At 73.4% G+C, this 45616-nt stretch carries 39 protein-coding genes; 21 read left to right on the plus strand and 18 right to left on the minus strand.

Annotated features, from left to right (window positions below; genetic code table 11):
- Positions 1 to 115: 115 nt before the first annotated feature.
- Positions 116 to 946, minus strand: coding sequence for an ammonia-dependent NAD(+) synthetase (nadE, locus tag ACGFYY_RS29855; RefSeq protein ID WP_365278458.1), 831 nt, complete (start codon positions 944 to 946; stop codon positions 116 to 118).
- A gap of 193 nt (positions 947 to 1139) precedes the next feature.
- On the opposite strand from nadE, the gene ACGFYY_RS29860 reads away from it, so the two are divergent.
- Both ACGFYY_RS29860 and ACGFYY_RS29865 read left to right on the plus strand, forming a co-directional pair.
- Positions 1140 to 5939 carry a hypothetical protein gene (locus tag ACGFYY_RS29860; protein WP_393714080.1) on the plus strand — a complete coding sequence of 1600 codons (4800 nt, stop codon included), beginning with the start codon at positions 1140 to 1142 and terminating at the stop codon, positions 5937 to 5939.
- Between the two features lie 61 nt (positions 5940 to 6000).
- Positions 6001 to 6741, plus strand: a complete 741-nt coding sequence (locus ACGFYY_RS29865) for a class I SAM-dependent methyltransferase (RefSeq protein WP_365278452.1) — start codon at positions 6001 to 6003, stop codon at positions 6739 to 6741.
- 64 nt (positions 6742 to 6805) lie between these two features.
- Here the strand turns inward: ACGFYY_RS29865 and ACGFYY_RS29870 are convergent, their stop codons facing one another.
- Positions 6806 to 7219: a nuclear transport factor 2 family protein gene (locus tag ACGFYY_RS29870; RefSeq protein ID WP_365278449.1), complete on the minus strand. Its 414-nt coding sequence runs from the start codon at positions 7217 to 7219 to the stop codon at positions 6806 to 6808.
- An 86-nt stretch (positions 7220 to 7305) separates the two neighbouring features.
- Between ACGFYY_RS29870 and ACGFYY_RS29875 the strand changes: the two genes are divergently transcribed.
- Both ACGFYY_RS29875 and ACGFYY_RS29880 read left to right on the plus strand, forming a co-directional pair.
- Positions 7306 to 7872, plus strand: coding sequence for a PadR family transcriptional regulator (locus ACGFYY_RS29875; RefSeq protein WP_365278446.1), 567 nt, complete (start codon positions 7306 to 7308; stop codon positions 7870 to 7872).
- Positions 7859 to 8644, plus strand: coding sequence for an SGNH/GDSL hydrolase family protein (locus tag ACGFYY_RS29880; protein ID WP_393714083.1), 786 nt, complete (start codon positions 7859 to 7861; stop codon positions 8642 to 8644). Before ACGFYY_RS29875 ends, ACGFYY_RS29880 begins: the two co-directional genes overlap by 14 nt.
- A gap of 41 nt (positions 8645 to 8685) precedes the next feature.
- Here the strand turns inward: ACGFYY_RS29880 and ACGFYY_RS29885 are convergent, their stop codons facing one another.
- From ACGFYY_RS29885 to ACGFYY_RS29925, 9 genes are all read right to left on the minus strand, one after another.
- Positions 8686 to 9069, minus strand: coding sequence for a hypothetical protein (locus tag ACGFYY_RS29885; protein WP_393714085.1), 384 nt, complete (start codon positions 9067 to 9069; stop codon positions 8686 to 8688).
- A gap of 206 nt (positions 9070 to 9275) precedes the next feature.
- The gene (locus ACGFYY_RS29890) at positions 9276 to 10703 is read right to left on the minus strand and encodes an ATP-binding protein (RefSeq protein WP_393714087.1); all 1428 of its coding nucleotides are present in this window, start codon (positions 10701 to 10703) and stop codon (positions 9276 to 9278) included.
- Positions 10700 to 11431 carry a response regulator transcription factor gene (locus ACGFYY_RS29895; RefSeq protein ID WP_393714089.1) on the minus strand — a complete coding sequence of 244 codons (732 nt, stop codon included), beginning with the start codon at positions 11429 to 11431 and terminating at the stop codon, positions 10700 to 10702. The genes ACGFYY_RS29890 and ACGFYY_RS29895 overlap by 4 nt, the downstream gene beginning before the upstream one ends.
- A 33-nt stretch (positions 11432 to 11464) precedes the next feature.
- On the minus strand, positions 11465 to 12043 hold the full coding sequence (locus tag ACGFYY_RS29900; protein ID WP_393714091.1) for a hypothetical protein: 579 nt from the start codon (positions 12041 to 12043) through the stop codon (positions 11465 to 11467).
- A gap of 142 nt (positions 12044 to 12185) precedes the next feature.
- The gene (locus ACGFYY_RS29905; protein WP_365278721.1) at positions 12186 to 12962 is read right to left on the minus strand and encodes a cytochrome c biogenesis protein CcdA; all 777 of its coding nucleotides are present in this window, start codon (positions 12960 to 12962) and stop codon (positions 12186 to 12188) included.
- Entirely contained in the window at positions 12959 to 13606 is a 648-nt protein-coding gene (locus ACGFYY_RS29910) for a TlpA disulfide reductase family protein (protein ID WP_393714094.1), read from the minus strand. Before ACGFYY_RS29910 ends, ACGFYY_RS29905 begins: the two co-directional genes overlap by 4 nt.
- Entirely contained in the window at positions 13603 to 14367 is a 765-nt protein-coding gene (locus ACGFYY_RS29915; RefSeq protein ID WP_393714096.1) for a thioredoxin family protein, read from the minus strand. Before ACGFYY_RS29915 ends, ACGFYY_RS29910 begins: the two co-directional genes overlap by 4 nt.
- Before the next feature lie 312 nt (positions 14368 to 14679).
- The gene (locus ACGFYY_RS29920; RefSeq protein WP_393714098.1) at positions 14680 to 15246 is read right to left on the minus strand and encodes a hypothetical protein; all 567 of its coding nucleotides are present in this window, start codon (positions 15244 to 15246) and stop codon (positions 14680 to 14682) included.
- Positions 15247 to 15498: 252 nt separating this feature from the next.
- Complete coding sequence (locus ACGFYY_RS29925) at positions 15499 to 16386, minus strand: CAP domain-containing protein (protein ID WP_393714100.1); 888 nt, start codon at positions 16384 to 16386, stop codon at positions 15499 to 15501.
- A gap of 301 nt (positions 16387 to 16687) precedes the next feature.
- Here ACGFYY_RS29925 and ACGFYY_RS29930 point away from each other — a divergent pair, with 301 nt between their 5' ends.
- Complete coding sequence (locus tag ACGFYY_RS29930; RefSeq protein ID WP_393714102.1) at positions 16688 to 17398, plus strand: hypothetical protein; 711 nt, start codon at positions 16688 to 16690, stop codon at positions 17396 to 17398.
- A gap of 128 nt (positions 17399 to 17526) precedes the next feature.
- Here the strand turns inward: ACGFYY_RS29930 and ACGFYY_RS29935 are convergent, their stop codons facing one another.
- On the minus strand, positions 17527 to 18009 hold the full coding sequence (locus ACGFYY_RS29935) for a hypothetical protein (protein WP_365278704.1): 483 nt from the start codon (positions 18007 to 18009) through the stop codon (positions 17527 to 17529).
- Positions 18010 to 18182: 173 nt separating this feature from the next.
- Between ACGFYY_RS29935 and ACGFYY_RS29940 the strand changes: the two genes are divergently transcribed.
- From ACGFYY_RS29940 to ACGFYY_RS29950, 3 genes are all read left to right on the plus strand, one after another.
- On the plus strand, positions 18183 to 18944 hold the full coding sequence (locus ACGFYY_RS29940) for an NADPH-dependent F420 reductase (protein WP_393714193.1): 762 nt from the start codon (positions 18183 to 18185) through the stop codon (positions 18942 to 18944).
- Positions 18945 to 19093: 149 nt separating this feature from the next.
- Positions 19094 to 19432: a PadR family transcriptional regulator gene (locus ACGFYY_RS29945; RefSeq protein WP_393714104.1), complete on the plus strand. Its 339-nt coding sequence runs from the start codon at positions 19094 to 19096 to the stop codon at positions 19430 to 19432.
- Complete coding sequence (locus ACGFYY_RS29950; protein WP_393714106.1) at positions 19429 to 20322, plus strand: hypothetical protein; 894 nt, start codon at positions 19429 to 19431, stop codon at positions 20320 to 20322. The genes ACGFYY_RS29945 and ACGFYY_RS29950 overlap by 4 nt, the downstream gene beginning before the upstream one ends.
- Before the next feature lie 8 nt (positions 20323 to 20330).
- Here the strand turns inward: ACGFYY_RS29950 and ACGFYY_RS29955 are convergent, their stop codons facing one another.
- A complete protein-coding gene (locus ACGFYY_RS29955) occupies positions 20331 to 21131 on the minus strand; it encodes a class I SAM-dependent methyltransferase (RefSeq protein ID WP_393714108.1) in 801 nt (266 codons plus the stop codon).
- Positions 21132 to 21441: 310 nt separating this feature from the next.
- The gene (locus ACGFYY_RS29960; RefSeq protein WP_393714110.1) at positions 21442 to 22284 is read right to left on the minus strand and encodes a dienelactone hydrolase family protein; all 843 of its coding nucleotides are present in this window, start codon (positions 22282 to 22284) and stop codon (positions 21442 to 21444) included.
- A gap of 271 nt (positions 22285 to 22555) precedes the next feature.
- Between ACGFYY_RS29960 and ACGFYY_RS29965 the strand changes: the two genes are divergently transcribed.
- Positions 22556 to 24457 (plus strand): alkyl/aryl-sulfatase, encoded by a 1902-nt coding sequence (locus ACGFYY_RS29965; protein WP_393714112.1) that lies wholly within the window; start codon positions 22556 to 22558, stop codon positions 24455 to 24457.
- A 33-nt stretch (positions 24458 to 24490) separates the two neighbouring features.
- Here ACGFYY_RS29965 and ACGFYY_RS29970 read toward each other — a convergent pair whose 3' ends face one another.
- Positions 24491 to 25102 (minus strand): hypothetical protein, encoded by a 612-nt coding sequence (locus ACGFYY_RS29970; RefSeq protein ID WP_393714114.1) that lies wholly within the window; start codon positions 25100 to 25102, stop codon positions 24491 to 24493.
- A gap of 63 nt (positions 25103 to 25165) precedes the next feature.
- Between ACGFYY_RS29970 and ACGFYY_RS29975 the strand changes: the two genes are divergently transcribed.
- Positions 25166 to 25849: an HAD family hydrolase gene (locus ACGFYY_RS29975; RefSeq protein WP_393714116.1), complete on the plus strand. Its 684-nt coding sequence runs from the start codon at positions 25166 to 25168 to the stop codon at positions 25847 to 25849.
- A gap of 291 nt (positions 25850 to 26140) precedes the next feature.
- Here the strand turns inward: ACGFYY_RS29975 and ACGFYY_RS29980 are convergent, their stop codons facing one another.
- Positions 26141 to 26986 (minus strand): IclR family transcriptional regulator, encoded by an 846-nt coding sequence (locus ACGFYY_RS29980; RefSeq protein ID WP_393714195.1) that lies wholly within the window; start codon positions 26984 to 26986, stop codon positions 26141 to 26143.
- Between the two features lie 923 nt (positions 26987 to 27909).
- Positions 27910 to 28488, minus strand: coding sequence for a sigma-70 family RNA polymerase sigma factor (locus ACGFYY_RS29985; protein ID WP_365281184.1), 579 nt, complete (start codon positions 28486 to 28488; stop codon positions 27910 to 27912).
- 624 nt (positions 28489 to 29112) lie between these two features.
- Between ACGFYY_RS29985 and ACGFYY_RS29990 the strand changes: the two genes are divergently transcribed.
- Both ACGFYY_RS29990 and ACGFYY_RS29995 read left to right on the plus strand, forming a co-directional pair.
- Positions 29113 to 31005 (plus strand): hypothetical protein, encoded by a 1893-nt coding sequence (locus ACGFYY_RS29990; protein ID WP_393714118.1) that lies wholly within the window; start codon positions 29113 to 29115, stop codon positions 31003 to 31005.
- A 53-nt stretch (positions 31006 to 31058) separates the two neighbouring features.
- Positions 31059 to 32279, plus strand: a complete 1221-nt coding sequence (locus tag ACGFYY_RS29995; protein WP_393714120.1) for an FAD-dependent monooxygenase — start codon at positions 31059 to 31061, stop codon at positions 32277 to 32279.
- A gap of 231 nt (positions 32280 to 32510) precedes the next feature.
- Here ACGFYY_RS29995 and ACGFYY_RS30000 read toward each other — a convergent pair whose 3' ends face one another.
- Positions 32511 to 33155: a hypothetical protein gene (locus ACGFYY_RS30000; RefSeq protein WP_393714122.1), complete on the minus strand. Its 645-nt coding sequence runs from the start codon at positions 33153 to 33155 to the stop codon at positions 32511 to 32513.
- A gap of 138 nt (positions 33156 to 33293) precedes the next feature.
- On the opposite strand from ACGFYY_RS30000, the gene ACGFYY_RS30005 reads away from it, so the two are divergent.
- The 9 genes from ACGFYY_RS30005 to ACGFYY_RS30045 all read left to right on the plus strand — a co-directional run bounded on the left by ACGFYY_RS30005 (position 33294) and on the right by ACGFYY_RS30045 (position 45449).
- Positions 33294 to 33971 carry a response regulator transcription factor gene (locus ACGFYY_RS30005; protein WP_030772503.1) on the plus strand — a complete coding sequence of 226 codons (678 nt, stop codon included), beginning with the start codon at positions 33294 to 33296 and terminating at the stop codon, positions 33969 to 33971.
- A gap of 130 nt (positions 33972 to 34101) precedes the next feature.
- Complete coding sequence (locus ACGFYY_RS30010; RefSeq protein ID WP_393714197.1) at positions 34102 to 35478, plus strand: sensor histidine kinase; 1377 nt, start codon at positions 34102 to 34104, stop codon at positions 35476 to 35478.
- Between the two features lie 548 nt (positions 35479 to 36026).
- A complete protein-coding gene (gene fusA / locus ACGFYY_RS30015; RefSeq protein ID WP_393714125.1) occupies positions 36027 to 38102 on the plus strand; it encodes an elongation factor G in 2076 nt (691 codons plus the stop codon).
- 95 nt (positions 38103 to 38197) lie between these two features.
- A complete protein-coding gene (locus tag ACGFYY_RS30020) occupies positions 38198 to 38740 on the plus strand; it encodes an FABP family protein (RefSeq protein WP_393714199.1) in 543 nt (180 codons plus the stop codon).
- A gap of 130 nt (positions 38741 to 38870) precedes the next feature.
- Positions 38871 to 39692 (plus strand): polysaccharide deacetylase family protein, encoded by an 822-nt coding sequence (locus ACGFYY_RS30025; protein WP_393714127.1) that lies wholly within the window; start codon positions 38871 to 38873, stop codon positions 39690 to 39692.
- A gap of 150 nt (positions 39693 to 39842) precedes the next feature.
- The gene (locus ACGFYY_RS30030; RefSeq protein ID WP_393714129.1) at positions 39843 to 40550 is read left to right on the plus strand and encodes a DsbA family protein; all 708 of its coding nucleotides are present in this window, start codon (positions 39843 to 39845) and stop codon (positions 40548 to 40550) included.
- Positions 40551 to 40681: 131 nt separating this feature from the next.
- The gene (locus ACGFYY_RS30035) at positions 40682 to 41578 is read left to right on the plus strand and encodes a sigma-70 family RNA polymerase sigma factor (protein ID WP_393714131.1); all 897 of its coding nucleotides are present in this window, start codon (positions 40682 to 40684) and stop codon (positions 41576 to 41578) included.
- Positions 41579 to 41715: 137 nt separating this feature from the next.
- Positions 41716 to 42921, plus strand: coding sequence for an NAD(P)/FAD-dependent oxidoreductase (locus tag ACGFYY_RS30040; protein ID WP_393714133.1), 1206 nt, complete (start codon positions 41716 to 41718; stop codon positions 42919 to 42921).
- 521 nt (positions 42922 to 43442) lie between these two features.
- On the plus strand, positions 43443 to 45449 hold the full coding sequence (locus ACGFYY_RS30045; protein ID WP_393714135.1) for an RICIN domain-containing protein: 2007 nt from the start codon (positions 43443 to 43445) through the stop codon (positions 45447 to 45449).
- The last annotated feature ends 167 nt before the right edge of the window (positions 45450 to 45616 follow it).

Consider the following 45616-nt stretch of genomic DNA (forward strand, 5'->3'; position numbering starts at 1 on the left):
CGCCGCCGCCCGATCGTGAGGTCGTTCTCCACGATAGGCGCGACGGTGCGGGGTGGGGCCGTCGTCCGCCCGGCATTGAGCCGTTCGGCTCAACCCCGGGCGGACGCGGTGCGACTCAGGGGGCGATCGGCAGCTGTCGCTTGTGCTCGGTGAGACGGTAGCGGGCGACGATGGCCGTGAAGGCGGTGCCCTCGACGGGCTTGCCCTCCAGGAAGTCGTCGATGTCGTCGTAGGTGACGCCGAGGGCGTCCTCGTCGGGCTTGCCCGGGTCGAGCGTCTCCAGGTCCGCGGTCGGGGTCTTGTGCACCAGCTCGGCGGGGGCGCCCAGCTCCTGCGCGAGGGCTCGTACCCGCCGCTTGGTGAGGCCGGTGAGCGGGACGACGTCGGCAGCGCCGTCACCGAACTTGGTGAAGAAGCCGGAGACGGCCTCGGCGGCGTGGTCGGTGCCGACCACCAGGCCGTCGTGCGCGCCCGCCACCGTGTACTGGGCGATCATGCGCTGGCGGGCCTTGATGTTGCCGTGCACGAAGTCCTGGTGGTGCGCGTCGCGGAAGACCGTGCCGCCGGCCAGGGCCGCCTCCAGGGCGGCGTCGCTCGCGGACTTCACGTCCACGGTCAGGACCCGGTCGGCCCGGATGAAGTCCAGCGCCAGCTGCGCGTCCTTCTCGTCGGCCTGGGCCCCGTAGGGCAGTCGCATCGCGAAGAACGTCGCCTCGTGTCCGGCGGCGCGGGCCCGCTCGACGGCGAGCTGGCAGAGTCGGCCGGCGGTCGTGGAGTCCACACCGCCGCTGATGCCCAGGACCAGAGCGCGCAGGCCGGTGGAGGTCAGCCGCTCGGCGAGGAAGGCCACTCGGCGCTCGATCTCCTGCCGTACGTCGAAGGACGCGCTCACCTGGAGATCGCGGGCGATCTCCTGCTGCAGGGATATGGACGCCAGGTCGGTCACGGTTGCTCCTCGCTCGGGCCCGTGCGCGGGTCGGCACGCGCCGCCCGGCCGGGGTCACAGTCACGTGTACGGGACGGAAGCACTCTAGAGGAAGGCCGGACAGCCATGGCCCGGCGGTCGTGGCCAGGCGCCCTCGGCCCGCTCTCCCGGGCGCGGGAGGGTGGTGTCGGTGGCCCGTGCGACGATGCGAAGCATGATCGTCCCGCTCGATGCCCTCCTGCCCACCGCCGGTCCCCACGCCTCGACCACGTACGCCGACTGGGTCGCCGTCCACGACCCGGGGGCGGCCGGGGTCGCGCGGGAGCTGGTCGAGGACATGTACACCGAGCTCGGCCGGTCGCGGGGCAAGCCCGGCCGGTTCGTCGACGCGATGACGGCGCGGGCGCGACGGCTGCCGCCGGCGCACCTGCCGTGGTTCTGGGACACGGTGGGCCACCGCCTGATCCAGTACGGGAGCCGCCCGGGCGGGCGGGCGTACGCGGCTGCGCGTGCGGCCGAGGCCGAGCACGGGCTGCCGGTGGATCCCCGGTACCGCCGGGCCAACGCCCTGCTGTTCGCGGCGGGCGGGGCCATGCCGGTCAAGGAGTTCGGGGCGCACCAGCGCTTCCTCGCCGAGACGATGGATCCGGCGGCCGCGCACACCGCCCTGGAGGCGTTCCTGACCGCGTGGGCGGGCTCCCGGGCGGACCTGCCGGCGGATCTGGTGCGCCGGGTCCGGGCGTCGGCCAAGGCGGCCGGGCACGGGGACGGCGAGGCCGCGCGGATCGTGGCCGCGATCCTGTCGGTCACCCGCGGGAAGTCGGTGCCCGAGGCGCTGCTGACCGCCGCGGAGCTCGTCCTGACGGCCCATCCGCCGACGGACGCCGTGCGGGCCGGACTGGTCGAGGTGTTTCCGACCGGTCCCACCGACGGCGGGTCCTGGCTGCGCCTGCTGATCGGCTGCGGCGCGACGGAGGCGATGACGGCCGGGCGGGTGGTGCCGCAGGGCGGACTGCCGCACTGGGTCGGACACTTCGTCAGCATGTACCAGTACGCGCCGCAGTCCGGTGGCGGGGTCTCCCGGCAGCCGCTGCCGGCGGAATTCCTGGACCTGATCGGCCGGTTGGGGCCGCGACTGCGCACGGCCGGCACCCCGGTGGCGGTGCACCACACCCGGTACGGCTACCAGGGCTTCGACGCGGACGTGCTGGACGCCTGCCTGGCGGCCGGGGCGGCGGTGGCCGACCCCGGCCCGGAGGCGCGGATGCGCTTCTGGGGGGAGCGGTCCCGACGGGACCTGGTCGCGCTGGCCGCGGATCCGGTGTTCGGCCCACGGCTGGAGGGGACGGTGCATGCGGATCTGCTGCCCGACCACTGGTCCGCGCGGGCGCGCCTCCCCGGGTCGGCGGTGACGCTGCTGCCCGGCAACGAGGGCATCGCCGACGAGGTCGCCGGGCGGGTCGGCAAACTCGTCGACATCGTCGGGGGTGGCGGTACGGCGGGGGCCGAGGAGGCCGTGGCCGAGCTGGAGACCCTGCTCGACCGGCCGACGGTGGCGGCCCTCGGCGGGATCACCGAGGCCCTCGCCGGGGCGGGTGCGGCGGGCACGCTGCGGCGCTCGCTGGCGGCCGGTCTGCCGGAGGAACTGGCCTGGCCGGCGCTGGAGTCGGTGTACGCGGGGTTCGCGGAGACCGCCGAAGCCGCAGAGCCCGTGGATCCCGCCGCGGACGGGACGGGCGGGATCGACGGGGCGCGCGTGGCGGTGCGCCCTCCCCTGCCGGGCGTGGTCGGAGTGACGTGTACCTGGCCGGTACTGACGGTGTTCGGGCGCGACCGGGCGGTGGCCGTCGCCCCGGACGGGGAGCGGGGCTCCTGCCGGTTCACGGTTCCCGAGGACGCGACCCTGTTCGCCGTGCACTACGTGGGCGGCTCCTTCCTGGTGAGCTGGTCCCTGAAGCAGACGGCCTTCTGCGACACGGCCGTCTGGGCGGACCGCCCGGAGGAGCCGTTCGAGCCACGGGAGGTGGGCGGGCTGGTGCCGTTCGGCGGCAGCCTGGACGGGGCGTACGGCTTCCAGTTCGAGAGCGCCGACGGGGGCGGGCGGCACAGCGGCCGGCACGTGCTGCGTCCCGGTGACACCGAGGGCATCGACGGCGAGGAGCTGTTGCTCGGCGACGGCTCCCGGATCTGGACCAACCAGATCTACGGGCGGCAGCCGTGGGAGGTGGTCGACCCGGTCACCGGGGAGCGGCGCGGGGCCCTGGCGCTGCCGGACTTCCCCGGCCGTGCCCCGAGCGCCGATCCGGGCGCGGAGCCGTCCGAGGTCGGGATGAGCCTGGACTCGGAGGCTCTGCAGTTGGCGCCGCTCCCCGCCGGGCTGTCCGACTCGCCGCTGGGCAGCCGGGACGGGCTGGTCGGGACGCGCGTGCTGTTCCGTACCCGGCACCGCGACCACGCGCCCGACCACTACCTGGTGGAGAGCGTGGACGGGCGTACGGCGCGCTTCGACATCGACCGGCCGGGACAGGAGCCGTGGGGGCTGTGGGCCGCGCCGGAGGGCGCGGTGGAGGACGTGGTCCTCGCCGAGGCGCAGACCCGTACGGGCGTGCGCGCGTACACCGCCGACGGTGTGCTGCTGTGGGAGTTGGAAGGGCACCACTCGCCCAAGCACCCGAAGGTGAGGCCGGCCCGAAAAGCCACCGTGTCGGGGGGCGTGGCCCTGCCGCCCGCCTTCTGGTACCTGCTGCGCACGCGGGACGCGGCCGGGTCGCGGGCACTGCGGGGCGTGGGGCGGCGGACGGCGGACGCCCTGCTTTCGGCGGCGCTCGACGGGGCGGAGGCGCTGCGTGCCGCCGTGGACCGGGAGTTGCCGGAGGTCACCGACCCGGTACTGGTCGAGGCGGTCGTGGCGGTCGCCCGGCGGGCCGCGCGGGTGGAGGAGCGGCGGCGGGCCCTGCACCGGCGCGTGTCCCTCCTCGCCGAGGCCGAGCAGGTCGTGCCGCGCAGGTCGGCGCGGGACACCGAGCTGTTGCCCGCCCTGTTCGGGCTGATCACGGACGACGAGGCCGACGCGCACCGCCGTACCGCGGACCCGGCCCTGCCGGCGACGCTCGAGGCGCTGGCCGCCGACGGCGCCTGCCTGGCCGGGACGATCGTGGAGGAGGTGCGGCGGCTCTCGCCCTCGGCGCCGCCGCGGGACTGGTCGCGGCTACTGGGCTCGATCGACGCCGTGGCCTGGCGGGCGGCGGTGTCGCCGACCCCGGACGCGGACCGGGTCGCCCTGCTCGCGCTCCTCGACACCTGGGCCGACCAGCCGTTCGCCCGTGCGGGCAGCCGCTGGTGGGTGGGCCAGGTGACCGGCTCCGCCGCCCTGGAGGGGCTGCGGGCGGGCGGCACGGCCGTGGCGTCCGCCGCGGTACGGGCCGGGGGCGCGGCGTCCTGGTGCGTGGCGGCAGCCGCCGAGGACCCGGACGGTGACCCCGTACCGGCGGCCGTCGCACAGGCGATTCCGGTCGTGGTGCGGCGGGACGACGCGGCCCGGCTGCGGGCCCTGGTCGCGGCGGTCGAGGAGCACGGGCCCGTCCCGGTAACGGAGTCGGCGGCCGCCCGCTTCGCGGAACTGACCGGTGTCAGGCGGGCCGTGGCCCGGCTCGTCGTGGCCGGTCTGGTCGGCCGGAGCCATCGGGACGAGGACCGTGCCCTGGCGGGCAAGGCCCCCTACCGGGCGACCGAGATGACGGCCGTGGCGTACGAGGAGCTGCGCGCGCGGCTCGGGGGCGCGGGACGGCGGGCCGTCCTGGCCGCGGCCCTGCCCGAGGACCCGGCCGAACTGTGGCGGCCGGGCGGGGTCGACGCGGCCGTGGAGCGGATGGCCGGGGTCTGGCGGGAACTGCTCGGGGCGCTGCCGGCGGTGCACGACGAGGCGGCGGACGCGCTGGAGAGCGACTTGGGGCTCGGCGAGCTATGGGCCAGGCGGCTGGCGGGGGGCTACGCGGCCGCCGCGGACACGACCGTGGAGGCGGCCGGTTGGGAGCTGGCGGCGACCCCGTACGGCATCGGCGTGGAGGTGCGGGCCGTGCCCCCGGCCGGGCCCGAACTGCCGTACCTCACCCCGGTGGGCCTCGATCTCGCCGGCATGGCGAGCGCGCTGGTGTGGGCCTGGACGGACCGGCCGGTCGGGGATCCCGCGGTGGCCGGCGCGCTGGACGTGTACGAGCGGCTGCGGGCCGAACTGGCGCGTCCGGAGCTGCTGCTGGCGCTGCCCGGCGGCCGGGTCCAGGACACCTCGGCGCGGATCGCCGAGCGGTTCGGGCCGGGGCTGTTGCCGGTGGCGATGGACGACCGTAAGGAGGAGGGACCGGCTCCGGTGACCGCGTACGACTGCGGGCCCCTCGTGGTGTGCGCGCCCGGCGGCGCCTCGTTCCTGCGGCCGGCGGCGGTCACCGACCCCGAGGTGTGGCGGCGGGTCCGCGAGGTCACCGACCTCGGGGAGGAGTTGGACCGGGTGGCGCCGCTGCTGGCCGGTGGCGGACTGGAGCGGATGATGCTCCGGGCCCGTTCCGGACCGGTGCCGGCCGGCGCGTACGAGGCGGATCCGCGGCGGTCCTGCCCGGAGCTGGTCACACGGGTGGCGGCCGAGCTCCGTGTCGGCACGGACGCGGCGGCGCTGTATCTCCAGGTGGCGGCGCTGGCCACGCCCACCGACCGGAACGTACGCCGCTGGAACGGCTGGACCGCCAAGCGGCACAAGGAGGTCCGCGCGGAACTCCTGGCCACCGGCGCGGTCATCGAGGCCAAGCGGGCGCGGGCGGGCCGGACGGTGTTCCTGCCCGGTGAATGGACCGAGCTGAAGGCCCCGAACCTGCCCCTGGAGACGGTGAAACTGGCGAGCCACCAGGTGCGCCCGCTGTGGAGCAACGCGGTCCGCGCGCCCTTCGGCCGGGTGCTGCCGACGGCTCCCTTGCACGAGATGTTCGCGCAGGCCTGGAAGCGGAGGTCCGCCGACCGCGCGTGAATGTCCGGTACTCGGACGGAAAGAGGGTGCGCACGGACGTCGGCATTGGCAAGCTGCTCCGGTGAATCATGAACAGATCTCCGGGATCGCACACGCCGACCACCCCATAAAGGCCCCGCTCGACGACGAATCGGTCCGCCGACTGCTCGAACACGGCGCACCGCGCGACGGCGAGCGGGTGCTCGACCTGGGGTGCGGCACCGCGGAATGGCTGCTGCGCGCCCTGACCACCCACCCCCGTCTGTACGCCGAGGGCGTGGACACCTCCGAGGTGTCCGTGGAGCGGGCCCGCCGCTCGGCGGGCCTGCTCGGCGTCGAGGAACGCCTCGTCGTACACCAGCGGAAGGCCTCGGAGTTCGTCTCCGAGCAGCCCTTCGACCTGGTGCTCAGCGTCGGGGCCACCCATGCGTTCGGCGGCCTGCTGCCGACCCTCGCGGCGGCGCGGGAGCACCTGGCTCCCGGCGGCCGCGTCCTGCTCGGCGAGTGCTTCTGGGACCGTGAGCCGTCCGCCGCGGCCCTCGAGATCTTCGGCGAGCTCCACGACCTGGCGACCACCGTGGACCTCGTCGTCGCCGACGGGTGGGCTCCCGTGCACGCCCACGTCAGCACACGTGCGGAGCTGGACGCCTACGAGTGGTCCTGCCTGGGCTCACTGGCCTCATGGGCCCTCGACCACCCGGACGATCCGCACGCCGCCGAGATCCTGCGGACGGCCCACGAACGGCGTACGGAATGGCTGCGCGACTACCGGGACAGCTTCGGCTTCGTCTCCCTGGTCCTGCGCCCGACCTCCGACCGGTAGCCACCGCGGCAGGGCCGCCGGATGCCGCCGGGTCCCTCCCGGGCGATCCGGCGGCCCAGGCCGTCTACGCGAGGCCGTCGGCGACCAGGCCGGCGAGGACCGCCTGGCCCAGGGCCTGCACGGCGGACTGCGGCCGGACCATCACGGTGAACTCCTTGATGCGGCCCGCCTCGTCGAAGTGGAGCAGGTCGATCCCGTGGATCTCCCGGCCCTCCACCGCGGCGCGGAAGAGCAACACCTCCGCCGGGGCCTCGGCGCCGTCGGCGCTGGTCTCGGCCGCGCCCTCGAAGTCGCCGACGTAGCGGAACTCCTCGAAGACCCGCATCAGGACCCCGAAGAGACCCAGGACCATGGGCCGCCCCTCGAAGGGCGTGAACTTCACCGGGCTGTAGAACCGGACGTCCTCTGTGAACAGGTCCTCCAGCGCGGCGAGATCCCGCTTCTCCACGGCTGCGCGGAAGCGTTCGGCAGTTTCCATGACCCCTCCTGATATTCATGAATTTGACTAGTCACTTTCATGAGTATGATGCAGGGGTTGGCGAGGAAGGGGAAGGGGCGACCGCGATGGCCTTGCGACATGCCGTACTGGCGGCATTGCTGGACGGCGAGTTCAGCGGCTACGAACTGGCGAAGTCCTTCGACATCGGCGTCGCGAACTTCTGGCACGCCCTGCCCCAGCAGCTGTACGCCGAGCTGGCCAAGCTGGAGAAGGAAGGGCTGGTGGCGGGCCGCGAGGTGGTCCAGGAGACCCGGCCCAACAAGCGCCTCTTCCAGGTCACCGAGGCCGGCCGCACCGAACTGGAGGAGTTCGCCGCGGCCCCGCTGAAGTCCTCCGTCATCCGTGACGACCTCCTCGTCAAGGTCCAGACCGCCGACCGGATCGGCATCGAACCGGTGATCGCGCAGCTCGAAGCACGCGCGGTCGCGGCCGACGCCAAGATCGAGTTGCTCGGCAGGGTTCTGCGCAAGATGCGCGGCGAGATGGACGAGGACGAGTTCCTGCTCCACGGCGAGCGGATCGGCGGGTACCTGACCGGTCTGCGCGGCCTCGCCTTCGAACAGGGACACCGCGACTGGTGCCGCCGGAGCGCGGCCATCCTGAAGGAGAGGCTGACCCGTGCCGAACGGTGAGTACCTGCGCTACGTCGCCCTGGGCGACAGTCAGACCGAAGGCCTCGGCGACGGGGACGACACCGTGGGCCTGCGTGGCTTCGCCGACCGGTTCGCCGAACACCTCGCCGCCGTCAACCCCGACCTCCAGTACGCCAACCTGGCCGTCCGCGGACGTCTCGCCGGGCAGGTCCGCGCCGAGCAGCTGGGCCCCGCCCTGGCCCTGCGCCCCGATCTGGCCACCGTCGTCGCCGGGGTCAACGACATCCTCCGGCCCCGGTTCGACGCCGCCGAGGTCGCCGGGCACCTGGAGGAGATGTTCGCGGCGCTCACGGCCGCCGGGGCCCACGTGGCAACGGTGACCTTCCCCGACCTCAGCGCGCTCGTGCCTCTCGCCCGACCCGTGGCACCGCGCATCGCCGACCTCAACGACCGCATCCGCGCCGCGGCCGCCCGGCACGGGGTCACCGTGGCCGAGACGGCCCGGCCGGTCGCCGTGACCGACCCGCGGATGTGGACCACGGACCGCCTCCACGCCAGCTCCGTCGGCCACGAACGGATCGCCGCGGCCCTCGCCCACGCCGTCGGCCTGCCCGGCAGCGACGACACCTGGACGCGCCCGCTCCCGCCGCGGCCCACCACCCCGGGCGGCTCGGCCGCGGCGGCGGAACTGCGTTGGGTGGCCGCGTTCCTCGGCCCCTGGCTGGGTCGCCGCCTGCGCGGCCGCTCCTCCGGCGACGGCCGCACGGCCAAGCGCCCCACCCTCCAGCCGCTGACCACCGCCGTCGACTGAACCGTGTCTCCTCGATCGGTCGGTCAGCGCGATCCGCGCTGTCAGCGGTCGATGACCCGACGCGCGTCCGCAGGCCAAGATCCCGTGCCGACGATGTGCTCCACGAGCCTGAAGGCCTCATCCATGGGGACCGTGTCCTCATCCGGATACTCGTCGACCTGCCCGTCCGAGAGGACGAACCCGTCGCTCGCCCCCTCGGCTCCGGGGTCCACGGCATGCTCGCCAGGATCGCTCTCGTCTTCGAGCAGCATCACCATCGCGCGCTCGGCATTCGTCACGAACGCCAAGGATCGACCGGACGAACTGGTCAGCCACGTCTCGAGCCGCCCGCTGTCGATCCGCGACCGAAGGGCCTTCAGCACCATCTCGGACGACACGTGGACAGGGCCGTCGTCATCCATCACCCAGGTTTCGATCACGAGCACGACACTCTCACGGACGGACCCAGGAGACAGGCCCCAAGGGCGACGGCCGGCACCCGTCGCGGGATCGGGTCGGCCACCGAGTGGCGGCGCCGCAGGCGGTGCGGGCCCGGGTCGGTCAAGGCCCGCCGGGCGGCGGCGCGGATCGCGGCGGGCTCGGCCTGCCGCCGCCGGTGCGTGCGCTCGATCCGCGCCGGCGGCCCCCGCGGTCACCGCTTGCGCGGCCACCATCCCGCGCGCCTGCGTGAGCCGCGCGGGCCGCGCTCCGAGCGCAGGGACGGGGCCAGGGCGAAGACCACGGTGATGTGCGCGCCGCCCTGCCGGGCCTGCGCGATCCGCATCGAGCCGCCGGTGACGGCCGCGGCCCTGCGGGCGATGTCGAGGCCGAGCCCCGAAGAGCCCGTGCTGCTCCCTCGGGAGAGGGCCCGGTCCGGTTCCGGGATGCCCGGACCGGAATCCTCCACCACCAGCTCCACGGCCTGCGCGGTACGGGCCACACGGACCGCGAAGGCGGTACCGGCCGGGGTGTGGCTGAAGACGTTGCCGATGAGCGCGTCCACCACCGCGGCGATGTCGTCGTCGCTGAGGCCGACGGCCGTGGGCTCCTGGGTGAGATCGAGGGAGCAGGCGCGGTCCTGCTGCTCCGCCAGGACCGCCCAGAAGGCGGTCCGGCGCCGTACGACTTCGGCGACCTCGGAGCGGGGGCAGTCGGACGACCCCGACGGCCCCGTCGGTACCGTCGCCGTCGCCTGTCGGACCGTACTCGTCTCCGCGCTGCGCATGCCGTGGCCCATCGGGCCCACGGCGAGCGGTGTCCGCGCCGCGGCGATGATGGCCCGGAGCTCCGACTCCAGGGCGTGCACCGCCGCCTCGACCCTGGCCGACTCCGGTGTGCCCGCCATCCGCTCCGATGCCAGGTGCAGGGCGGTCAGCGGGGTGCGCAGCCGGTGGGACAGGTCGGCGACCAGTTCGCGCTCGATGGCGAGCAGTTCCGTCATGCGGTGGGCCATGGCGTTGAAGGCGTCGCCCGCGTCGCGCAGTTCCTTGGGACCCATGGGTTCCACCCGGGTGTCCAGATTGCCCTGACCGAGGGTGCGCGAGGCCTGGGCGAGCTTCTTGGAGGACCGGACGACCTTGGCGCCGAGCCGGTCGGCGACCAGGACCGAGCCACCGACCAGGCCCACCGCGAGGAGCAGCATGACCGCCCAGGAGGCCTTGACCCCGCGGGTCAGGTCCTCGTCGGGGACGAAGTTCTCGATGACGGCGACCCGGTCGCCGGGGAGCACCACCGGTTGCAGGCAGATCCATCCGCCCGGAGTCTTCTGGGAGATGGACTCGCGACCCTGCTGGGCCCGTTCGAGCAGTTTCACCGGAGCCTGGGAGTCGCCGAGGCTCTGGGCGTCGGGGAGATGGATCACCAGGTGTTCGGCGGAGTCGAGTCCGGCGGCGGATTCCCGCAGCGCCGACGGATCCGTGGTGAGCGTGAGGACGGGTGCGAGTGCTGCGGCGCGCTGTTCGGCCGCGGTGACGCTCTGCTCCTTGACCAGCGACATCACCAGTGCGCCCAGGGGTATGAGGAAGGAGAGGGCGACCATGGATGTCACGGCGAGCGCGACTCCCGCCAGGGAGCGTCTCACCGCGGGGCCACCAGTTTGATGCCGACGCCACGGACCGTCAGCAGGTAGCGCGGGGCCGCCGCGCGTTCGCCGAGTTTGCGGCGCAGGGACGACAGGTGCACGTCGACGGTCTGGTCGTCGACGTACGGCTCGCGCCAGACCTCGGTCAGCAGTCGGCGTTTGGAGACGACCTGGCCGGTGTGGTGGGCGAGGAAGGCCAGGAGGTCGAACTCCCGCCGGGTGAGGTGGAGCTCCCTGCCGGCCAGGTACGCGGTGCGCGCGCCGGGGTCCACCGCCAGCTCGCCCACGGTGGTGGCGCCCATCGGGTCGGCGGCCGGTGCCGGCCGGGTGCCCGGAGCTCTGTGGGTGGTGCCGGTGGGGGGCACGTGGCTGGTGCGCCGCAGGACGGCGGAGAGGCGGGCGATGAGCTGTCCTCCGGAGAAGGGCTTGACCAGGTAGTCGTCCGCGCCCGCGTTGAGGAGCTTGATGATTTCCGTCTCGTCGTCGCGGGCGGTGGCCACCAGGACGGGGACGGACGATATGCCCCGGATCATGCGCAGTGCGTCTCCCCCGTCCAGGTCGGGCAGGCCGAGGTCGAGGACCACCGCGTCGACGGGCGTCTGGGTGACCTCGCGCAGGGCGCCGAAACCGTCGCCCACGCTGCGTACGGCATACCCGTGCTCCGCCAGGACCTCGATGAGTGACTGGCGGATGCTGGGGTCGTCTTCCACGACCAGGACGCTGGGCATGGGCACACCTTAGGGGTTGGGTCCGCTTCCCTCTCAGGGGGTGTCGAAGGTGAGGCCGTCGTCGGTGACGCGCAGGTGTACGGGGTGGTCGGCGACCGGAATGGTGCAGCCCTCCTTCGCGCTGCAGCTCGCGTAGCCGAGCAGCACCGTCGCGTCCCCGTTCCCGTCGGCGCGGACGGGCAGGGTGGTGGTGACCGGGCCGTCCGGGTAGACGGGCATCGGGGCGTCGACGCCGGGGACGCTGATGGACTTCACGTCGGCCGCGGCCGTCAGCTTCCCCTCGGTCTTGAGGACACCGGTGACGGCCACCGCGGTCGGCCGGCCCACGCCCTCTATGCCGGTGGCCGGCAGTTCGGTGCTGTACAGGTGGAAACCCTTCTTCTCGGGGGTGAAGACGGCGGTCAGCGTGCCCTTCGAGGCCTGCCAGTCCGCCACCGAGAGGGTGACGGTGACTCCGTTCTCGGTGAAGCCGGTCGTGGGCGACGGCGCCACGGCGGCGGCCGGGGCCTCCTCGGCGTGCTGGTCGCCGCAGGCCGTGAGCGCGGCCAGGGAGAGGAGGGCGACCACGGTACGGATCGTCCGGGTGCGACGGATGCGCGGGGAAAGGTTCATCGGTGTCTCAGTGCCTCTGCGTCTTCGCGTCTCTGTGTCTCGGTATTTCTGTACTGCGGTATTTCCGTACTGCGGTGTTTCTGCGTTTCGGTGTCTGTGTTCCTTGCTGTCGAAAGACGAACCGAAGCGGTACGGGGGCCGCTCACACGGCGGTGGTGAAGTCCGCGCTCCACAACTGCAGCCGGTACACCAGGTCGTTCCACATCCCGGTGGCCAGGAGGACGCCGACGAGTACGAGCATTCCGCCGCCGATCCGCAGGACCCACGGGTAGTGCCGTTTGACCAGGCCGAAGGCGCCCAGGGCCCGCCGGAAGGCAAGTGCTGCCAGGACGAACGGCAGTCCGAGGCCGAGGCAGTACGCCGCCATCAGCAGCGCCCCTCGGCCCGCGCTGGCCTCGCTCCAGGCCAGCGCCTGCACCGCGCCGAGCGTCGGGCCGATGCAGGGCGTCCAGCCGACCGCGAACACCGCGCCCAGTACGGGGGCTCCGGCCAGGCCGAGGGCGGGACGGCGGTGGCTGCGGAACTCGCGTTGGGTGAAGCCCGGCAGGAACCCCATGAAGGACAGCCCCATCAGCACGGTGAAGACACCGAGCACCTGGGTGATCACCTCCTGGTGGGCCAGCAGGGTGCGGCCGAAGTACCCGAACAGGGCTCCCCCGGAGACGAGGACCGCAGTGAAGCCGAGGACGAAGAGCAGCGCGCCGGCCGCCATCCGGCTGCGGCGCCCACCGCGGGCCTCGGCCAGGTCGGAGACCGACAGGCTGGTCACGTAGCTGAGGTAGCCCGGTACGAGCGGCAGCACGCACGGTGAGAGGAAGGAGACGAGCCCCGCGAGGAACGCCACCGGGGCGGCGATGGCCAGGGTCCCGTGGAGGAGGGAGGGGGTGTCCGCGGCGGCGAGTACCAGGCTCGTCGTCATGGCGTCTCCTCCAGCACGCGGGCGAGCAGCGGGCCGAGTTCGTCCTCGGTGACCGCGCCGCCGATGCTGACGGCGATGCGTCCGCGGCGGTCGATCACGAGGGTCGAGGGGATCGACTGCGGGTTGAGGAGGGCGGGGGGAAAGCGGAGCAGGAGTTCCCCGGTGGGGTCGTGGAGGCTGGGGAAGTCGAGGCCGTGGGCGCGTACGAAGGATCGGGCCGCCGCGCGGTCCGGGTCGCGGGTGTTGATCCCGAGGAACCGGACTCCGTGGTCCCGGGTGCGGCTCTCGATCCGCGCCAGGTCGTCGGCCTCGGCCCGGCAGGGGCCGCACCAGGACCCCCAGACGTTGACCACGACGACCTGCCCCCGGAAGTCGTCGAGGCCGAGAGGCTTCCCGTCGAGGTCGTCGCCCGCCGACGCGGGCGCGGCGGGCCGGTCGGCGGGGGCGATGACCGTGGCCTCGGCCGCCGATCTGACCACGGCACCGGCCGTGGTGCCCGTTCCGGCCGCCGCCTCCGCGCGGCTGCCGTCGGCGGCGACCGTACCGACGGCGGCGAAGACGCAGCCGGCCGCGGCGGCCACCAGGGCGGCTCCCGCCAGGACCACCGTGCGCACCTGGGCCCGGCGCGGGCCCGCCGGTCTCACGCGGCCCACTTGCGCAGGAAGGCGTTGATCCCCTCCGCCGTGAGGGAGGGGTTGCCCGTGGTGTGGGTGTCGGTACGCACCTTGCCGGACGAGTTGACGACGACCAGCACGGGCATGGTGTAGGTGCCGCCCCCGGGGCTGTACTTGCGCAGGAGCGCGGAGTTGGCGGAGCTGTTGCCGCCGATGTCGATCTTGACCAGGTGGTACGAGGCTCCGAGGATCGCGGCGGTCTGCGGCTGGGCGAACACCTTGTCGGCGGCCTTGCAGTTGCCGCACCAGTTGGCCCCGAAGTCGAGCAGCACCATCCGTCCGTCGGCCTTGGCGGCGGCCAGGGCGGCGTCGATCTGCTTCTGCCCGTCCGCCGAGCTGTCGTAGCCGGGCCCGGGGACCTCGGCCGGGGTGGCGGGTGCCTTGGACGTACGGGCGGGCTTGGGGGCGGTCGAGGCGCTCTGGGACCGGGAGGGCGTCGGCGAGGAGGAGGCCTGCGCGGAGGCGGACGCCGTCGGCGAGGCCGAAGCGCTCGGGGAGGCCTCGGCGGACGCGGAGGCCGACGGCGCGGCGGAGGTGAGGGCGGACGCGGACTGTCCGAGCGTGGTCGGCGAGGCGGAGCCGGCACTCTCGGAGGACGGCCCGCAGGCGGCGCACAGCCCTGCCGCGACCACGGCGGCGGCGACGAGCGGCAGCCGGACACCCAGGGGCGCGGCGGAGCGGGGCTGCGCGGCGTGGCCGGCACGGACGGGTCGGTGTGTGCGAGAAGTCATGGCGAAGACACCCCAAGGCGCGCTGAGAACTACGGGAAGGGCGAGAAGCCTCCCGACTCGGTGAAGCCGGCGGTACCACGGTTCGCCGGGGCGGTGTGCCCGGGCGCCGAGGGCCGGTCGGCTGACGTGAGCATAGGGCCGCGTCGGGCCCTGCGAACCGCCTGAGCGCGATCTTGAGGTTCCCCTAAGGAACAGCTCACCTTCCGCTTCGTCGGGGCCCGTCCGATGAGCGGATTCGGGGAGGCGATCCGCGCGAAAGGGATCAGGAGGACCGAGCGGTGCGGACCGGCCGAACCGGTCACGCCTCCGCCGTCAGAACGACGTCTCGCGGACGCTGGCCTTGGCCACCGGGTCGATCGTGGCGGTGACGACCGAGCGGTGGTCCGAGGCGCTGAAGGTGACCGTCAGGGTGTCGTCGTCGGTCTGTGACGTGGTGGCCTTGAAGCCTCGGCTCGGGACCGCCGAGATCAAGCACACGCCTCGGCTCCCGTACCGCACCGTGACCTTGCCGCCCTGCGCGGGGACGGTGTGCAGGCCCGGTCCGCCGTTCCCGCAGTCGACGCCGGGTTTGGGTGCGGCGGTCCGGGGGGTCGCCGAGGGCTTCGCGGGCGGGGAGGACGAAGCCGAGGGGGTCGGGGCCTCGGTCACGGTGGGCGAGGGGCTCGGGGACGCGGAGGCGGTCGGGGACGGCGAACCCGACGAGGGGCCCTGCCCCGCCTGCCACGCCGGCGGCGAGTCGAAGACCATGGGCGCGGACCGGGCCACCGGGGGCGTATGGCTGGTGGAGCCGACCACGAACTGGACCGTGGCGAGCACGGCCGTCACGCTGGTGGCCGTGCAGGACAGCCATATGAACAGGTAGCGCGGAAATCGAGGCACGGCCCCATAGTGGCGGACGCACCGGGCCGTGCGTCACCGCCCTCCCCCGTACAGCGGGTGGGAGCGCCGCCGCCCTACGGTGCCCCGTACGGGAACACGACGTCCTCCGACCCGGGTACGGGTCGGAGGACGTGTGCGGCCAGGCAACCGGGGGGGGCCGGTGCCGCGTGGCCGGTGGGGGGTGGCGGATCGGGGGATCGGGGGCGGATCGGGCTACGGGGTTGCGGTGGGGGGACGGCGGGTGGGGGGCTCCTACTTCGACGTTCCGAAGTCCTGCGTCCACCACGGGCCGCCGTCGCCCTTGTGCACGCCTATGCCGATCTCGCGGAAGGAGCAGTTGAGGATGTTGGCCCGGTGACCGGAGCTGTTCATCCACGCCTTCATGACCGCGTCGGCGTCCGACTGCCCGCGGGCTATGTTCTCGCCGAGGCGGGACCAGCCGTAGCCGGCGGCCTCCACGCGGGAGGTCATGGTGGACCCGTCGGGTCCGGTGTGGGACATGACACCGCTGCGGGCCATGGTGTCGCTGTACGCGCGCGCCGCCGCGGCCAGCTTGGCGTTCACGGTCAGGGGGCCGCAGCCGGCCGCGGAACGCTCCTTGTTGACCAGGGCGAGGACCGCGGACTCGGCGTCGCCGGAGGAGCTTCCGGAACCGCCCGTCGAGCCGCCGGAGGATCCGCCGGACGAGCCCCCGGAGCCGCCGGACCCACCCGAGGTGCCGGAACCGCCGCCCGAGCTCCCGCCGGACGCGCGCGGGGGCTTACCGGCCGGGGTGGACTTGGCCGGGGTGTTCTCCTCCGCCGCGGGCTTCGCCGGCGCCGCGGACGCCGTACCTTCGGCGGCCGGACTCTCGGGGGGCAACGAGCCCGTGGCGGCCGCCGCGTCGGCGGTGACCTCAGGAAGCGGAGCGGTCGGGGTAGCCGTCCCGGCGGTGTCCGCGGGGGTCGGCGCCCCCGACTTCGCCCCGCCGGCGCCGTCGGCCCGCTGGTCCACCTGCGTACCGCCGCCGGAGTCGGCGACGGCGACGCCGACCGCCACCGCCGCGGCGGCCGCGGTCAGGGACAGGACGATGCGGGTGCGCATCGCCTTCTTCCGCCGTGCTTCGACTCGGGACGGCGTTGCGGGAGTTCGGCTGCTCATGCGTGTAGCACCTCACAGAGTGAAGGGGGTGGGGCGCGATCGAGCCTAGGGTTGTGATCAATGAAATCCGCACGCCGGAGGGGTTCTTCAAGTTCCCTTAAGGAAGCCCGCAGGGTCGGCTCAGGGGACGACTCGGGCCCTTCCCCGCCATTCGGTCGATACGGACCCGACGGATCCTCGGCTCGCCGCCGACCTCCTGGCCCGACCGCTCCACCGGGGTTCCGGCACGGACGGGCGGGCGGGTGCGTGCCGGCGGCGTGTGATCATGTCCGTCGACAGATCCGCACCTCATGGGGGGACCATGCGCACCCGCACCACCACCGCCACGACCGGTCTCGTGACCGCGCTCGCGGCGCTGCTCGTCCTCACCGGCTGTACCGGGTCGGGGAACGGTCAGCCCACGGCCTCGAGTTCCGTGGCATCCGTGCCCGCGCAGGGCGGTGGCGGGTCCGGCTTCGAAGGACCCCGGCCGCAGGACCAGAACCTGCTGGCCTGGACCGGCGACCCCAATGACGCGGGACATGTCACCGCCCAGTCGACGGCCGGGGTCGGCGGCCGGGTCACCCTGGTACGGATCGTCCTGCGCGAACAGATCACCTGGTCGAACGTGTGGCTGGGCCTGGCCGGGATCGACCCGAACGCCCAACTCGCCAACTGCTACCTGGGCGTGTACGACGCCAAGGGCACCCTCGTGGCGACCACCCCGGACATCTCCCCGCAGTTGATGACCGACGCGATCGCCAAGCCGTTCGCCCTGAGCAAGCCGTTCACCGCCGCGCCCGGCACGTACTTCATCGCGCTGCTGCTCAACGGCACTTGGGCGACGAACGGCCTCACCCTGAAGTCCACGGGTGCCGGCATCTCGGTCAACGCGGGCCTGACCCCGCCGAACCTCCGGTACAGCAACCTGTTGACCGGTCAGACCTCGCTGCCCCCCACGGTGAACCTGGCCGAGCAGTCCACGAGCACCATCAACACCGGCTGGGCCAGCCAGTGGTACGCGATCTCCTGACCTGCGGCGAGTCGCTCGGCACGGTTTCCGTCGTGGGTGCCGAGAAGATGCGTGGCGCTCTCGCGGGTGACGAGCGTGTCGGGGCTCCACCCGAACGAGCGCCGCGCGTCCCTGTCGGCACCGCGGGGTCAGCCCCGGATGGAGACGATCTTGCGGGTGGCCAGGTCGGCCTGGACGAAGACCTGCGTCGTGTCGCCGCCGCCCCACGTCAGTGTGACGGTGGCTCCGGTCCGGCCCGTTCCGCTGCCGGTGGAGGTGACCTTCCACCCGAGCGGGACGTTCTGCGCGCGGAGCACGCCGTCCGCGTGGTTCGTCTCCTCCCACTGCCTCAACTCCGTCCGGAGCGGCGCCGAGAGGTAGAAGGAACGCAGGCGGTCCGCGGTCGCCCCGTCGCCGTCGTACACCGCGTCGATGTAGGAACCGTAGAAGTCGGCGATCCGGGTGAAAGCGCCCTCGGGGCTGCCCGAGACGGACGGAGCCGGTGCGGCGACCTGGGCCGGCGTCGCGCCTTCCGGTCCGTTCGCCGAGGCGCTGGTGACGAGGGCGAGGGAGAGTAGGGCGGTGGCCGCGAGGGTGAGGGAGGCCGTTCGGCCGGCCGAGAACGTGGACATCTGCTGAGCCTTTCCCCGAGCTGAGTGGCTGTAGCCGTACCGACCGACGCCGTCCCGGTCCCCTCCGGTTCGCGGAATGCGAGAAATGGCCGAAAGCTCACGCATCCGGCCGTATCGCGCCGGTCAGGTGCCCTCCCACGCGCCGATCGTCCGCCGAACGGCGGCGCGATCGCATCGCTCGACCGGGGGACGATCACCGCGGGGCGGAATGTGGTGCCCGGGGTGGGGGTTGGTGCCGACGCGACACTGGACCCGGACGCACTGGAGAGTTCATGAAGATCGGCATCATCGGCGCGGGCAACATCGGCGGCAACCTGACCCGCCGGCTCACGGCCCTCGGGCACGAGGTCTCCGTGGCGAACTCGCGTGGCCCCGAAACCCTGACCGCGCTGGCCGAGGAGACCGGCGCCACCCCGGTCACCGTGGCGCGAGCGGCGCGCGGCGCCGAGATCGTCGTGGTCACGATCCCGTTCAACAAGGTGCCGGACCTGCCGGCGGGCCTCTTCGACGGGGCCGCCGAGGGTTTCGCGGTCATCGATACCGGCAACTACTACCCGCGTCAGCGAGACGGCCGGATCGCCGGCGTCGAGGACGACGGCCTCACCGAAAGCCGCTGGACCGAACGGCACCTCGGACACCCCGTCATCAAGGCCTTCAACGGCACCTACGCCCAGGACCTCCTCGACCGGCACCGCCCGGCGGGCGCCGCGGACCGGATGGCGCTGCCCGTCGCGGGCGACGACGCCGTGGCGAAGAAGACCGTACGCGCCCTGATCGAGGAGCTGGGCTTCGACACCGTCGACGCGGGCGGCCTCGACGAGTCCTGGCGCCAGCAGCCCGACACCCCTGTCTACGGGCTGCGGGCAGGCGTCGACGCGGTGACCGAGGCGCTCGCCGAGGCCTCCCCGACCCGCTCGGAGGAGTTCCGCGGCTGACCGAGGGCACGTGCGCGGGTTCCTGCCTCCGGCTTCCGGCTTCCGGCTTCCGGCTTCCGGCTTCCGGGGCCCGCACCGTTCCCGACCCGCCGATGCCCCGGGGCGCCCTACCAGGCGGCATATGTCGGTGGGTGACCTACCATGCAGGCATGAGTGATCGTGCGATGCAGGAACCGACCCTCCTCCTCCTGACCGCGCTCGCGGACGAGCCCCGCCACGGGTACGCGATCGCGCGCGAGGTGGAGCTGATCTCGGGCGGACGGGTCAAGATGCGGACCGGCACCCTGTACGGGGCGTTGGAGCGGCTGCTGGGTCAGGGGCTGATCGAGGTCCACGAGGAGCAGATCGTCGACAGCCGGCTGCGCCGCACCTACAGCCTCACCGCCGAAGGCCGGGAGAGCCTGGCCGCGGAGGCCCGACGGATCGCCGCCACCGCGCGCGAGGCGGCGCGCCGGCTGGGCGTCTCCGGCGGGACGGCCACGGCGTGACCCCTCGTCTGCTGCTCCTGTACCCCGCAGGTTTCCGCCGCGCCTTCGGCGAGGAGGTGGCCGAGGCCTATCGGGAGGCGACCGAGGGCGCAGGCCCGATCGCCCGGCTGCGGGAGGCCGCGGACATCGTGGCACACGCGCTCCGGCTCCGCCTGGGCGTGGGTTCGGCGCACCGTGGCGGGCGACTCTTCGCGGCGACGGCGCCCTTCGCGCTGGCCGCGACGGGCGCGCATGCCGCTTTCCAGCTCGCCTCGGCCCTCAACCGCGCGTACATCACCGGTCGCCCGGATGTCGAGACCCCGCTCGGGTACGCGATGTACGGCTTCTCCGTACTGACCCTGATCGGCGCCGTACTGGGGCTGAGCGGGCGCTTCGCCGCCGGCGCGCGGACCGCGTTCGCCGGTGTCGCGGGTAGCGCGGCGTGCTTGGTCATCGCCGTCCTGCCGGGCGCCCTGGACATGCCGCTGGAGCATCTGGCCTACCTGACCCCGCCCCTGGTGATCGCCGCGCTCCCGCTGCTGTGTCCTCCGGACCTGCACCCGCCCTGCCGGATCCGGACCACGACGGGGCTGGTGGCGCTGCTGCTCTGGGCCCCGCTGTCCGTGGTGCTCCTGGGCCTGCTCGACGCGGGCGGGCTCGCCATGATGCCGCTGTGGCGCTTCGCCGTGACCGTGGCCGCCGCGCTGGCGCTGGCGGGCGGCCCCGCACTGTCCGGGATCCGTACGTCCGGTCGGTTCGCCCTGGCCACGGCCCCGTTCCTGATCCTGGGGCACTTCGCGGGGGTGGTGGGCGAGGACACGGCGCTGCCGTGCCTGGCCCTGCTCGCGGCCACGGGCCTGGCCGTGCGCCTGTGGCGGCGTAGGCGATCGGACCCGGCCGGCCACGCCTGAGCCGGCGGTCAGACCTCGGCGTCGAGCTCGGATCCGGCGACGCTGACACGGATCTTGGACTGGCCGTGGCCCAGTTCCTCCCAGTCCTCCATGAAGCGCGCGGACAGCCCGTGTCCGGCGGCCAGGTCGACGAGGGTCTGTGTGCGGTAGTAGAAGTCCTCGCGCAGCACCTGGTGTTCGGTACCGGTGGTGCGGTCGAAGGTGAAGTCGAAGTGACCGCCCGGCGCCAGGACCCGACCCACGTGGGCGAAGCACTCGTCGATGACGTCGATCGGCGAGTGCGAGAAGACGCTGTGGGCGTGGACGACGTCGAAGTAGCCGTCGGGGAGGAAGTCCAGCGTCAGGTTCTTGGTGAGCGTCAGGTGGGGAACCTTGGCCTGGAGGCCCCGCTCGGTCAGGGTCCGCTTCGCCGCGATGAGGATGTCGGGCGAGATGTCGATGCCGTAGTAGTGGCCCGCGTCGAGGTGGTCGATGAACCGCCAGCCGGCGCGGAGGTTGCCGCAGCCGATGTCCAGCATGCGGTGCCCGGGCTTCAGACCGTGCCCGAGGAGGTAGTCGAACTGCATCTGCCCGAGTGCGAGCCAGCGTTCGTGGGTCTGGCTGCCGACCGCGGCCTCGGGGTTGCGGCGGGTGTCCGAGGCCATCACGGCCCGGTAGTAGCTGACGTGGTCGGGGTGCTTGAAGGCCAGCCACCGGTCACGGGCGGCCCGCTTCAGGTACGGGGCGATGCGGTGCGGACGGCTCGCGGCGTAGCGGACCTTGTGGACGAGGGATTCCCGGTTCGCGGTGAGGTTCTTCCTGGTGGCCATGAGCACTCCGTCTCCATCGCAACGTGAATCCCCGACGGCAGGCAGCGGCGACCGCCGCCGGGAAGGATCTTCGGAAACCCACCATACGTCGGCGACCGACATATACAAACCACTGGACTGTCCCGGGCGGCGGAGAGCGCGACACGGCACACGTACGAACAGTTCGTAAATATGGATGTTTGCGGCGATATCGCCCAGATTGCCACTCGATGTCGCGGCGGTCCACGCAACGCGCCCAGGGGCCGATGGGTGCGCTCCCGTGCGCTCCCGTCCCGTGCGCTCCGGTGCGATGCGCTCCGGTGCGATGCGGTCAAACGGCCGCGGGCCGTTCCCGTTCCCCCAGCAGCCGGGTGCGGAAGAGGTCGAGGACGGTGTCGAGCGCCTGCCGGGTGGGCTGTCCCGGTTCGTCGATGAGGTGTTCCGTCAGGACGGAGTGCGGCGCGAGGGCGCTCCGCGGGTTCGCCGCGCTGCCGTCCAGCTCGACGGCGACGAAGGCGTCCCCGAGTTCCCGGCGGAGGTGGGCGAACCGGTCGCCGGGCACGAGTCGGTCGCCCCGGAAGCGCAGCCCGAGCACCTGGAGCCCCTCGCGCTCGCACCGTCCGCGGACGACCGCGAGGTCCTCGGGGCTGATGTCGATGGTGCCGGCGCGGCCCGCGGTGCAGGCCAGCGGGAGCGAGGGCTGGGAGAGCACGGGGGCGACGAGGCGCTCGTCCGTGGCCATCGCCAGGGCGAATCCGCCGGTCAGGCACATGCCGACGGCGCCGACCCCGGGGCCGCCGCAGCGCTCGTGTTCGGCGGCCGCCAGAGCGCGCAGCCACGCGACGACGCGCGAACTGCGCCCCGTGGCCAACAGCGTGAACTCACGGCTCACGCACACCTTCCACAACGACGAGGCCATGTAGCGGCCTGCGCTCGGCAGGCCGACCGTGCGGGAGTCCGCGTCCCGTCCGGGTTCGCCGAAGAGCACCGGGAGTACGGCCGTACAACCCGCCGCGGCGACCTGCTCGGCGAACGCGATGACCTTGGGGGTGATGCCGGGGATCTCCGCCATGACGATCACCGCGGGGCCCGTGCCCCGGCGCAGGATCCGGCGGGTGGCACCGGCGTGGGCGAACGTGCTCTTCTCGAACCCGCTCAGGTCGTGGTCTGCCACGCGCCCGGCTCCTTCCGACGGCTCCGTCCTGGACGACTTCACGTTACCGACAGGTAGAGGCTTGTGGTCAAGGCGCGTGCGGCACGTTCCGGTGCGGCCCGCCGCACGGCGCGAGCGCGGCGGCGGCCCGCACCCCGTTCCCCCGGACGGCGGTGTGCGCCGGGCGGGCGGAGTACGGCCGGGCGAGGCTGGGGTGGAGCGGCCGCGCCCGCCTGAGCCCTCGCCCGGTCCGGTCGGGGCCGACCCGGTACCGCCCGAGGAGGCTCACGCGATGGAGAACGGCCCCGGCCACGACGCCTCCGAATCGATCGGCGCCGCTCACCGAGCGGCGCGCGGCAGCGGTGCCTTCGCCGACCGCGCCGACTTCGACGACGCCACACGGGGCTTCGTCGCCGCCCTGGAGCCCTGCGTGATCAGGTCCGAGGACGGGAGCGTCGTGTGGGACGGCGACGCCTACGCCTTCCTCAACGGGGACCGCCCGGACACCGTCCATCCCAGCCTGTGGCGCCAGAGCCGCCTCGCCGCCCTCCAAGGCCTCTTCCAGGTGGTCGCCGGCGTGTACCAGGTGCGCGGCCTGGACCTGTCGAACATGACCCTCGTCGAGGGCGAACGCGGCGTCGTCGTGATCGACCCACTGATCAGCGAGGAGACGGCGGCCGCGGCCCTCGCCCTGTACCGGGCCCACCGAGGGGACCGGCCGGTCACCGGCGTCCTCTACACGCACAGCCACGCCGACCACTTCGGCGGTGTCAAGGGAGTCACCACCCAGGCCGAGGTCGACGCGGGCCACGTCCCGGTACTGGCCCCCGAGGGCTTCCTCGCACACGCGGTCAGCGAGAACGTCTACGCCGGCACCGCCATGGCCCGCCGCGCGGGATACATGTACGGGGCCGCCCTGCCCAAGGGCCCGCGCGGCCAGGTCGGCGCGGGCCTGGGCCAGACCACCTCCACCGGCCGGGTGACGCTGATCCCGCCGACCCTCGACATCACCCGTACCGGGCAGGAGGAGACCGTCGACGGCGTGCGCATGGTCTTCCAACTCACCCCGGGCACCGAGGCCCCCGCCGAGTTCAACCTGCTGCTGCCCGACCACCAGGCGCTGTGCATGGCCGAGAACGCCACCCACACCCTCCACAACCTGCTGACCCTCCGCGGCGCCCTGGTACGCGACCCGCACGCCTGGGCCACGTACCTCACCGAATCGATCGCACTGTTCGGCGACCGGTGCGACGTCGTCCTCGCCTCCCATCACTGGCCCACCTGGGGCCGCGAGCGGGCCATGTCCTACCTGGCGCAGCAGCGGGACCTGTACGCCTACCTCCACGACCAGACGGTGCGGCTGCTCAACCAGGGGTACACCGGGTCCGAGATCGCCGAATCGCTGCGCATGCCTCCCGCGCTGGAGGCCGCCTGGCACACCCACGGCTACTACGGGTCGGTCAGCCACAACGTCAAGGCCGTCTACCAGCGGTACATGGGCTGGTTCGAAGGGAACCCGGCGCTCCTGTGGCAGCATCCTCCGGAGGAAGCAGCTCGCCGCTACGTCGAGTTCATGGGCGGTGCGGCGGAAGTCCTGCGTCGGGCCCGGACCTCCTTCGAGCAGGGCGACTTCCGTTGGGTGGTCCAGGTGGTCGACCACGTCGTCTTCGCCGACCCCACGAACGCGCGGGCCCGGGAGCTGCAGGCCGATGCCCTGGAGCAGCTCGGCTACGGCGCCGAGAACGGCACCTGGCGCAACTTCTACCTCACCGGCGCCCAGGAAATGCGCGGCGCGCATGTCGGGACCCCGGCCACCGTCGCGTCCCCGGACGTGCTCGCCGCCCTGAGCCTGGACCAGCTGGTGGACTCCCTCGCCGTACGGGTCGACGGGCCGCGGGCCTGGCACGCGGACGTAGCCGTCCGGTTCGTCCTGGCGGGCTCGGAACCGCTGACGCTGCGCCTGGGCAACGGAGTACTGACCGGTGTCCGCGGGGAAAACCCCGCCGCCGGCCGTCCGCACGCCGTCCTCGTACTGGACGAACCGCTGCTGCGGGGGCTGTTGCTCGGCACCCTGCCGCTGGACGACCTCCTGCGGCGGGAGGGCGTGGCCCTCGACGGCGACCCGGCGGTCGTCGCCGAGCTCTTCGCCTACCTCGACTCCCCCGACCCGGACTTCCCCATCGTCACCCCCTGACGGCCCGGGTCCCCCGTCGCGTCCCGGCCCCGGTCAGAGGTCGCGGTGCCAGAGGGTGAGGTCGCTGCTGGTCGCGACCGCGAGCGTGCGTCCGGAGGGGGAGAAGCCGACCGCCCGGAGTGTCGAGTGGCGGGAGTGGAAGATGTGCCACCACCGCTCGCCGTGCGGACCGGTGTGCGGCAGCCCGCCGTCGGTGGAGAGCAGGACCCTGTCGTTCGGCCAGGCCGGACTCACCACCTCCAGCGTCCAGCCGTCCTCGGTGGTGGTGTGCAGGCCGCCACCGAAGAGCCCGGCGATGCGGACCCGGTGGCCGGCGACGGGACCGAGGCCGGGGCAGGAGAGGTCGGGCACCGCGTCAGGGGTGCTGTGCTCCGGGCCGGGGTCCCGGTCACGTGCGATCTTCTCCCCCGTGCGCGCGTCGAAGAGGCCGTGGCCGTCGTTCGATACGACCATCACCAGGTCGTCGCCGGTGTCCGGGTGCGAGGCGAAGCCGATGCCGAGCAGTCCACCGACGGGGACCCAGGGGTAGGGGTCGGTGTCGAAGACCGGCCGCCAGGTCGCCGGGGCCGGCACGACGGGGGCGGCGAGCAGTTGGGCGCACAGCTCCACCTGGTAGGGGGACAGAGCCTCGTTCCGGTTCGTCACCGGACCATGGTGCACCAGGCCCGGACCCGTGTGGCGCACCGGGTCGGCCTCTATGCTGCGGGAATGATCAAGCCGATTGAACTGGTGATATTCGACTGCGACGGCGTGCTCGTCGACACCGAACGCATCGCGCTGCCCCTCCAGGTCGCGTTGGGGGCGGAGCTGGGTTGGCCGCTCACCGAGGACGAGGTCATGGAGCGCTTCATCGGGCGATCCAGCGCCTCCATCCACGCGGACATCGCCCTCCGGGTCGGCGAGGAGACGGCCGGCGTCTGGCGGGAGCTTTTCGAACAGCGCCACCACGAGGCGGTGGACGCCGGGTTGACCGCCGTCGAGGGACTGCCCGAGGCGCTCGCCTCGATCGCCCTGCCGACCTGCGTCGCCTCCAGCGGCTCGCACGAGAAGATGCGCCACACCCTCGGCCGCACCGGCCTCTACGAGCACTTCGAGGGCCGCATCTACAGCGCCACCGAGGTCCGCCACGGCAAGCCGGCCCCGGACCTGTTCCTGTACGCGGCGCGGCGGATGGGCGTCGACCCGGCGGCCTGCGTGGTGGTCGAGGACAGCCGCCCCGGTGTCGAGGCCGCCCGTGCCGCCGGGATGCGGGCCTTCGGGTACGCGGGCGGACCGACCCCGGCGGGGCGGCTCGAAGGCACCGGCACGGTCGTCTTCCACGACATGCGCGAACTGCCCGGCCTGATCGCTGCGAGTACTGCGGGCACCGCGAGCACCGCGGGCACCGCGTAGGGATCAGGCGAGCGCGTTCCCGGCCGGCGCGGTCATGACGGCCTGGGTCATGGTCCCGCCGAACGGCGGCGCAGTGAAGTCGCCTTCCCGCAGGGCCTGTTCGAGCCGCGCGTGGACGCAGGACGACGTGCCGCTCCAACAGGGGCGCTGTCACGGTGCCGTCCGCCGCCCGCCGCGGTCCGTCCCGGAAACGCGCGTCCGGGGAAGAGCGGAGGGGCCCACCGCACCCCGGGTGCGGTGGGCCCCTCCCCCTGCGTGACCTCGCCGCGTCGTGGGCGAGCCCTGGGCCGCCTAGGCGGTCGGCGACAGGATGGTGTCCTCCGGCCTGCGCACCGTGGACGGGGTGCTGCCGGCGACGATCAGGGCCAGGAGGACCGCGGCCGCCTCGCTCTGCAGGATCCGGGCGGCCTGCTTCAGCCGACCGGGGTCGGGGACCGGGATGGACAGGGCCACGCATTCCGCGTTGGGGCCCGCGGTGATCGGGACCGCCGCGCACACCGTGCCCATGGCGTACTCCTGCAGGTCGAGGAGGGGAGCGTTCGGCGGGCGGTCGTCGAGTTGGTGGAAGAGGTCCTGCTGACCGGTGACGGTGTGGGGGGTGAACCGGGTGAGTCGGTGGCGGGCGAGGTGGTCCTTCCTCTCGTCGTGGTCGAGTTCGGCGAGCAGCGCCTTGCCCACGGCCGAGGCGTGGGCCGCGACCCGGAAGTCGACCCACTCCTCGACCACGGGTGTGGCCGGGCCGTCGACGTACTGGGTGATGGCGACCTCGCCGTCGGTGTAGCGGGCGACGTAGACGGCGGCTCCGACGGCGTCCCGCACCCAGGCGAGGGTCTCGCGCAGGTGTCCGCGCCCTTCCCCGGTCGCCGACTCGGCCAGCAGGAGGGCGTTGCCCGCGACGTACGCGTCCGGTCCGATCGGGGTGGCGAGGTTGGCGCGGATCAGCTGCTCCGTGGCCCGGGCGAGGACCAGTTGCGGCAGTGCCGTCTCCCGGGCGATCTGGGTCAGGTTCACACCCCCCGAGTAGCGGTTGACGACTTCCAGTACGCGCAGTGCCTGGTGTACGGATTCCAGCGGGGCCGGGGCCGGGCGCCCTTCGGGGCATTTCCGGGCGGCGGCGACCCGGTGCGGCTGATCCAGGGCTTCGAGGGCCCACGCGTTCGCCTGGGCCGTCAGGTGCAAGGTGTCGAGCCTGGCGTGCTGGGCCACGGCTACCGCCACCTGCGGGCCGGCGGTGACGACCTCGCCCAGGTCGGGGTGCTCCTCGAGGGGGCGCGCCATGAGCGCCTGGCGCAGTCGTACGGGGAGCCTGCACGGGGGCCTGCCGGCCCCTCCGGGTCCGGTGGTGAGGGCGGTGAGGTCCTGGGTGGTGATGGGCGGGGTGGTCCAGATGACCGAGGCGCCGAGGGCCTCTTCGAGGTGTTCGGGGAGGTGGGGCAGGGGTGGCAGGTGCTCTTCCGGGGGCAGGTTCCGGGCCTGGTGCTTCCAGTGGCGGGCGGTCGCGACCTCGGCCCGGGCGAGGTGGAGGAGGTAGAGGCAGTGGGCGGCGGTCCGTGAGCCCGCGCCGGCCGCGTACTGGAACCAGAACTGCGCGCCCTCCATCCGGTCGGCCAGGTGGAGCAGGCAGCCGAACAGCAGGGCCGAGTTCACGCCGTGGGGCCAGGAATCGGCGTCGAGCGCGAGTTCGGCGAAGGCCCGGCTCTCCACGAGGCACCAGGCGAGGTCGTCCAGACCCCGGGCGGCACGCACATGGCAGGCGGCGTCCAGGACGAGGTCGTCGGCGGCCGCCGCCGCGGATGCGAACCCGGACCCGAACGCGGATCCGAACGCGAACGCGAAGGGGGAGGTGCAGGGGGCCGGCCCCCGCGGTGGCGGGGTCGCGGCGCCGGGGGGGCCTGTGGTGCCGGTCGCCGAACGGGCGCGGTCGGCGACGATCCGGCGGGCGATCCGACGGCGGGCCGCGCCCTCGTCGTATCCGGCGTATTCCTCCGCGAGTACCGTCGCGTCCGCCAAGGCCGCGTCCAGCGCGCACAGCGGCATGTCGCGAGGGCGGGGCATGTCGCTCACTGGTGCTTCTCCTCTCCGGGGATCCAGTCCACCCCGAGCTTGCGGGACAGGGTTCGGCGTGCGCCACGGATGTGCGACCGGACCGTCGCGGGGGTGATCCCCATCATCCGGGCGACCGTGTCGGAGTCGTTGCCCAGCAGGAAGGCCAACAGCACCACGTCGTACTGCCGCTCGGACAGGCCCGCGATCGCCGCGTACAGCCCGAGCTTCGACTCCAGCAGTTCCAGCCGCTCTCTGGAGGAACGGCGCAGGGCCGCGAACCAGGCCGTCTCCACCATGGCCACCTGCCGGCCCAGAGCCGCCAGCCGCCTCTCGACGTGCTCGCGCAGCACCGCCCACGCGAAGCCGTGGAGGCTCGCCTCCTTCAGGGCCTGGCGCCACACCTTCAGCAGGAAGGTGAACACGTCGTCGACGACTTCCTCGGCGTCCTTGGGGTTGCCCAGTTGCAGGTGGGCGTAGCGCAGATAGGCGCGGTGCTGCTGGGAGTGGAAGGCGGTGAAGTCCACCGGCAGTACGCCCGCCAGTTCGCTGGAGACCGCCTGGTCCCCCGATGGATCGAATTCGCCTTCGCTCATACGCTCCCCCACAGCTGTTCGTCGCCGCACGCGGGGGCGGCGGGGACCTCATGGTGGCGGGTGGGAGCGGCACCGCGGCGGCCGGCGGTTGGTCCGCCGGTTCCCGTCCGTACCCCCGCACCCGGCGGGCGCATGGGCGCCCTGAACACATCGATGACGCGATGACGGGCAGTGGTGGCTAACAGCGCGAGGGCGGCCGTGTCGGCAACATTCACTTCGGCGCGGAACCTTTCAAGTGGATCATCAGCGATCGGCGTGCCTGCCCCCGAACCGGCAGCCGTGGAGCACCGGGCGCTCCCATTCACCACCCCATCGGAAAGCGAGCCCGATCGTGCAAGCCGGTCCCTGGAAATCTTCGGAAGCAAGCGCATCCGCTTCTTCGCGCGCCCTGGTCCGCCCGCGCGCGCCCCGGCGCGCCCGCCGAGCGCCTCTTCCGCCGGCACGCGCCCGGGCGGGCCCCCTCCGCTGTTCCTGTCACACGATCGGATGCCGCTGCGGCCCGATCCGGTGGGACACGTCCCGACTCCCCTCCTCCCGGCACCGCATGCCTGCATGGTGGGTCCAGCTTTCGGCGCCCCGGCCCCCTGGGCCCGCGCGCCCGTCGAGGAGGAAGGGGCTGTACAGATGGCGTTCGCGAGGACCTTGCTGCCCGCCGTGCTCTGCCTGGCACTGACCGGTGTGCCCGCGGCGCTCCCGCACCCGGCCGCCGCCATGTCCTACGACCACCAGGTCGGCCACGAGAGCGCGCTGTTCGGTCTGAAGGCGACGAACAACGCGGCGGCCCAGGAGTTCACGGTGGACGGCACGCGGCTCTCCCGGGTGAGCGTCTGGCTGGGCAGCGGGGCGGCGACGGGCACCGTGACCGCGCAGGTCCGCCGGGTCCGTGCGGACGCGGGGTCGGTGATCGCCTCGGCTACGGTGGACCTCGCGGCGCTCGGCGGCGCCGGCGCCGGCTGGGTCGAGTTTCCGCTGAGCGCCGCCGTCACGGCGGGCGACACGTACTACCTGCACCTCCAGGCGAGCACCGCGGAGAGCGGGCCGATCGCCTGGTACGGCACCACGCGCGCGGTGCCCGACTCGTTGACCAGCTGGAACTACGACAGGGCGTACTGGGGCGGCTGGCACGCGTACACCTCCCGGCTCGCCTTCCACATCGATCCCACCGGCAGCGAGCGCTGCGGCGAGACCGAGCCCTGCTACGTGCCGACCTCGGCGCTCGCCGCCAGGACGTCGGGCCTGCTGACCAACCGGGTGGCCACCGAGGCCGTCCTGCCCTCCTTCGCCGTGGGCGCCTCCTACGTCGACGGGAGCAATGTGCTCCGCCTGCCCTCCGGCCGGTGGCGGTACCTGCCCGACGGGGCCTCGGCGTCGACGGTGGTCGAGGCGGACGACCCGGGCGCGTCGGCGCAGATCCAGGAGAGCCGCGCGTGGCTGGCGGCGGGCACGGTGCCCGGGGCCACCGCCGCGCAGCGGGAAGCGTCGCGGCGCGCCCTGCTGTCGATGCGGGCGCTGCTGAAGCCCAACGGGGCGTTCGCGGCGGCGTGGGCGCCGGCGTGGGAGTACTCCTGGCCCCGCGACGGGGCGTTCGCGGCGGTCGCCTTCGCCGCCACCGGGCATGACGAGGAGGCCTACCGGATCCTGGGCTACGACGCCCTCACCCAGCGGTCCGACGGGACCTGGGAGGCCCGTACCGAACTGGACGGCAGCGGGCCGCCGGACGGGCGGAAGTGGCAGCTGGACGGCAACGGCTGGGTGCCCTGGGCCACGTGGCAGTGGTACCAGGCGGCGCCGGTCGACGGGCGGGACGACCGGCTGCGCGCGCTCTACCCGATGGTGCGCGAGGCGGCCGATCACGCCGCCCGCTCCCTGGGGCCGGACGGGCTGCCCCCGGCGTCCCCGGACTACTGGGAGCTGGACACGACGACGGCCAACATCGGGACGGCGGCACCCCTGCTGGCCGGGCTCAACGCCGCGGCCGACCTGGCCGCGCGGGTGGGGACGGCGGCGGACGCGGAGCGGTGGGGGGAAGCGGCCCGGCGGCTGTCCGCCGCGATCGCCACCTCCTTCGCCCCGCTGGGGTACCAGCGGACCGTCGACGGCGAGCACGGTCGGGACAGCGCGGTGGCCTTCATGGCGCCCCCGTTCAACGCCGCCCCGGCCGGTCTCGCCGAGGCGCTGGACTCCTCCTACCGGGCGCTGCTGCTCCCGAACGGTGGGGTCTCGCCCGGCAACGACCCCTCCTTCAGCTGGGGTTCGTACGCGTGGACGGCCAGCACCTCCTTCTTCGCCCTCGCCTGGGCCGGTACGGGTGAGCCGACGAAGGCGGGCCGGGTGCTGGACTGGGTGCTGTCGAACCGGAACGGGCTGGGCGAGCTCCCCGAAACGGTGAACGGGGCCGGACTCCCGTCCGCGGTGGCGCCCCTGGGCTGGACGGACTCGTTGGTCGTACTGACCGCACTGGCCCTCCAGGGGTCCCCGCGGCCCACCCCGCCGGCGACACGGCCCGCTGCGGGGTGACCCCGGCCCGGTGCGGGCGGGACGGTGATGTGCGTCGACAGGAGGCAGGTCCTATGCGAGGTGGAACGATCGCGGTGGTCGGCGGGAGCATCGCGGGCTGCGCCGTCGCCACGGCGGCGGCCCGGGCGGGCGCCGGTGAGGTGGTGGTACTGGAGCGCACGCGCGGGCGGCTGCAGGACCGCGGCGTCGGGCTGTGCGTCCACGACGAGCGGGCCGCCGAGCTGGGTGCGAGCGGCGCGCTGCCCGGAGGGATCGCGGCGCACCCGCTGGAACGGCGCCGCTGGGTGGTCCGCGACGATGCCCACGGGCCGGGCGGCCGGGTGCTCTGGGAGCAGCCCTTCCCCTTCCACTCCTACCACTGGGGCCTGCTCTGGCAGGGCCTTCGGGAGTCCGTCCCGGACTCGGTGGTCTACCGGCAGGGGGCGGCGGTGACGGGGGTCCGGGACATCGGGGCCGCGGGCGTCGAGGTGCGACTCGGGGACGGGTCCGTGGAGCGGTACGACCTGGTGGTCGGAGCCGACGGGTACCGGTCGGTGGTGCGGGCGGCGCTCTGTCCGGACGCCCGGCCGCAGTACGCCGGTTACGTGTGCTGGCGCGGCAACGTCGACGCGGCGCGGCTCGCGGAGCTCGGCGGCGTCGGGGACTCGGTGCCGGAGGCGGTGACCACAGTCTGCTTCCCCGGCGGTTCCTGTGTCGTCTACCGGATTCCCGGGCCGGCCGGCCCGCGGGTCAACTGGGTGCTCTACGCGTCCGCGCCGCAGGACGGGCAGCTGCGCCAGGGCGATCCGACGAGCTTCCCGCCGGGCGGCCTCACCGCCGAGCTGGCCGAGCATCTGGCGGTGTTGCTCGATCGTGAGTTCCCGACGTACTGGGGGCGGGCGCTCGCGCTCACGGACCCGGCGGACACCTTCGTCCAGCCGATCTACGACGTGGAGACCACGCGCACCGCCGCCGGCCGGCTGCTGCTGGCGGGGGACGCGGCGAGTGTCGTACGCCCGCACAACACGAGCGGCGCCGCCAAGGCCCTCCAGGACGCCACCGCCCTCGCCGACGGCTGGCGCGGCAGCGGTTCCTTCGAGGAACTGCTGCGCGGCTACGAGGAGACCCGTGGCGCCGCCGGACGGGAACTGGTCGCGCTGGCCCGCCGGCTGGGCCACGCCCAGGTCGAGCGGACGCCGGCCTGGGCGGGCATGGACGGCGGCGCGATGGAGGCCTGGTGGCGTGGCCAGCTCGGCGGGGCCCCCGACATCGGGGGCCGCGCCCTGACCCCGTAGCCCAGGACCCCGGGTCCGGGCCTGATCCGGAAGGGACGGCCCAGCGGGGGCTGCGGTCCTGGCGGTGCGAGGTCGTCTCCTTCGGATCTTGTCGGATGAGCCCGGGTCGTCCGGTGCGGTGCCTCGCAAGGCGGAGGAGCGCCCGTGTACCGGACGTACTCGGGTGCCCCGACAACGCGGCGAGGTGCCGTGCCGGGCGGGCCGGGCCCGGCAAGATCCGGAAGAGACGGCCTAGCGGTCCTTGGTGGTGTTGCTGGTGATCGTGCCGTCCGTGCCGGACACGGTGACCGCGTGCCGGACCCCGTCGGAGCCGATGACCACGGCCAGCCAGGCGCTGCCGCCGCCCTCCTGTGCGACCGCGCGCAGACCGGCCACCTTGCCGCCCGGTACGGCCGCGGCGGCCTTCTCGGCCGCTTCGCCGATGGCCAGGGAGGGGATGGGTGCGGGTGCCGGGGCCTCCTTGGCGAAGCCGCCTCGTCCGTCGGCGCCACCGGGACGACCGAGCTCCCCCGGCGCCTTCGGGCCCGCAGGTCGGCCGGGTCCGGCCTGCTCCCGTTCGTGCCGCGGTCCGGCGGCGTGCGGGCCGCCCCGGAGGCCTCCCTCGAAGCCCGGTCCGGCCCAGGCCATGTGCGGACCCCGCTCGACGCGCATGTGGTGGTCGTGGTGTCCGGCCACGGCGACCGCCGCCGCTCCGCCGACGACCACCACCGCGACGGCGCCCGCCGCCACCCAGCGGGCCCGCTTGCCGCCGGGGACGAGGCGGCCCAGGGCCGCGGACTTGCGGGCCCCGGCCTCGGGGGCGGTCGCCGGGGTGGCCACGGCGGCGGTCTCGGCAGCGGTGTCGGGCTGACCGGACGGCGGGACGGAATCAGACATACAAGCACTCCTCAGGACAACCGGGCGCGGTGCGGCGCGGCTCGTTCCCGAGCATGCTGAGCGGAACCTGAAGCCCCGCTGAAGCCACCTGAAGACCTCTTCAGCCAACCGCGGAGCGGTCCTGAGATCCTGTCCGACATGCGCGTACTGGTGGTGGAGGACGAACGGCGGCTCGCCGTGGCCCTGCAGCGAGGGCTGCAGTCCGAGGGGTTCTCGGTGGACGTGGCCCACGACGGGACCCAGGGGCTGTGGATGGCCACGGAGCACGACTACGACCTCATCGTGCTGGACATCATGCTGCCCGGGCTGAACGGATACCGGGTGTGCGCGAAGCTGCGCGCGGCCGGCAACGAGTCGGGGATCCTGATGCTCACGGCGAAGGACGGCGAGTACGACGAGGCGGAGGCGCTCGACACCGGCGCCGACGACTTCCTGTCCAAGCCGTTCTCCTACCTGGTCCTCGTCGCCCGGCTGCGCGCGCTCGGCCGGCGTACGGGCCGCCGACGACCGCAGGTGATGCGGTTCGGCGATCTGCTGCTCGACCCCGCCCGGCACTCCTGTTCCCGTGGCGGCACGGAGATCCGGCTGACGGCGCGGGAGTTCGCGGTGCTGGAGTACCTGGCCCGGCGCTCCGGTGAGGTGGTGCCCAAGCGGGACATCCTGGAGCAGGTGTGGGACAGCGCCTTCGACGGCGATCCCAACGTGGTCGAGGTCCACGTCAGCGCCGTCCGGCGCAAGATAGACGCGCCGTTCGGCCGCGCCGCGGTGGAGACCGTACGCGGAGCCGGGTACCGACTGGCGGCCGACGGTGGCTGAGACCGTGGTCGAACGGCCCGGCCCGTGCGGGCGCGGCAAGGACGGCGAGCGCGAAGGCGACCGTGACGGCGAGCGCGTGCGCGCCGTTCTGCGCGCGCTCCCGGGCAGGGTCCTGCGCCGGTGGCCGGCACTGCGGCGGCTGTGGCCCACCACCGTACGGGCGCGGGCGACCGTGGGCGCGAGCGTGGTGGTGGCCGCGGCTCTGGCGCTCGCCTCGTTCGCCCTGCTCGGGCTGCTGGAGGCGAACCTGCTCCGCAACGCGGAGAACGACGCCCGGCGGCAGGCCGAGACGGTGGCGCAGCTCGCCGCCGCCGGGAAGCTGGGCCGCGCACGGCCGCCGGCTCGCGGCATCGACTTCGTCCAGGTGGTGGGCGCGGACGGGCGCGTCCTGTTCGCCAGCCCGAACCTGGCCGGTGTGCCGGCCTTCCCGCCGACGGTGCCCGGCGTTCCGGGAACCCGGTTCCACACCTGGCGGGTCCGCCCGCTGGACGGTGAGTACCGGCAGCGGGTCGTCCAGGTCGTCACGGAGACCCCGGACGGCATGGCCACCGTCTACGCCGGCGCCTCCCTGCGGGACGCCGACGCGGCCGACGACACGACCACCGCCGCCCTCGTCATCGGCATGCCCCTGCTCCTGGCCACCGTCGCCCTCGTGACCTGGCGGGTCACCGGCCACGCGTTGCGGCCCGTGGAGGAGATCCGGGCGGAGGTCGCCGAGATCTCCGACCGCGGCCTGCACCGCCGGGTGCCGGTGCCCGCCACCCGCGACGAGGTCGCCCGGCTGGCCGAGACCATGAACGCCACCCTGGACCGGCTGGAGGCCTCGGGGATCCGCCAGCAGCAGTTCATCGCCGACGCCTCCCACGAACTGCGCAGCCCCATCACCGTCCTGCGCACCCAGCTGGAGGTGGCCCTGGCCGTCCAGGACCCGGAGCTGTGGCCCGAGCTGATCTCCGGGGCCCTGGAGGACATCGAACGGCTCCAGCACCTCACGGCCGACCTGCTGTTGCTCGCCCGGATCGACGCGGCCCAGCCGGTGGTCGCGGCGCCGCTGGACCTGACCGGCCTGGTGCGCGAGGTGGTGGAGGGCCGACTCGGCGACCGGGTCCCCGTACGGCTGCGGCTGGAACCCGATGTCGAGGTCACCGCCGGCGCGCTGTGGCTCGGCCGTATCGTGACGAACCTCGTCGACAACGCGCAGCGCTACGCCGAAGGCCGTGTGGACATCACCCTGCGCACCACGAACGACACCCGGCCGGGCACCGCCGTGTTGGAGGTGGTCGACGACGGCCCCGGTGTCCCGGCGGCCGACCGGGAACGGATCTTCGAACGTTTCACGCGCCTCGACGACTCGCGCAGCCGCGACCACGGTGGGGCCGGTCTGGGCCTCGCCATCGCCCGCGACCTGAGCACCCACCACGGCGGCACGCTGACGGCCGAGGGCGGTGCGGGCGGCGCCGCGGGCGCCCGGATGGTACTGCGCCTGCCGACGACCCGCCGGCCCTGACGACCCCCGGCTCTGACGGGGCCGGGGTGGCCGGGCCGCCGTGCCGCCCTCGGTGACGCGCGGTCAACTCCCGCCCGGTGAGGCCCCGGAAAACCCGGTGCCCCGGCCGGACACCGTCACTAGACTCGGCGTGCGCGCTGCCGACAGGGCTCCGCGCGCCTCATGCCGAGTGAAGAGAAGGGGAGCCGCGCCATGTGCACGTACCGCACCGCCGCCTTCGCTCCCCCGACCCGGTACGACGTGATCCCGGTGTCTCGTAGCGCGCGGTGCCGGCTGCGCGGCCGTCACCGTATGCCCGTGACCCACTTCTAGGGTTCCGTCCGTCCTCTCCCGTTCTCCCCCGTCCTCTCCTGCCTTCCGCACGCCCTGAGCGCGTGAGCCCGTACGTCCTCCTGCCGGACTCCTTCCGGCGCGGACGGCGACGTCGCTCCGCCCTGCGCCGCCGGCCGCCGACGGCACCGAGGACCACGGAGCACGGAGCACGGATCGAAGCAGGCTTCCGGGAATCGCGCCGCCCTCTTCCTCAGCACACTCGAAAGGCCTCGGCCATGCGCGCCAACAGGCAGCCCCGCACCACCTCTTCCCTCACCGCCGTCCGCAATCTGGGCATCCTCGCCCACGTCGACGCCGGCAAGACCACCGTCACCGAACGGATCCTCTTCGCGACCGGTGCCATCCACAAACGGGGCGAGGTCCATCACGGCACCACCGTCACCGACCACGACCCCCAGGAACGCGATCGCGGCATCACCATCTTCGCCGCGGCCGTGAGCTGTGTCTGGGCCGGTCATCGCGTCAACCTGATCGACACCCCGGGTCACGTCGACTTCTCCGACGAGGTCGAGCGTTCCCTGCGGGTCCTGGACGGGGCGGTCGCGGTGTTCGACGCCGTCGCCGGGGTGGAACCGCAGAGCGAGACGGTGTGGCGGCAGGCCGACCGGTACGGTGTGCCGCGGATCGCGTTCGTCAACAAGCTGGACCGGGCGGGAGCCGACCTCGACACCGCCGTCGCGTCGATCCGCCGGCGCCTGGGCGTCGTACCCCTGGTGGTACAGCTGCCCATCGGGGCGGAGGACTCGTTCTCCGGTGTCGTCGACCTGCTGGCGATGCGCGCCCTTCGGTGGCGGGTCGGCTCCGACGGCTACCAGGTCGGCCCGGTCCCCGAGCCACTGCGGGAGGAAGCGGCCCGGCGCCGCCGACTCCTGGAGGAGACGGTGGCGGAGCTGCACACCGACGCCTTCGAGGAGTTCTGCTCGGCCTCGGCCCTGACGGACGTCACGCTCGTGCGCGCCCTGCGGGAGCTGACGCTGCGCGGGGACGGTGTCGTGGTGCTGTGCGGCTCGGCCTACCGCAACCGCGGTATCGAGCCGCTGCTGGACGCGGTCCTCGCCTACCTGCCGTCTCCCGCCGACATGCCCGCGGTCCGCGGGCTGGTGGGCGACGGGGTGGAAGAGGAGCGCGCGCCCGACCCGGCGGAGCCGTTCACGGCCCTCGCCTTCAAGGTGACGGCGACGGCGACCGGCCGGCTCACCTACCTACGGGTCTACGCGGGCACCCTGCGCAAGGGCGCGACGGTCGTGGACGCGGCCACGGGCCGTACGGAGCGGGTCGGCCGGATCCTGCGGGTCCAGGCGGACCGGCACGAGGAGCGGGAGGAGGCGGTGGCCGGTGACATCGTCGCGGTGATCGGGCTGAAGGCCGCCCGGGCGGGCACGACCCTGTGCGCGCCGGGCGCGCCCCTGGTCCTGGAACCGCCGTCGGTGGCCGATCCGGTGGTGTCGGTCGCGGTCGAGGCCCGGCGCGGTACGGACACGGGCCGGCTGTCGGCGGCGCTGGCCCGGCTCGCCGAGGAGGACCCGTCGCTGGTGGTGCGGTCCGACCCGGAGAGCGGCCAGACCGTGCTGTCGGGGATGGGCGAGCTGCACCTGGAGGTGGCGGTGGAGAAGATCCGCAGCGGCCACGGGCTGGAGGTCGTCGTCGGCCGGCCGCAGGTCTCCTACCGGGAGACCGTCGTACGCGGGGTCGTCGGCCTCGTCCACCGGCATGTCAAACAGGATGGTGGCGCGGGCCAGTTCGCGCACGTGGTCCTCGACGTCGAGCCGATGGAGCAGCCGTGCTTCGAGTTCCGGTCGACGGTCGTCGGCGGACGCGTACCGCAGGAGTACGCGCGCGCCGTCGAGGCCGGCTGTCGCGACGCGCTGGCCGAGGGCCCGCTCGGCGGGTTCCCGGTGACAGGGCTGCGGGTCACGCTCACCGACGGGGCGACCCACTCCAAGGACTCCTCGGAGATGGCGTTCCGCGCGGCGGGCCGGTTCGGGCTGCGCGAGGCCCTGCGGCTGAGCACGATGGAGCTCCTGGAACCGCTCGTCGAGGTCACGGTGACGGTTCCGGAGGACGGCGTCGGCGGCGTTCTGGGTGATCTCGCCGCCCGCCGTGGCCGGGTCTCCGGGTCCACCGCCGAGACGGGGACCGCGGTGATCACGGCGGCCGTGCCGCTGGCCGAGCTGTTCGGCTACGCGTCCCGGTTGCGCGGCCGGACGCGGGGCCGGGGCACCTTCACCACCCGGCCGGCCGGTCTCGCTCCGGTTCCGGCCTCGGTCACGGCGGCTCTGCCGGCCCGGTGACCGCAGGGTGAACGCCCGCCCCGTCCCCGTTCGTCGGGGGCGGGGCGGGCTAAGCTGCGGGGTTCGGCGGTACTCGTAGACAGACAAAGGTGACCATGTTCGAGCCGGTGCAGGAAAATCCCTACCCCGACAGCCACGTCCTCGGTGAGGGCCCCCAGCCGCACCCGTTGCTGCGGCCCGTACTGCACCTGCTGGGGCGTTGGCACGGCCGGGGGCGGGGCGAGTACCCGACCCTCGAGCAGGACTTCCGCTACGCGCAGGAGATCACCTTCAGCCACGACGGCCGGCCCTTCCTGCGGTACGAGGCACGTGCGTGGCTCATCGACGCCTCCGGGACGCCCGTGCGGCCGGCGGGCCGTGAGGCCGGGTGGTGGCGGGTGACTCCCGACGCCGGGCTGGAGGTCGTACTCGCCCACCCCACCGGCATCGTGGAGACGTATGTCGGACGGGTGTCCGGCACGGAGGTCGAGATCGAGACCAAGGACGTCTCGCTGACGCCGCTGGCCAAGGAGGTCACCGGCACGCGGCGGCACTACACGGTCGAGAACGGCGAGATGACGGTGGTCCACGACATGGCCGCCGTGGGACAGCCCCTGCAGCACCACCTCACGACGCACCTGCGGCAGCTCCCGTCCTAGCCGTCTCTTCCGGATCTCGCCGGGCGCCTGGGAGCGACCCCTTCGGGAGATCACCCGGGTGCCCCGGCAGGGCTGCGGGTGCCGCCGCTCGCGCCGACGCATAGTCGGTGGCGGGCCGGAGTCGACGGCCGTGACCGCGACCGTGGGAGTGACCGTGGTGGATGTGGAACGACGCTCCGCGCTGGCGGGCCTGCTGTGCACGGGGGTGGCGGGGTTCGCCGGCTTCGCGCCCTCCTCCCCCGCCGCGTCCGCGCAGGCGCCGGCGCGCACCGGCCGGGCCGCTGCGGGTCCCCGCCCGCCGGCTTCGCTGCTGGGCGACGAGATCCGCCGGCTGCCCACCTCCCGCAAGGTGCTGGCCCTCACCTTCAACGCCGCCTGGGACGTCGACGGGATCGACACGGTGCTGGCCGAACTGCGCCGACGGAAGCTGCCCGCCACCTTCTTCCCGACCGGCGCGTTCGCCGAGGCCCGGCCCGCGGCGGTGCGCACCATCGCCGACGCGGGGCACGGCCTCGGCAACCACTCGTACAGCCACCCCTACTTCAGGGACCTGAGCACCGCCGAGCGGGCGGAGGAGGTGCGCGGCGCCGACGCGGCCATCCGGGCGGCGGCCGGGACCGAGCCCCTGCCGTTCTTCCGTTTCCCCTACAGTGCCACCACCCCGGACGCCATCGCCGACGTCAACGACCTGGGTTACGCGGCGATCGAGTTCAGTGCCGATACGAACGGATACCTCGGCCCGCAGGGCGGGATGAGCGTGGACGAAGCCGTCGAACGGGCCGTCGACGCCTTCGCTCCCGGGGCGATCATCCAGATGCACGTCGGCAACAACGGCGCCGGCGTCGTCCTCGACGCCGAAGCCCTTCCCCTGATCGTCGACGCGGCCGTGGCCGACGGATACGAGATCGTCGACCTGCGCCAGTTCCTCGTAGCCGCGGCGGAGACCCGGTAACGGTCGCCCGCACGGCGTCCCCGGCCGCCGGCCGGCGACCTCGCGTACGCAGCGCCGCGGATCCGTCCGTCCGGCATGCGAAAAATGCCGTGCGCGTCCGGCGCGACGTCCACGTAATGTCACCCTGTCGATCACCAGGGGGGAACATACATGCAGGTCGGATCCAGACGCGGCTTCCTGGTCGCGGCGGCCGCCATCACCACCGCGGCCACCGTCGGCGGCTGCCGCAGCAGGGACGACGGGCGCGGCGACCCGCTCGACGTCTCGGCGAGCGCGAACCTGCCCGTGGCTCCGGAGTCCCTGGCCTCCGACGGCACCACGATCGTGCTCGGCGACCCCGGCGCTCCGCTCGCCGTCCGGTTGTACGAGGACATGAGCTGCCCGGCGTGCGCCGAGTTCGAGACGGAGGGCACCGCCCCGTACCTGAAGCGCGCGGCCCGCAACGGCGCGCTCCAGTTGCAGTTCACGCTGGGGTCCTTCCTGGGCCCGGGATCGGAGCTCGCGGCGAACGCCCTGCGCGCCGCCCTGGATCAGCAGAAGTTCGCCGAGTACCACGACCTGCTGTACCGCGAACAGAGCCGGGTGCGGAAGTCGGGCGGCTTCACGCGGGACCGGCTGCTGGGACTGGCCATCATGATTCCGGGCCTGCGCGGCCCGGAGTTCGACGAGGCCGTGCTGGAGACGAAGCACCGGGACTTCGTCGAAGCCGCCGACGAGGCGCTCCGCGCGTCGCCCGTACCCGGCACGCCCGCCATGGCGATCGACGGAGCCCTCGTGCCGTCGGACCGCAGCGAGCTCTACACCGATCGCAGCAGCCTCTACCGGCACCTCAGGAGGAAGGCCCGAGCCGTGGCGTAGTGGAGCAGGCGCGTCCGCCGCGGCGGCCGAGGTTGCTCCCGCTCCCCCAACCCTTTTGCAGGGGACGTCCGTTGGCCGGTCGGTTATCGTCCGACTCGGCACTGACGGATCGGATCACGGGGATGTGACGGGTGAGCGAGAAGGAAGTTCTGGCGCAGCGCTTCGAGGAGCACCGTTCGCATCTGCGGGCGGTGGCCTACCGGATGCTCGGCTCGCTCAGCGAAGCGGAGGACGCGGTACAGGAGACCTGGTTCAAGCTGAACCGCTCCGACGCGGCCGCGGTGGAGAACCTGGGCGGCTGGCTGACCACCGTGGTCGGCCGGGTGTGTCTGGACATGCTGCGCTCGCGCGGCTCCCGGCGCGAGGATCCGCTGCACGACCAGGAAGGGCAGGTCCGCGTTCCCGACCCGATCGTCAGCCGTGCGGACGGGCTCGACCCGGAGCAGGAGATCCTGCTGGCCGACTCGGTCGGCATCGCCCTGATGGTCGTCCTGGACACCCTCGCGCCGGCGGAGCGACTGTCGTTCGTCCTGCACGATCTCTTCGCCGTGCCGTTCGACGAGATCGCCCCCGTGCTCGGGCGTTCCGCCGCCACGACCCGGCAGCTCGCGAGCCGGGCCCGCCGTCGCGTCCAGGGCGCGGCGCCCGCTCCGGACCCCGACCGGTCGCGCTTGCGCGCGATCGTCGACGCCTTCCTCGCCGCCTCGCGCGGCGGGGACTTCGACGCCCTCGTCGCGGTGCTCGACCCCGATGTGGTGGCGCGCTCGGACGGTGGCACGCTGCGTCCCACGCTGCTCCGGCGCGGCGCGGCCGAGGTCGCCTCCCAGGCCATCACCTTCGCCCGGTTCGCGGAGGCCGCCCACGCAGTGCTGGTCAACGGGGTTCCCGGGGTGGTCGCGATGGCGGAGGGCCGTGCGCTGTCGGTCATGGCGTTCACCGTCCGGAACGGCCGGATCACCTCACTCGACATCCTCACCGACCCGGAGCGCCTGGCGCGCATCGACCTGAGCGTCGTCCAGGGCGGCTGAGCCCCCGCCGCGGTCCGGCGGAGTGCACGCCGACCGGGCCGACGGAGTGACCTGCCTCACACCCTGTCACATCCCGGGATCCTGCGGTGTCTTGATGTCGAACCGGCCGAAACGCAGGAACGAAGGGGAGAGACACCATGACTCAGCACACCGATGTGGTCGTGATCGGCGGAGGATACGCGGGTGTCATGGCGGCCAACCGCCTGACGCAGCGGGACGGCGTGACGGTGACCCTGATCAACCCGCGTGCGAACTTCGTCGAGCGGATCCGCCTGCACCAGCTGGCCGCCGGGACCGATGACGCGGTCGTCGAGTACCGCGAGGTCCTCGCCGAGGGCGTGCGGCTGGTCGTGGACACCGTGACGCGGATCGACGCCTCGGAGCGCAGCGTGGCGTTGGGGAGCGGCGCCCGGATCGGCTACGACTACCTGGTCTACGCGGTGGGCAGCGGCAGCGCCGAGCTCCTGGTGCCCGGGGCCGCCGAGTTCGCCTACCCGATCACCACCTTGGAGGAGACCCAGCGGCTGCGTCCGGTCCTCGAAGCCGCCGCCCCCACCGCGGCGGTGACGGTGGTCGGGGCGGGTCCGACGGGCATCGAGACGGCCGCCGAGTTCGCGGAACAGGGCCGCCGCGTCACGCTGGTCTGCGGTGGAGTGCTCGGCCCCTACCTGCACGCCCGGGGCCGCCGCTCGGTCGCGGGGCGGCTGGCCGGGCTCGGGGTGACCGTGCTCGACGGCCCCGGGACGAAGGTGACGGAGGTGACCCGGGACGTGGTGCGACTCGGCGACGGCCGGGAGGTGGCGAGCGAGGTGACCGTCTGGACCGCCGGATTCGGGGTGCCGGACCTGGCCGCGCGCAGCGGGCTGAGCACGGACGCCGTGGGCCGCCTGCTCACGGACGAGACGCTGACGAGCGTGGACGACGACCGCGTGGTCGCGGCGGGCGACTCGGCGGCGCCGTCGGACCTGCCGCTGCGCATGAGCTGCCAGGCGGCGATGCCGCTGGGCGCGCGGGCCGCCGACACGGTGCTCAGTCGGATCGACGGGGAGGCGCCCTCCACCCTCAACCAGGTGTTCGCCGGACAGTGCATCAGTCTGGGTCGCCGCGCCGGCATCTTCCAGTTCGCCCACAGGAACGACGTGGCGCTGTGGTTCCACATCGCCGGTCGCCCGGGGGCGAAGCTCAAGGAGCTCGTGTGCAAGGGCACCGTCAAGCACTTGGCGGACGAGGCGGGCGAGCCCGGTTCGTACGGGCTGCACCGCGTCTCGGGTGGGGACCAGCGCGGGCGGCGGCTGCGGGCCGCGCGCGGTGGGGCGGCGACCACCGCCGACCGGTCGGTCTGAGCGCGGCGTCGTCCACGAGACCTGGCCGGCCCTGCGGTCATCCCGGGGGCCGACCACCCGGTCCGTCGTGCCCGATGGGCACGTTTCGGTCGAACTCGCCGACCCCGAACCGCCTTCGGCGGCGCTCCGGCACGTTCCGGCGGGCGGCGCGACCACCACACCTCACGGGTCGTGACCAAGGCAATTCAGCAGGTAGTAATTAGGTGAATTCCTGACTGAATTCCCGTCAACAAGCCTCCGGTTCATATCTCGATTTGATAACAACCCGCCAGGGAAGGACTGGACCATTAAGGTGCGACGCGCGTAACTGCCCTGTGGTTATTGCTAGTTGATTGTTCGTCAAATCGTGTCGACAGGTAACGGAATGATTTCCCGGTGCACGCCCCCGTTTGTCCGAATTTTCCTCGGCATTCGTCTGGCAGGCTTCCGCGCACCCAGTCTTCCGACAACGATTTGAGGTGCCCATGACAGGACGTCGCAGACGGCCTGCCGCCGCCGACCACCGTCGCAAACCGCGGCGGTTGATACTCGTCACCGCCGCCACCGCAGCGGCGGGGCTGATAGCCGCAGGCATCGCCTACTCAGGAATCGGCGACGGCGCCCAGGCCGCGGCGCCCGTGGTGGAGGCCGCCGCCGAGGCACCGGCCGCCGCACCGGCCCGTGACCAGGAGCCGGAACCGCTCGCCGCCGCGCCCGCCAACGAGACCGCGACCGGCATGATCTACGACGGCCTCCAGGCCGCGCCGAAGGGCGACCGGTGCGTGGGTGTCTACCGCACCGACACCGGGCTGTGCACCCACGGCCCCGACGCCCCGCCCAAGGGCGTCGACATCACGAAGGACATCGCGCCCGCGGTCAAGGAGACGGCTCCGGCAGCCGATCCGGCCCGCCCCGCCGCCGATGACCCGGCCAGCAAGGAAGGCGGCGGGCGTCCTCAGGACGCGCCCGCGGCCGACGCGTCGACGGCCACCAAGGCCTCCGCACCCGAACCCGCGGCCGCGGCCGGCAGCCAGAACGTCGCCGCCGGCCCCGCCGGTCAGACCGTCCAGTGCGACGGCGACGGCAGCACCGGCAACCGCGTACAGGTCGTCTACGTCCACGCCCCCGGCAAGGACCGCTACTCCGAGTACGTCGCCTCGTTCCGCAAGTGGGCGGCCGACGCCGACCTCATCTACTCGACGAGTGCCAAGGAGACCGGCGGAGTCCGTCACATCCGCTATGTGACGGCCGCCGACTGCACCCCCACCGTGCTCAACATCGAGCTCCCGGCCTCGGCCCTGGCCGAGTTCAGCGCGACGAACAACGCGCTCGCCGGCAAGGGCCTCGACCGTCGCGACCGCAAGTACATGATCTTCGCCGACAGCCAGGTCTACTGCGGCATCGGCACCTTCGCCGGCGACGAGCGGCCCGGTCAGGCCAACCAGAGCAACTTCGGCCCCTCCTACGGGCGCACCGACTCCGGCTGCTGGGGCGGTCACACCGCCGCGCACGAGCTCGGCCACAACCTGGGCGCGGTCAACAACAGCGCCCCGAACACCAGCCGTGGCGCGCACTGCACCGACGAGTACGACGTCATGTGCTACTCCGACACCCCGTACTACCCGCAGATGCGCAACATCTGCACCAACCAGGCCGCCGAGAACATCCTGGACTGCAACCACGACGACTACTTCCACACCAGTCCCAAGGCCGGCAGCTACCTGGCCACGCACTGGAACATCGCCGACAACCAGTTCCTGATGAAGACCCAGGGCGGCGGCGGCACGGACCCGGGTCCGAACCCGAACCCGACGCCCACCAAGAAGCCCACGCCGACGCCGACCAAGAAGCCCACCGGCGGCCCGACCGTGACGGCGGCGCAGATCCAGTCCAACTCGGTCGTGGTGAGCTGGCCCAAGGTCGACGGCGCCTCCTGGTACGCGGTGCAGCTGAACGGCAAGCACCTGACGTGGGTCCAGTCCCAGGTGCTCCGCATCTACAACCTGCAGCCCGACACGGCCTACAAGGTGACCGTCTCGGTCCGCGACAGCGCCGGCCGTGACAGCGGACCCGGCAAGGCCGCGTCCTTCCGTACGACGGGCGGGGGCGGCGGCGCGACCACCCCGGGCTCCAAGTACGTGCTCGGCAACGGCAGCACCGGCATGGCCGCCGAGGTGTGGGGCGGCCGCACCGCCGACGGCACCGTGCTCGTCGGTGGCCGCACCAACGGCTACGCCCAGCAGCAGTGGTACTTCGACGACGCGGGCAGCGGCCAGGTGCGCATCAAGTCCGTGGCCTCCGGCAAGTGCCTCCAGCCGGGCGGCACCCCCGCCGCGGGCATGTGGGTCTCGCAGCAGCCCTGCGCCAACGGCAACAAGGCGCAGGCCTGGAAGCTGACCTCGCGCGGTGGGGCGGTGACCGTGACGGACGCGAGCGGCGGCTTCGCCCTCACCGTCAGCAACCGCCCCTACTACGGGTACTGGCTGCTCGACCTCCAGCGTGCGGACGGCCGCGCGACGCAGGCCTGGACCCTGCAGAAGTCCGGCTGATCACTGCCATGGCGCAGCATTCCTGACGCCCTGGCGGCGTGAACCCACCCCGGGGGGGGGGGGGGCCCCCCCCCCCCGCCCCCCCCCCCCCCCCCCCCCCACCCCCCCCCCCCCCCGGCGCCCACAGCAACGGGGTTTGGGGCCCCCGGCGCCCCCCCCGCCCCAAA

Source organism: Streptomyces sp. NPDC048331 (assembly GCF_043201215.1).
Taxonomy (GTDB): Bacteria; Actinomycetota; Actinomycetes; order Streptomycetales; family Streptomycetaceae; genus Streptomyces.

What these genes read in the sequence shown, in the direction of transcription:
- ACGFYY_RS29860 (WP_393714080.1), top strand. Translation starts at nt 1,140, where the DNA reads ATGATCGTCCCGCTCGATGCCCTCCTGCCCACCGCCGGTCCCCACGCC.
- ACGFYY_RS29900 (WP_393714091.1), bottom strand. Translation starts at nt 12,043, where the DNA reads ATGAACCTTTCCCCGCGCATCCGTCGCACCCGGACGATCCGTACCGTG.
- ACGFYY_RS29925 (WP_393714100.1), bottom strand. Translation starts at nt 16,386, where the DNA reads ATGAGCAGCCGAACTCCCGCAACGCCGTCCCGAGTCGAAGCACGGCGG.
- ACGFYY_RS29895 (WP_393714089.1), bottom strand. Translation starts at nt 11,431, where the DNA reads ATGCCCAGCGTCCTGGTCGTGGAAGACGACCCCAGCATCCGCCAGTCA.
- ACGFYY_RS29995 (WP_393714120.1), top strand. Translation starts at nt 31,059, where the DNA reads ATGCGAGGTGGAACGATCGCGGTGGTCGGCGGGAGCATCGCGGGCTGC.
- ACGFYY_RS29985 (WP_365281184.1), bottom strand. Translation starts at nt 28,488, where the DNA reads ATGAGCGAAGGCGAATTCGATCCATCGGGGGACCAGGCGGTCTCCAGC.
- ACGFYY_RS29955 (WP_393714108.1), bottom strand. Translation starts at nt 21,131, where the DNA reads ATGGCCACCAGGAAGAACCTCACCGCGAACCGGGAATCCCTCGTCCAC.
- ACGFYY_RS29930 (WP_393714102.1), top strand. Translation starts at nt 16,688, where the DNA reads ATGCGCACCCGCACCACCACCGCCACGACCGGTCTCGTGACCGCGCTC.
- ACGFYY_RS30020 (WP_393714199.1), top strand. Translation starts at nt 38,198, where the DNA reads ATGTTCGAGCCGGTGCAGGAAAATCCCTACCCCGACAGCCACGTCCTC.
- ACGFYY_RS29965 (WP_393714112.1), top strand. Translation starts at nt 22,556, where the DNA reads ATGGAGAACGGCCCCGGCCACGACGCCTCCGAATCGATCGGCGCCGCT.
- fusA (WP_393714125.1), top strand. Translation starts at nt 36,027, where the DNA reads ATGCGCGCCAACAGGCAGCCCCGCACCACCTCTTCCCTCACCGCCGTC.
- ACGFYY_RS30040 (WP_393714133.1), top strand. Translation starts at nt 41,716, where the DNA reads ATGACTCAGCACACCGATGTGGTCGTGATCGGCGGAGGATACGCGGGT.
- ACGFYY_RS30030 (WP_393714129.1), top strand. Translation starts at nt 39,843, where the DNA reads ATGCAGGTCGGATCCAGACGCGGCTTCCTGGTCGCGGCGGCCGCCATC.
- ACGFYY_RS29870 (WP_365278449.1), bottom strand. Translation starts at nt 7,219, where the DNA reads ATGGAAACTGCCGAACGCTTCCGCGCAGCCGTGGAGAAGCGGGATCTC.
- ACGFYY_RS29915 (WP_393714096.1), bottom strand. Translation starts at nt 14,367, where the DNA reads ATGACTTCTCGCACACACCGACCCGTCCGTGCCGGCCACGCCGCGCAG.
- ACGFYY_RS29975 (WP_393714116.1), top strand. Translation starts at nt 25,166, where the DNA reads ATGATCAAGCCGATTGAACTGGTGATATTCGACTGCGACGGCGTGCTC.
- ACGFYY_RS29905 (WP_365278721.1), bottom strand. Translation starts at nt 12,962, where the DNA reads ATGACGACGAGCCTGGTACTCGCCGCCGCGGACACCCCCTCCCTCCTC.
- ACGFYY_RS30005 (WP_030772503.1), top strand. Translation starts at nt 33,294, where the DNA reads ATGCGCGTACTGGTGGTGGAGGACGAACGGCGGCTCGCCGTGGCCCTG.
- ACGFYY_RS29935 (WP_365278704.1), bottom strand. Translation starts at nt 18,009, where the DNA reads ATGTCCACGTTCTCGGCCGGCCGAACGGCCTCCCTCACCCTCGCGGCC.
- ACGFYY_RS29945 (WP_393714104.1), top strand. Translation starts at nt 19,094, where the DNA reads ATGAGTGATCGTGCGATGCAGGAACCGACCCTCCTCCTCCTGACCGCG.
- ACGFYY_RS29990 (WP_393714118.1), top strand. Translation starts at nt 29,113, where the DNA reads ATGGCGTTCGCGAGGACCTTGCTGCCCGCCGTGCTCTGCCTGGCACTG.
- ACGFYY_RS30000 (WP_393714122.1), bottom strand. Translation starts at nt 33,155, where the DNA reads ATGTCTGATTCCGTCCCGCCGTCCGGTCAGCCCGACACCGCTGCCGAG.
- ACGFYY_RS29875 (WP_365278446.1), top strand. Translation starts at nt 7,306, where the DNA reads ATGGCCTTGCGACATGCCGTACTGGCGGCATTGCTGGACGGCGAGTTC.